This window comes from Polynucleobacter sp. Nonnen-W13 (assembly GCF_018881735.1).
In the GTDB taxonomy this organism is placed as follows: domain Bacteria; phylum Pseudomonadota; class Gammaproteobacteria; order Burkholderiales; family Burkholderiaceae; genus Polynucleobacter.
Map to the genome: position 1 here is coordinate 968,553 of NZ_JACVPU010000001.1, position 50,014 is coordinate 1,018,566.

At 46.2% G+C, this 50,014-nt stretch carries 39 protein-coding genes and 5 tRNA genes (1 of these 44 running past the window's edge); 36 read left to right on the forward strand and 8 right to left on the reverse strand.

Features of this window, described 5'->3' with window-relative positions; genetic code table 11:
• The 8 genes in view from scpA to ICN27_RS05100 are tightly spaced (at most 26 nt apart) and all read left to right on the forward strand, a layout consistent with a single transcriptional unit that may run on beyond the window.
• A protein-coding gene (gene scpA / locus ICN27_RS05065) for a methylmalonyl-CoA mutase (RefSeq protein ID WP_216269276.1) crosses the window boundary here: on the forward strand, positions 1-684 show its 3' end. It extends 1,458 nt beyond the left edge of the window; only the last 684 of its 2,142 coding nucleotides appear in the window; the start codon falls outside the window, past its left edge; its stop codon occupies positions 682-684.
• A 21-nt stretch (positions 685-705) separates the two neighbouring features.
• A complete protein-coding gene (gene meaB / locus ICN27_RS05070) occupies positions 706-1,731 on the forward strand; it encodes a methylmalonyl Co-A mutase-associated GTPase MeaB (protein WP_216269184.1) in 1,026 nt (341 codons plus the stop codon).
• Positions 1,732-1,740: 9 nt separating this feature from the next.
• Complete coding sequence (locus ICN27_RS05075; protein ID WP_215310199.1) at positions 1,741-3,273, forward strand: acyl-CoA carboxylase subunit beta; 1,533 nt, start codon at positions 1,741-1,743, stop codon at positions 3,271-3,273.
• Between the two features lie 26 nt (positions 3,274-3,299).
• A complete protein-coding gene (accC, locus tag ICN27_RS05080) occupies positions 3,300-5,324 on the forward strand; it encodes an acetyl-CoA carboxylase biotin carboxylase subunit (RefSeq protein WP_216269277.1) in 2,025 nt (674 codons plus the stop codon).
• 7 nt (positions 5,325-5,331) lie between these two features.
• Positions 5,332-5,796 carry a VOC family protein gene (locus ICN27_RS05085; protein ID WP_215310200.1) on the forward strand — a complete coding sequence of 155 codons (465 nt, stop codon included), beginning with the start codon at positions 5,332-5,334 and terminating at the stop codon, positions 5,794-5,796.
• Between the two features lie 17 nt (positions 5,797-5,813).
• The gene (tsaB, locus tag ICN27_RS05090) at positions 5,814-6,536 is read left to right on the forward strand and encodes a tRNA (adenosine(37)-N6)-threonylcarbamoyltransferase complex dimerization subunit type 1 TsaB (protein ID WP_216861224.1); all 723 of its coding nucleotides are present in this window, start codon (positions 5,814-5,816) and stop codon (positions 6,534-6,536) included.
• On the forward strand, positions 6,529-7,074 hold the full coding sequence (locus ICN27_RS05095; RefSeq protein WP_216269185.1) for a GNAT family N-acetyltransferase: 546 nt from the start codon (positions 6,529-6,531) through the stop codon (positions 7,072-7,074). The genes tsaB and ICN27_RS05095 overlap by 8 nt, the downstream gene beginning before the upstream one ends.
• 2 nt (positions 7,075-7,076) lie before the next feature.
• Positions 7,077-7,631 carry a hypothetical protein gene (locus tag ICN27_RS05100; protein WP_216269186.1) on the forward strand — a complete coding sequence of 185 codons (555 nt, stop codon included), beginning with the start codon at positions 7,077-7,079 and terminating at the stop codon, positions 7,629-7,631.
• A 9-nt stretch (positions 7,632-7,640) separates the two neighbouring features.
• Here ICN27_RS05100 and lplT read toward each other — a convergent pair whose 3' ends face one another.
• Positions 7,641-8,960, reverse strand: coding sequence for a lysophospholipid transporter LplT (gene lplT / locus ICN27_RS05105; RefSeq protein ID WP_215310202.1), 1,320 nt, complete (start codon positions 8,958-8,960; stop codon positions 7,641-7,643).
• Between the two features lie 73 nt (positions 8,961-9,033).
• Between lplT and alr the strand changes: the two genes are divergently transcribed.
• On the forward strand, positions 9,034-10,134 hold the full coding sequence (gene alr, locus ICN27_RS05110) for an alanine racemase (protein WP_216269279.1): 1,101 nt from the start codon (positions 9,034-9,036) through the stop codon (positions 10,132-10,134).
• A gap of 11 nt (positions 10,135-10,145) precedes the next feature.
• On the opposite strand, the gene ICN27_RS05115 is transcribed toward alr, so the two are convergent.
• On the reverse strand, positions 10,146-11,018 hold the full coding sequence (locus ICN27_RS05115) for an outer membrane protein assembly factor BamD (RefSeq protein WP_215310203.1): 873 nt from the start codon (positions 11,016-11,018) through the stop codon (positions 10,146-10,148).
• Positions 11,019-11,038: 20 nt separating this feature from the next.
• On the opposite strand from ICN27_RS05115, the gene ICN27_RS05120 reads away from it, so the two are divergent.
• From ICN27_RS05120 to ICN27_RS05150, 7 genes are all read left to right on the forward strand, one after another.
• Positions 11,039-12,082, forward strand: a complete 1,044-nt coding sequence (locus tag ICN27_RS05120; RefSeq protein ID WP_216269187.1) for an RluA family pseudouridine synthase — start codon at positions 11,039-11,041, stop codon at positions 12,080-12,082.
• The gene (gene pgeF, locus ICN27_RS05125; protein ID WP_216269188.1) at positions 12,063-12,842 is read left to right on the forward strand and encodes a peptidoglycan editing factor PgeF; all 780 of its coding nucleotides are present in this window, start codon (positions 12,063-12,065) and stop codon (positions 12,840-12,842) included. The genes ICN27_RS05120 and pgeF overlap by 20 nt, the downstream gene beginning before the upstream one ends.
• A gap of 102 nt (positions 12,843-12,944) precedes the next feature.
• The gene (phaC, locus tag ICN27_RS05130) at positions 12,945-14,579 is read left to right on the forward strand and encodes a class I poly(R)-hydroxyalkanoic acid synthase (protein ID WP_216269189.1); all 1,635 of its coding nucleotides are present in this window, start codon (positions 12,945-12,947) and stop codon (positions 14,577-14,579) included.
• A 21-nt stretch (positions 14,580-14,600) separates the two neighbouring features.
• Positions 14,601-15,341 carry a 3-ketoacyl-ACP reductase gene (locus ICN27_RS05135; RefSeq protein ID WP_215310207.1) on the forward strand — a complete coding sequence of 247 codons (741 nt, stop codon included), beginning with the start codon at positions 14,601-14,603 and terminating at the stop codon, positions 15,339-15,341.
• Between the two features lie 116 nt (positions 15,342-15,457).
• Positions 15,458-16,018, forward strand: coding sequence for a polyhydroxyalkanoate synthesis repressor PhaR (gene phaR / locus ICN27_RS05140; protein WP_215310208.1), 561 nt, complete (start codon positions 15,458-15,460; stop codon positions 16,016-16,018).
• A 2-nt stretch (positions 16,019-16,020) separates the two neighbouring features.
• Complete coding sequence (gene rimO, locus ICN27_RS05145; protein WP_216269190.1) at positions 16,021-17,379, forward strand: 30S ribosomal protein S12 methylthiotransferase RimO; 1,359 nt, start codon at positions 16,021-16,023, stop codon at positions 17,377-17,379.
• A 78-nt stretch (positions 17,380-17,457) separates the two neighbouring features.
• The gene (locus ICN27_RS05150; RefSeq protein WP_215310210.1) at positions 17,458-18,642 is read left to right on the forward strand and encodes an acetyl-CoA C-acyltransferase family protein; all 1,185 of its coding nucleotides are present in this window, start codon (positions 17,458-17,460) and stop codon (positions 18,640-18,642) included.
• On the opposite strand, the gene serB is transcribed toward ICN27_RS05150, so the two are convergent.
• Together serB and mfd are read right to left on the reverse strand one after the other, a co-directional pair.
• The gene (gene serB / locus ICN27_RS05155; RefSeq protein ID WP_216269191.1) at positions 18,639-19,529 is read right to left on the reverse strand and encodes a phosphoserine phosphatase SerB; all 891 of its coding nucleotides are present in this window, start codon (positions 19,527-19,529) and stop codon (positions 18,639-18,641) included. The genes ICN27_RS05150 and serB overlap by 4 nt on opposite strands.
• 20 nt (positions 19,530-19,549) lie before the next feature.
• On the reverse strand, positions 19,550-23,104 hold the full coding sequence (gene mfd, locus ICN27_RS05160) for a transcription-repair coupling factor (RefSeq protein ID WP_216269192.1): 3,555 nt from the start codon (positions 23,102-23,104) through the stop codon (positions 19,550-19,552).
• Between the two features lie 23 nt (positions 23,105-23,127).
• On the opposite strand from mfd, the gene ispD reads away from it, so the two are divergent.
• From ispD to ICN27_RS05205, 9 genes are all read left to right on the forward strand, one after another.
• Positions 23,128-23,886, forward strand: coding sequence for a 2-C-methyl-D-erythritol 4-phosphate cytidylyltransferase (gene ispD / locus ICN27_RS05165; RefSeq protein WP_216269193.1), 759 nt, complete (start codon positions 23,128-23,130; stop codon positions 23,884-23,886).
• A 26-nt stretch (positions 23,887-23,912) separates the two neighbouring features.
• Complete coding sequence (gene ispF, locus ICN27_RS05170) at positions 23,913-24,416, forward strand: 2-C-methyl-D-erythritol 2,4-cyclodiphosphate synthase (protein WP_216269194.1); 504 nt, start codon at positions 23,913-23,915, stop codon at positions 24,414-24,416.
• Positions 24,417-24,497: 81 nt separating this feature from the next.
• A tRNA-Leu gene (locus ICN27_RS05175) sits at positions 24,498-24,584 on the forward strand.
• A gap of 57 nt (positions 24,585-24,641) precedes the next feature.
• The gene (tig, locus tag ICN27_RS05180; RefSeq protein WP_216269195.1) at positions 24,642-25,979 is read left to right on the forward strand and encodes a trigger factor; all 1,338 of its coding nucleotides are present in this window, start codon (positions 24,642-24,644) and stop codon (positions 25,977-25,979) included.
• A 27-nt stretch (positions 25,980-26,006) separates the two neighbouring features.
• Positions 26,007-26,636: an ATP-dependent Clp endopeptidase proteolytic subunit ClpP gene (gene clpP / locus ICN27_RS05185; RefSeq protein ID WP_216269196.1), complete on the forward strand. Its 630-nt coding sequence runs from the start codon at positions 26,007-26,009 to the stop codon at positions 26,634-26,636.
• A 35-nt stretch (positions 26,637-26,671) separates the two neighbouring features.
• Entirely contained in the window at positions 26,672-28,024 is a 1,353-nt protein-coding gene (gene clpX / locus ICN27_RS05190) for an ATP-dependent Clp protease ATP-binding subunit ClpX (RefSeq protein ID WP_370624487.1), read from the forward strand.
• A 177-nt stretch (positions 28,025-28,201) separates the two neighbouring features.
• Entirely contained in the window at positions 28,202-30,634 is a 2,433-nt protein-coding gene (gene lon, locus ICN27_RS05195; protein WP_215310217.1) for an endopeptidase La, read from the forward strand.
• A gap of 117 nt (positions 30,635-30,751) precedes the next feature.
• A tRNA-Val gene (locus tag ICN27_RS05200) sits at positions 30,752-30,827 on the forward strand.
• A 106-nt stretch (positions 30,828-30,933) separates the two neighbouring features.
• Complete coding sequence (locus ICN27_RS05205; protein WP_216269197.1) at positions 30,934-32,400, forward strand: peptidylprolyl isomerase; 1,467 nt, start codon at positions 30,934-30,936, stop codon at positions 32,398-32,400.
• 1 nt (position 32,401) lies between these two features.
• Here ICN27_RS05205 and ICN27_RS05210 read toward each other — a convergent pair whose 3' ends face one another.
• On the reverse strand, positions 32,402-33,052 hold the full coding sequence (locus tag ICN27_RS05210) for an arylesterase (protein ID WP_216269198.1): 651 nt from the start codon (positions 33,050-33,052) through the stop codon (positions 32,402-32,404).
• A gap of 25 nt (positions 33,053-33,077) precedes the next feature.
• On the opposite strand from ICN27_RS05210, the gene ICN27_RS05215 reads away from it, so the two are divergent.
• The 3 genes from ICN27_RS05215 to ICN27_RS05225 are packed head-to-tail and all read left to right on the forward strand — an operon-like array spanning position 33,078 to position 38,595.
• Positions 33,078-33,758: an ABC transporter ATP-binding protein gene (locus tag ICN27_RS05215; RefSeq protein WP_216269199.1), complete on the forward strand. Its 681-nt coding sequence runs from the start codon at positions 33,078-33,080 to the stop codon at positions 33,756-33,758.
• A 21-nt stretch (positions 33,759-33,779) separates the two neighbouring features.
• On the forward strand, positions 33,780-37,814 hold the full coding sequence (gene purL, locus ICN27_RS05220; RefSeq protein ID WP_216269200.1) for a phosphoribosylformylglycinamidine synthase: 4,035 nt from the start codon (positions 33,780-33,782) through the stop codon (positions 37,812-37,814).
• A 4-nt stretch (positions 37,815-37,818) separates the two neighbouring features.
• The gene (locus ICN27_RS05225) at positions 37,819-38,595 is read left to right on the forward strand and encodes a spermidine synthase (RefSeq protein ID WP_255534983.1); all 777 of its coding nucleotides are present in this window, start codon (positions 37,819-37,821) and stop codon (positions 38,593-38,595) included.
• A 73-nt stretch (positions 38,596-38,668) separates the two neighbouring features.
• Here the strand turns inward: ICN27_RS05225 and ICN27_RS05230 are convergent, their stop codons facing one another.
• Positions 38,669-41,254, reverse strand: a complete 2,586-nt coding sequence (locus tag ICN27_RS05230; protein ID WP_216269201.1) for a bifunctional aconitate hydratase 2/2-methylisocitrate dehydratase — start codon at positions 41,252-41,254, stop codon at positions 38,669-38,671.
• Between the two features lie 376 nt (positions 41,255-41,630).
• Between ICN27_RS05230 and ICN27_RS05235 the strand changes: the two genes are divergently transcribed.
• Genes ICN27_RS05235 through ftsB form a run of 4 tightly spaced genes read left to right on the forward strand, consistent with a single transcriptional unit; the run spans position 41,631 to position 45,833 of the window.
• Positions 41,631-43,292 carry a CTP synthase gene (locus ICN27_RS05235; protein ID WP_216269202.1) on the forward strand — a complete coding sequence of 554 codons (1,662 nt, stop codon included), beginning with the start codon at positions 41,631-41,633 and terminating at the stop codon, positions 43,290-43,292.
• Positions 43,293-43,301: 9 nt separating this feature from the next.
• Complete coding sequence (gene kdsA, locus ICN27_RS05240) at positions 43,302-44,165, forward strand: 3-deoxy-8-phosphooctulonate synthase (RefSeq protein WP_215310224.1); 864 nt, start codon at positions 43,302-43,304, stop codon at positions 44,163-44,165.
• A gap of 33 nt (positions 44,166-44,198) precedes the next feature.
• Positions 44,199-45,485, forward strand: coding sequence for a phosphopyruvate hydratase (gene eno, locus ICN27_RS05245; RefSeq protein ID WP_215310225.1), 1,287 nt, complete (start codon positions 44,199-44,201; stop codon positions 45,483-45,485).
• Between the two features lie 21 nt (positions 45,486-45,506).
• Entirely contained in the window at positions 45,507-45,833 is a 327-nt protein-coding gene (ftsB, locus tag ICN27_RS05250; RefSeq protein WP_215310226.1) for a cell division protein FtsB, read from the forward strand.
• Positions 45,834-45,840: 7 nt separating this feature from the next.
• Here ftsB and ICN27_RS05255 read toward each other — a convergent pair whose 3' ends face one another.
• Entirely contained in the window at positions 45,841-46,806 is a 966-nt protein-coding gene (locus ICN27_RS05255) for an Hsp33 family molecular chaperone HslO (protein WP_216269203.1), read from the reverse strand.
• A gap of 68 nt (positions 46,807-46,874) precedes the next feature.
• On the opposite strand from ICN27_RS05255, the gene gltX reads away from it, so the two are divergent.
• The 4 genes from gltX to ICN27_RS05275 all read left to right on the forward strand — a co-directional run bounded on the left by gltX (position 46,875) and on the right by ICN27_RS05275 (position 48,685).
• Positions 46,875-48,278 (forward strand): glutamate--tRNA ligase, encoded by a 1,404-nt coding sequence (gene gltX, locus ICN27_RS05260; protein WP_216269204.1) that lies wholly within the window; start codon positions 46,875-46,877, stop codon positions 48,276-48,278.
• Positions 48,279-48,359: 81 nt separating this feature from the next.
• Positions 48,360-48,435, forward strand: a tRNA-Ala gene (locus ICN27_RS05265).
• A 40-nt stretch (positions 48,436-48,475) separates the two neighbouring features.
• Positions 48,476-48,551 (forward strand) — tRNA-Glu (locus tag ICN27_RS05270).
• A 57-nt stretch (positions 48,552-48,608) separates the two neighbouring features.
• Positions 48,609-48,685 (forward strand) — tRNA-Asp (locus ICN27_RS05275).
• Between the two features lie 71 nt (positions 48,686-48,756).
• On the opposite strand, the gene ICN27_RS05280 is transcribed toward ICN27_RS05275, so the two are convergent.
• A complete protein-coding gene (locus tag ICN27_RS05280; protein ID WP_216268528.1) occupies positions 48,757-49,938 on the reverse strand; it encodes an integrase core domain-containing protein in 1,182 nt (393 codons plus the stop codon).
• Positions 49,939-50,014: the final 76 nt, after the last annotated feature.

A 50,014-nucleotide genomic window follows, 5' to 3' on the forward strand; every position in this document is an offset into this window, starting at 1 on the left:
GACATCAAGGCGAAGCGCGATTCTAAGAAAGTAGAAGCCTCATTAGAAGCATTGACTAAAGCCGCAGAAGAAAATACTGGCAACCTATTGGAGTTGGCTGTGCAGGCGATCCGTTTGCGCGCTACGGTTGGTGAAGTTTCTGATGCATTGGAGAAAGTTTACGGGCGCCATCGCGCCGATACTCAAAAGGTGACCGGTGTGTATGCAGCTGCTTATGACTCAGCCGAAGGCTGGGATAAATTGAAAGTCGAGATCGCCGATTTCGCAAAAGACTTTGGTCGTCGTCCGCGTGTCATGATTGCTAAGCTTGGTCAGGATGGCCATGATCGCGGGGCTAAAGTGGTTGCTACGGCCTTTGCTGATTTAGGTTTTGACGTAGATATTGGACCCTTGTTCCAAACTCCTGAAGAGTGTGCTCGTCAAGCCATTGAGAATGATGTCCATGCTTTAGGGGTTTCCACTCTTGCAGCAGGTCATAAGACTTTGGTTCCTGCCATTATTGCTGAATTGAAAAAGCAGGGCGCTGATGACATCATCGTCTTCGTAGGCGGAGTCATTCCAAGGCAAGATTATGAGTTTTTATATGAGGCTGGGGTCAAAGGCATATATGGTCCAGGAACTCCGATTCCAGCATCTGCTAAGGATGTGCTTGAGCAGATTCGTAAATCTGTAAAACCTGATTAACTTTATATAAAAGAAATCGGCATGCTCAATGCAGTAGACCAAGCCTTAGTGAATGATCTCACTGGTGCGCCCTCATCGGCGCAGCGCCGAGCATTGGCTAAGATCATTACTTTGCTTGAATCCACCCGTATGGATCATCGTCATCGTGCTGATGAGGTTCTCAATACTTTATTACCAAAAACAGGCAAGTCGTTTCGATTGGGTATATCCGGTGTACCTGGTGTTGGTAAATCCACTCTCATCGAAACGCTAGGCTTAGATTTAATCGCTAAAGGCCATCGAGTTGCGGTTCTGGCTATTGACCCATCCTCAAGCTTATCGGGCGGCTCTATTTTGGGTGATAAGACTCGTATGGAGAGATTATCTGTCCTGGATAACGCCTTTATTCGTCCGAGCCCTTCATCTTGCACATTGGGTGGCGTAGCCGAGAAAACTCGAGAGGCGATGTTGGTTGCCGAAGCCGCAGGCTTTGACATTGTCATTGTGGAAACCGTAGGCGTGGGTCAAAGTGAAATTGCCGTTGCTGGTATGACGGATATGTTTCTCTTGTTGCAACTACCTAATGCAGGCGACGATCTTCAGGCAATTAAAAAAGGTGTGATGGAAATTGCTGATCTGATAGTGATTAATAAAGTGGATATCGATCCCGATGCCGCCATGCGTGCACAATTATTTATCACTAGCTCTTTGCGACTATTGGGATTTCAAGGTAATCCTGACCATGCCTCGCATCATGCGGAGTATTGGCATCCGACCGTCATGACTTTGAGTGCTCTAGAGGGCAATGGCGTTCCTGAGCTATGGGAAAAAATTCAGCATTTTCAGAAACTACAAAATGCCAATGGTCAATTAGCATCTCGTCGCAAGCAACAAGCAGGGGCTTGGATGTGGGATCGGATCGATGCAGGCCTCAAGAATGCTTTTCAGAACCACCCAGCAGTACAAGCACTTTTGCCTAGTTTGAGCGCTGAGGTAAATCAAGGGACTATGGCCGCCTCGGTTGCCGCAAGACGTTTGCTCGAGGCAATGGGCCACGAATTTTTCTAAGGAGTAGTTATGAAGGAAATCATTCAACAGCTTGAAGCAAAGCGTGAGCTTGCCAGATTAGGTGGCGGGCAAAAGCGTATTGCCGCTCAACACTCTAAAGGTAAGTTAACTGCACGCGAGCGTATTGAGCTATTGCTAGATGCCGGTACTTTTGAAGAGTGGGATATGTTCGTCGAGCATCGTTGCCATGACTTTGGTATGGCTGATCAGACTGTTCCAGGAGATGGCGTTGTTACTGGCTACGGCATGATTAATGGCCGCTTGGTCTTTGTGTTCTCACAGGATTTTACTGTTTTGGGAGGCTCGCTTTCTGAGGCCCATGCGGAGAAGATTTGTAAGATCATGGATCAGGCACTGAAGGTGGGCGCACCTGTTATTGGCTTAAATGATTCTGGTGGCGCGCGGATTCAGGAGGGCGTTGCTTCCCTAGGTGGCTATGCTGAAATTTTCCAGCGTAATGTCACTGCTTCGGGCGTGATTCCGCAAATCTCTTTGATCATGGGCCCTTCAGCGGGCGGTGCTGTTTACTCACCTGCACTTACAGACTTCATCTTTATGGTCAAAGATAGTTCTTATATGTTTGTGACTGGTCCAGAAGTCGTGAAGACGGTGACGCATGAGGATGTCACTGCTGAGGAGCTCGGTGGCGCAATAACTCATTCAACTATTTCAGGAGTTTGCGATCTGGCTTTTGATAATGACGTTGATGCCATCATGATGCTTCGTCGTTTCTTTAACTATCTACCATTATCTAATCGTGAAAAGCCGCCCATGATCAATGGGGCGCAACGTACCGAGCAGCCTGATTTCTCGCTCGATACATTGGTGCCAAGTAATCCTAATCAGCCTTACGATATGAAAGAGTTGATCGGGAAAATTGTCGATGATGGTGAATTCTTTGAACTCCAGCCAGATTATGCTAAAAATATCTTGATTGGTTTTGCTCGTATGGAAGGTCGCTCGATTGGTATCGTCGCAAACCAGCCTTTAGTTTTAGCCGGATGTTTAGATATCAAGGCATCCATCAAAGCCGCACGTTTCGTTCGCTTTTGCGATGCTTTCAATATTCCAGTAGTCACTTTAGTTGATGTGCCTGGATTTATGCCGGGCACATCTCAGGAGTATGGCGGCATCATTAAGCATGGTGCAAAGTTACTCTATGCCTACGCGGATTGCACTGTTCCGAAGGTTACTTTAATTACTCGTAAGGCTTACGGTGGCGCCTATGATGTGATGGCCTCAAAACACTTACGTGGCGATGTGAACTTCGCTTGGCCGTCAGCTGAAATTGCAGTAATGGGCCCTAAAGGAGCCGTTGAAATCATTTTCCGCGAAGAAAAATCTGATCCGGCAAAAATTGCGGCTCGGGAAGCTGAGTACAAAGCCAAGTTTGCCAATCCATTTGTAGCTGGTCGTCGTGGCTATATAGATGATGTGATCTTGCCTCATGAAACACGTAAACGTATCTCACGATCTTTGGCAATGCTCAAAGATAAAGAGCTCACAAATCCAGCGCGCAAACACGGCAATATCCCCCTTTAAGGCGCCAAAAAATCATGACTACAAAAATGTTTAAGAAAATTTTGATTGCTAACCGTGGCGAGATTGCTTGCCGTGTGATGAAAACTGCCAAAAAGATGGGCATTAAGACAGTTGCCGTCTACTCTGAAGCTGACAAAGAAGCGCGTCATGTACAGATGGCTGATGAAGCAGTTTGTATCGGGCCTGCACCATCGCGTGAATCCTATCTAGTGATGGATCGCATCATTCAAGTTTGTAAGGATACTGGCGCAGAGGCAGTGCATCCAGGCTATGGTTTCTTATCCGAGAATGAGCAATTCGCACGTCGTTGTGAAGAAGAGGGGATTGTTTTTATCGGCCCTAAGCATCAGTCTATTGCAGCAATGGGCGACAAAATTGCCTCGAAAAAGCTCGCATTAGAAGCTCAGGTCAATACGATTCCAGGATTTAATGAGGCTATAGAAAAAGCTGAAGATGCTGTCAAGATTGCTCAAGGCATTGGCTATCCCGTCATGATTAAGGCTTCAGCAGGTGGTGGTGGTAAAGGGCTACGCGTGGCTTTTAACGATAAAGAGGCTTTTGAAGGCTTTACAGCCTGCCGTACTGAAGCTCTCAATAGCTTTGGTGATGACCGCGTCTTTATTGAAAAATTCGTTGAAGGCCCTCGTCATATTGAGATTCAGGTGCTTGGGGATTCATATGGCAATATCGTGTATCTCGGTGAGCGTGATTGCTCTATTCAGCGACGCCATCAAAAAGTAATTGAAGAAGCGCCGTCTCCATTTATTGATCCTGCAACACGTAAGGCTATGGGTGAGCAAGCCGTTGCTTTAGCGAAGGCTGTCAACTATCAATCTGCTGGCACTGTAGAGTTTGTAGTGGGCAAAGATAAGTCTTTCTACTTCCTCGAGATGAATACCCGCTTACAAGTTGAGCATCCAGTGACTGAAGGTATTACTGGTCTCGATTTAGTTGAGCAGATGATTCGTGTAGCCGCTGGCGAAAAGCTGGCATTTAAGCAGGAAGATATTAAGCTAGATGGTTGGTCTATGGAGTGTCGTATTAATGCGGATGATCCATTTCGTAACTTCCTGCCATCTACTGGGCGCCTAGTGAAATACCGTCCGCCAGCAGAGCAAGATGGCGTACGTGTAGATACCGGTGTTTATGAGGGCGGTGAAATTCCGATGTATTACGACTCCATGATTGCCAAATTAATTGTGCACGGCAAAGATCGTTCTGAGGCAATTGAGAAGATGCGCGCTGCACTAAACGATTTCGTCATTCGTGGAATTCACTCCAACATTCCTTTCCAAGCAGCATTATTGCAGCACCCACGATTTGTATCTGGAGACTTTACTACTGGCTTTATTGCTGAAGAGTATCCAGACGGTTTCAAAAAGGATTCTGTTCAACCAGCTGATCCTCAGCGTTTGGCTGCTTTAGCGGCATTCATGCGCTATCGCTACCTTGAACACATCAAAATGATTGATGGCCAGTTAGTTGGTCATGAAATGACGATTGCAAAGAGGTTTGTAGTCGTTACTGGATCACGCGTAGGCTCAAGCGAAGAGATCAAAGAAATTCCTATCTGGGTTGAGCTGAAAGATGGTATTTATTCTGTTTACATTGAAGAAGGAGGCGATGTTAGTCGCTACAACATCGTTAGCCAATGGCGTCCAGGCGAAATATGTTTGCGCGCAACCATTAATGGCACGCACAAAATTACTGCACAGGTAGAGCGTAAGGGTGTGAAATATGCTTTGGTTTTAGATGGCGCACATTACGAGTGTATGGTGCTAAGTCCTCTTGGTGCGGAGCTTCAGCGCCGTATGTTGGTTAAAGTTCCACCAGATACCTCAAAATTGTTAATGTCTCCAATGCCTGGTTTATTAACCAACATCTCCGTTAAGGTTGGCGAGTCTGTGACTGCTGGTCAAAAATTGGCCGCTATTGAAGCAATGAAAATGGAAAATACACTAGTTGCCGTGCAAGATGGTGTTGTTGCTGAAATCTGCGCAAAGGTTGGCGAAAGCTTAGCGGTTGATCAATTGATTATTCGCTTTGAATAGGACAGTCATGACTAAGCCATTCAAGATATTGGGGATTCAGCAAATTGCTATTGGCGGCGAGGATAAGGATCGTCTACGTAAGCTTTGGGTTGACTTATTAGGCTTTGAATACAAAAGTACTTTTGTATCTGAGCGTGAAAACGTGGATGAAGATATTTGCGCTATAGGTAAAGGAGCCCATGAGATTGAAGTTGATTTGATGCAACCATTTGATATTGAAAAGAAGCCTGCTGTTCATCAAACACCTCTTAATCATATTGGTTTATGGGTTGATGACCTTCCTAAAGCGGTTGAATGGTTATCCGCCCAAGGTCTTCGCTTTGCTCCTGGTGGAATACGTAAAGGTGCCGCTGGTTATGACATTACTTTTGTGCATCCCAAAGGTAATGAAGAGTTTCCTTTATGCGGCGAGGGAGTATTAATTGAGCTTGTTCAGGCGCCACCAGATATCATTGCAGGTCTGCGTTCATAAGATCAAGAGAGTTCCAATTGACCCATATTTTGGCCATCGACACCTCATCAGCTTGGTGTTCGGTGGCTTTATCTTTAAACGATGCTGCGCCAATAGTTCGTCACCAAAAAGTGTCGGCCGGCGCTAGCCAGCTTTTATTACCTTGGATTCAAGAGTTGTTGTCTGAAGCGTCGATCGAACTTGCCGACCTCGATGGTATAGCGATCGGAGTCGGTCCTGGAGCTTTTACAGGTGTCCGACTCGGCGTTGCAGCTGTTCAGGGCTTAGCAACAGCAGCTCGCTTGCCAGTGCATCCCGTTGCCAGTCTAGATGCCATTGCTAGTCAGTTGGTTCAAACCTCTGCATTTATTGCATCTGGTGCTCAGTCTTTTGTAATTGCTGTTGACGCTCGCATGGAAGAGGTTTATTGGGCCAGCTATCGAGTTGGAATAACACGATTGCCTGCGCGTCAGGGTGATATTCATCTGACTGCTCCAGAGGGAGTTGAGCTTACGCAAATTGATTTTGTAGCGGGTAGTGCCATTGCTGAGTTTGGCGATCGTCTGTTTGCAAGTACTCCTAGGATATTGGCCGGCACTCATCTCGATTCAACGATCGGGGTTAACGCCTTAGGTGTTTTAACTTGTGCCCAAGATATGTGGAGCAAGGGTATGCAAGAAGATGTTCATTTACTGGAGCCGCTATACATTCGCAATAAGGTAGCTCTGACTTCTATAGAGCGTAGTCTTCAACATGGCTGATAGCCTCAAATCTGCTCAATCAAATAGTGAGGGTGTTTCGGAGCTTTCATTTCTGCCCATGACTGAGGCGGATTTAGATTCGGTGCTAGCTATTGAATCTGTTTCTCACATTCACCCATGGACTAAGGGCAATTTCTCAGACTCATTGGCTGCAGGTCATTGGGCTTATTGTGTAAGGCCTCAGTTATCAGATGCGGTAAAAGGCAGTTATTTAGACCCAGAGATTCTTTGGGCTTATTGCATCTTGTTTCCTGCTGTTGATGAGTTGCATCTTCTAAATATTACCGTTTCACCCAAATTACGTCGCTTAGGTATTGGCGTAAAAATGATGAATGCAATTGAGGGTGTTGCTGCACAGCAAAATATGCCCCGAATAATTTTAGAGGTTCGCCCCAGCAATGAATCAGCCCTTCAACTCTATCGAAGCCTTGGGTATGAGCAGATTGGTTTGCGCAAAAGCTATTATCCAGTCGATGTTATCAATGGCTTACGTGAAGATGCACTAGTTTTGGCTAAATCGATTAAGCTTGAAGCATGAATATGAGTACAAACTCCATCTTTCTGAAAGAAATGGGTATCACCGAGTGGACGTCCCGTGATGCCTCTCCAGAGCATGTTCAAGCGATGCTTGGTACCCAGATTAGTGATGATCAAGTTGGCGGGGCTGCTCCTACATCGCCAGTTGTTACAGAAGCACAAGAGCGTCACGCATTAGGAATATGGTGGTTTTTTGGTAATAAACCTCAGGGTGATGCAGAAGTCCTTTTTCTCAATACCATTCGGGCTCTTGGTCTAACTCCCCAAGAGTGGTCTTGGAAAAATCCTGCAGATAAATTCAATCCCGAGCTATTGCCGCAAGATGGAACACCCATAGTTGCTCTAGCGTTTGGTGGCGCTGCCACACAAAAATTATCTGGTGAACGTGATGCTCTACCAGAGCTTCGCGAAACTGTTTTAGCAGTTAACGCTGATGGGGCAGAAGATCTACCACTGATCGCTACCTTTGAATTAAGTCAATTGCTGTCTAGGCCAAAGGATAAAGCACTGTTTTGGCAAGATCTACTGCTTGCTAAGTCAGTATTGCAAAATATCTAGGCCCTAGGCTTAGTGCTTGTGTTCACCAATTAAATGCATGGAGTCGTATTCAGCTTGATTGGCAGCATGACGTTTAATTACGAGCCACATAATTGCGCTAACCGCTACCCCAAAGCCAATAATGACCGCTTGAATTGGAACATCCAACCAAATCAAACCGGAGTAGATTAGCAACATCATCAAAACAGAAATATTTTCATTAAAGTTTTGAACTGCAATCGAGTGACCTGCAGACATCAATACATGCCCACGATGCTGAAGCAGTGCGTTCATGGGTACTACAAAATAGCCCGCTAACCAGCCCACCAAGATTAATAAGAAATATGCTGGCAGCAATTTGAGCGAAAGCTCGAACTTTCCGACAGTCAAGACGGTAATGTTAGGCAGCATATCCGAGTTATAGATCGCCATGACACAAACAACTAAACCCATGGCAATGCCGTAAGGAAGAACCTTTAGTGAGTTTCTGAGGGGTATGCGCCAAGCAGCATAAACGGCTCCTCCGGCAACCCCAAATGCAGAAATTGCTTGGAGGATGGCCCCTTGGGATAGGGTCATATGAAGAGCCACCTGAGCCCACTTAATCACAATAAATTGCAAAGTGGCGCCAGCCCCCCAAAACAGAGTGGTCACCGCCAATGAGATTTGACCAAGACGATCATCCCAAAGTGTCTTAAAACAGACAGCAAAATCTTTTATTAACTCGATTGGATTGGTTTTTTGTGATTCGTAACGAGCCCCAGTATCGGGGATGCGTAAATTAATGAGTGCTGCTAGTACATAAATCATCATGATGATCATGATGGCGGATTCTGCCGCGGTATCGATGCCAGTTTCTAGCACGGGCATGTCAAATCCCAGGAGACTTTCAGATACGGACTTGCTTATCAAGACTCCACCAAGGACTGTACCCATAATGATGGAGCCTACCGTAAGACCCTCGATCCAGCCATTAGCTGCTACCAGCTTTTCAGGTGGGAGTAATTCTGTGAGGATGCCGTATTTGGCAGGAGAGTAGGCGGCAGCACCTAAACCCACAATCGCATAGGCTAATAAGGGGTGACTACCGAACAGCATGACTACACAACCGACAAATTTAATCGTATTGGTGATGAACATGACATTACCCTTGGGGCGTGAGTCAGCAAAAGCCCCCACAAAGGCTGCCAGCAATACATAAGAGAGAACAAAGAATAATTTGAGTAAAGGAGTCATCCAGGCCGGAGCATTGAGCTGGACCAGGAGGGCGATTGCTGCGATCAGCAATGCGTTATCAGCAAGCGACGAAAAAAATTGCGCCGCCATAATGATGTAAAAACTACGGTTCATTCGTACAATCTAGTCATTGCAGTAATTAAAACATGAAAGGAGGGTGTAAATGAGTCTGTCGGCTAACCGCATTATTAATAGGCCTATTGTGGCAACTATACACACTGATGCCTTTCGACATAATTTAGGCCGTATTCGCGAGCTTGCCCCAGAATCTAAAATCTGGTCTGTTGTGAAGGCAAAAGCTTATGGCCACAGCCTGGAAGCTGCATTTAAGGGGCTGGAATCCACAGATGGCTTTGCCTTACTAGATATTGCAGATGCGCAATGGTTAAGAGGCCATGGCTGGGAAGGCCGCATTCTCTTGCTAGAGGGTCTTTTTAGCCAGCAGGAGCTTGAGCTAGTAATTCAGCTGCAATGTGACTTGGTGGTTCATAGCGAGAAACAGGTCCTCTGGCTGGAAAGCTTTGAAAATCATTCGGGTCGCCCAATCAATGTTTTTCTGAAGCTCAATTCTGGAATGAATCGTCTTGGTTTCAGGCCAGAGCAATACCGTACTGCCTTTCATCGTTTGCATGCTGCCGGTTACCATTTGCATCATATGACCCACTTTGCTAATGCGGATCAGGTTGAGCGCTCACCCTCGGTCGGTGAGCAAATGGAATGCTTCAATCAAACTACCGAAGGTCTCGAGGCACCTTCTTCCTTGGCTAATTCAGCCGCCATCCTTTGGCATCGCAACGCCTTGGGAGACTGGATACGTCCCGGCATTTTGCTATACGGCGTTTCACCAACAGGGGTGCATGCCGATATCGTTCGCTCTGAATTTCAGGCGGTAATGAGTTTGCGTAGTGAAATCATCGATATCCAAAACCTAAAGAAGGGTGATCATGTAGGTTACGGTGGTCGCTATGAAGCTCCAGAAGATATGCGCATTGGAGTGATTGCTGGTGGCTACGCTGACGGATATCCACGTCATGCGGAAGATGGCACGCCAGTTTGGGTTGAAAATGCCGATGCTCAGGGTGATGGTGTTATTTGTCCGATTGTTGGAAGAGTCTCCATGGACATGTTGACGATCGATTTACGCGAGGCTCCTAATGCCAAAATAGGCAGTGTGGTGGAGCTTTGGGGTAATGAAGTTCCGGTGGATGATGTGGCCCAGATGAGCGGCACCATTGGTTATGAATTGATTTGCGCATTGGCGCAGCGGGTGCCAGTGCTAACTGAGTGAAGCCGCCGGCCTTACTTATTCCAGATCTGCCACCAGCGACGTTCTTTTTGAACGCGTTGACCGGTCAACATCATTTGACTATCGGGAAAATTCAATTTAAATACGCGTGCTGCGTCATTGCTGAGATCAGTCATGCCCAGCTTCTCATAAGACTTGGTAAGTAGGTAGAGGGCTTCCTCAACAGCTGGTGCGCGATCATAGTCCCGAATCACGAGCTGAGCTCGGTTGGCAGAAGCTAAGTAGGCGCCACGTTGATAGTAGAAGCGAGCCACAATAACATCTGCCTCTGCTAATGAATTCACGATATAGCGCATCCGATCTAAAGAGTCAGGCGCATATTTACTATCCGGAAAACGCTCAACAACAACCTTAAAAGACTCAAAAGCTTCTTTAGCTGCCTTTGGATCACGCTCACTTAAATCTTGACCTGTAAATTTACCGAGCCAACCTAAATCGTCATTAAAGCTAATTAAGCCCTTGAGGTAGTAGCCGTAATCTAAGTTGGGACTGCCTTGATGCAGCTTGATAAATCGATCGATGGCAACTTGGGCTTGGGCTTGCTCTTGTGCTTTCCAATAGCAGAAGGCGGCATTGATTTGTGCTTGTTGAGAATAGGGACCAAAAGGGAAGCGACCTTCTAGTTTTTCAAAATACTTGCCGCACTTTGCATAGTCTGCATCTTTTAGTTTCTCATTGGCCTCGGAATACAGTTTTGTTTCCGACCAAATATCAGTGTCATCCTTTTGGCCGTCACTGCCTGCACATCCGCTCAGGACAAGACAAGTGGCGCTAGCGCTAACCAGGATAGAGATAAAGGATTTTCTGGAAGATGACCCAAGGGTGGCGGCAAGCCTTAAACTGGCGTCTGTAATAACGTCCGACATAACTAAAAGGCTCTTTAAGCGTGGCATTGCCGCATACTCCCGATTCGAATCCCATTGATTATATCGATGATGAGGATTTCATAGCCCTAGAAGTTCCCCCTGAGGTCAGTGGCGAGCGTTTGGATAAGTTTCTTGGTGGCGCTTTGCCTGATTATTCCCGTAACCGACTCCAATCTTGGGTTGAAGCTGGGGCGGTAACAGTAGACGGAAAAGTCACTAAAGTCCGCCATTTACTTCGTGGGAGCGAGAGTATTAAGGTATTTCCACAAGAAATGCCTGAACAGTTCGCGTTTTCTCCTGAAAACATCCCGCTTGATATTGTTTATTATGACGACTCTATTATTGTGCTCAATAAACCTGCAGGACTCGTGGTGCATCCCGCCGCAGGTAATTGGACTGGTACCTTATTAAATGCTTTGCTGTATCACTTTCCGGAGTTAAAGCAGCTTCCAAGAGCAGGCATTGTCCATCGTCTAGATAAAGATACCTCTGGACTCATGGTGGTTGCTAGAACAGATATTGCCCAAACCTCGCTGGTAAGACAGCTTCAAGAGCGGACAGTTGGGAGGCGTTACCTATCTTGGGTATGGGGTGATGCTCCCTCTCAAGGCAAGGTACTGGCGACCGTTGGCCGAGATCAGCGTGATCGACTCAAAATGGCTGCCGGTGCCGCTCAAGGTAAACCTGCAGCTACCTTATTTCGGCGCTTAGCCAAGGGCAACTTTGCCCAAAGTTCAGTTGCCTTACTAGAGTGCCGCCTAGAAACTGGCCGCACTCATCAAATTCGGGTTCACCTAGAGTCTTTGGGTTTCCCTCTTTTAGGTGATCCGGTCTACCGCAAGAGGACTCCTGGAGCAGCCAAATCATTGCCTTTTAGTCGCCAGGCCTTACATGCTTATGCCTTAAGTCTGCAGCACCCATCAACTCAAGAAGTGATGACCTGGTTTAGATTGCCTCCCCAAGATTTGATCGATTTATTGCCCCTCGTTGGCATGACGGAAGCCGACTTGCCAAAAGAAGAGGCTCTTATGGCCTCCATTAAAAATGATCAACGCGCTCCATAAGATCGAGCCAAGCTGGACTGTGTCGCAGCAAATTCAGGCTTTTTGCACCACCCGTCAGGGTGGCCTGAGTAAAGCACCATTTAATAGCCTTAACTTAGGGCTTAATGCGGGCGACCATGCATCAGATGTTCTACAAAACCGCAGCATCCTTAGCTCAGCGCTGCCTGCCGAGCCACTTTGGCTTAAACAGATTCATGGCGTCACAGTGAGTACTCCAGCCTCGAGGAGTGCTTTGGGTAATGGGCCGTTTGAGGCCGATGCCTCTGTCACCAATATTCCAAATGAGGTGCTTGCCATTCTCACTGCGGATTGCATGCCCGTATTATTTGCAAGCAGGAATGGTGATGTCATTGGGGCGGCTCATGCTGGTTGGCGCGGCTTGAGCGGCGGCATCCTGGAAAAAACCGTCGATCAAATGATTGCATTATCTCCAGGCCTCAGGACAAGTGATATCAGTGCGTGGATGGGTCCAGCAATTGGGCCTAGCGCATTTGAAGTGGGTGAAGATGTTTTAAAAGCCTTTGCCCAGCAGGATCAAGGCGTCTTATCTAAGGCCTTCATTCCCATTGTCGAGACTCCGGGAAAGTACTTGGCTAATCTCTATTTACTCGCAAGAGATCGCTTACGTTTAATAGGTATAGAGCAAATCGAGGGTGGTGAGTTTTGTACCGTGAGTGATTCGGAGAACTTCTTTTCCTATCGCCGGGATAAGGTCACGGGACGCTTTGCCTCACTCATTTGGATCTCTAATCGCCCTTAATCTTGGGGTTATTACTAGCTTAGCTCTAGGGCTAGGGTTAGTGCGTATAACCCTTCCAGCCTGATAGATGGAGAATGGTCTTAATAAATTTACGAGATCATTATGTTTGCAGGCATGAATACAGGTGTAGCGCCATCATTGGCCCCGCACCATATGGCGTTAATTCCTCCAGAACGCTTAGCGGAAATCCAAAAAGAATACTTCACCGAGCTCTCCCATCTTGCAACTAATCCTGAAGCTGTCGAAGTAAAAGATCGGCGCTTCTCCGGCAAAGCCTGGCATTCCTCATGGAGCAAGATGATTGCAGCAACCTATTTGCTGAATTCCAAGCATTTGCTTGCGCTTGCTAAAGCAGTTGATGCGGATGAAAAAACCAAGACCAAGATTTTATTCACTACGGAGCAAATGATTGATGCCTTGTCACCATCAAACTTTATTGCAACTAATCCTGAAGTTCTTGAAAACATTATTAGTTCACAAGGCCAGTCTATTCAAAACGGAATTGTGAATTTGCTTGGCGACCTGAAAAAAGGGAAAGTTTCTCAGACGGATGAAAGTGCTTTTGAAGTCGGCAAGAATATTGCAACAACTGAAGGTCAAGTGGTATTTCGCAATGATCTCTTTGAATTAATTCAGTACACACCGTTAACCGAAACAGTGTATGAGCGACCATACTTAATGGTGCCTCCTTGCATTAACAAGTATTACATCTTAGATTTGCAACCGGATAACTCGGTCGTACGTTACATGGTTGAGCAAGGTCATACCGTCTTCTTGGTCTCTTGGAAAAATCCAGATGCCTCGATGTCCAAAATTACTTGGGATGACTATGTAGGTGATGGCGTCATTAAGGCTATTGAGGTTGCCAAAGATATTGGTGGCACAGATTTAATTAACGTACTCGGGTTTTGTGTTGGTGGAACCTTAACTTCTACCGCCTTGGCAGTATTAGCGGCGCGGAAAAAGAATTACGTTGCCAGCTTAACTTTGCTCACGACCTTATTGGACTTTAGTGATACCGGCATCTTGGATGTGTTCATTGACGAAGGTATGGTGAAGTTACGTGAGAGCACCATTGGTGGTGAAGGCGGTCAATTTGGCATGATGTCTGGTTTAGATTTGGGCAATACTTTTTCATTCCTTCGTCCTAATGACCTAGTCTGGAACTATGTTGTGGAGAATTACTTAAAAGGTAATTCACCTCCGCCGTTTGATTTGCTCTATTGGAATGGTGACTCAACTAATCTGCCAGGCCCAATGTACTGCTGGTATCTACGCCACACCTATTTGCAGAATGAATTAATCAAACCCGGCAAGCTCACCGTTTGTGGAGAAAAAGTGGACCTAGGCAAGATTACTGTTCCAGCCTACATCTATGCATCTCATGATGATCACATCGTGCCCTGGAAATCTGCCTATGAATCTACTCATATATTGAAGGGCAAAAACCGATTTGTCCTGGGCGCCTCTGGACACATTGCCGGAGTCATTAATCCGCCAGCCAAAAATAAGCGCCATTATTTCGAAAATAATAAATTGGCCAAGTCTGCGGATGAGTGGTTAGCTGCAGCAAAAGATATTAAGGGTAGTTGGTGGCCTAACTACGCTAAATGGTTGGAAGAGTTTGGTGGCAAAAAAGTAAAGGCTAGCAAAACGTTTGGTAATGCACGCTACAAAAAACTAGAAGCAGCGCCTGGTAAGTACGTGAAAGAAAAAGTAAGCGCAGCTGCTCAATAATATTTTCATAAGGGGAAATACATGTCTCAAAAGATTGCATACGTAACGGGTGGTATGGGTGGCATTGGTACGGCTATATGTCAGCGTCTTGCCAAGGATGGCTTTAAGGTCATCGCTGGTTGTGGCCCAAATTCTCCGCGCAAAGATCGCTGGATTGGCGAACAAAAAGCTTTGGGTTATGACTTTATTGCTTCTGAAGGTAATGTTTCCGATTGGGATAGTACGGTTGCTGCATTCGATAAAGTCAAGGCCGAGGTAGGGCGTGTCGATGTTTTAGTGAATAACGCCGGAATTACTAAAGACAGCGTTTTCCGAAAAATGACCCCAGAGCAGTGGAAAGCAGTGATCGATACCAATCTCAATTCTTTATTCAACGTCACCAAGCAAGTGGTCGATGGTATGGCTGATAATGGCTGGGGTCGCATCATCAACATCTCCTCTGTTAATGGTCAAAAGGGTCAGTTCGGTCAGTCTAACTATTCAACAGCCAAAGCAGGTTTACACGGATTTACGATGGCCTTGTCACAAGAGCTAGCCTCTAAAGGCGTAACAGTGAATACCGTTTCTCCTGGCTATATCGGTACCGATATGGTCAAAGCTATTCGGGAAGATGTGCTTGAAAAGATTGTTGCTGGTGTTCCAGTGAAGCGCTTGGGCACTCCTGAGGAGATCGCTTCGATCTGCTGTTGGATTGCTTCTGCTGACGGTGGCTACGCTACCGGCGCTGACTTCTCCTTAAATGGCGGTCTGCATACGGGCTAAATCCCATAAAAATAGAGTTTTAGTGGTCTCCTCATCGGCATATTTACCTTTAGCTCAAACTAGGGATAAACTATGCCGATGTTGCATTGCAGTACCAAGAGTTAGGAAAAAACTACATGGCCACACGTTCTAAAAAAGCCGGCGATAGCCGCTTAATCAAGAAGTATCCCAATCGTCGTTTATACGATACCCAAACCAGTGCCTATGTCACGCTGGCTGATATTAAAAATTTAGTGATGGCCGGGGATGCTTTTAGTGTTGTCGATGCAAAAACTGAAGATGATTTAACTCGCAACATCTTGCTGCAAATCATTCTGGAAGAAGAGGCTGGTGGAGCCCCAGTTTTTTCCACTCAAATGCTTTCTCAAATCATTCGCTTCTATGGAAACTCCATGCAAGGTTTGATGGGCAGCTATCTTGAAAAGACCATGCAATCTTTTGTGGACATTCATAACAAGTTGGGCGATCAAACTGAGGGCTTAGGGGCAGGCAGTACGCCCGAGGCTTGGGCCAAGATGATGAATCTGCAAAACCCAATGATGCAAGGTCTCATGGGTAACTATATGGAGCAAAGTAAAGATCTATTCGTAAAAATGCAAGAGCAAATGCAAAATTCTCCGAATATGTTTAGTAGCTTCCCGTTTACTGGGCAAACCAATAAGACTGAAAAAGAATAATTGTGGCAGGTAAAGTTGGTTTTGTTTCCTTAGGGTGCCCTAAGGCGCTAGTTGATTCTGAACTCATTCTCACGCAACTTAGCGCTGAAGGTTATGAGACCGCCAAAGATTATTCTGGTGCCGATCTGGTAGTCGTGAACACCTGTGGTTTTATTGATTCTGCGGTAGAGGAGAGTCTTGCAGCGATTGGTGAAGCCTTATCTGAGAATGGCAAGGTGATTGTGACGGGTTGCTTGGGTGCCCGAAAAAATGCAGATGGTAGCGATCTCATTCAAAGCATTCACCCTAAAGTCCTTGCTGTTACTGGGCCACATGCCACTCAAGAGGTAATGCAAGCTATTCATTTGCATCTCCCCAAGCCGCATGATCCCTTTACTGATTTGCTGCCGCCGATTGGCGTCAAGCTCACACCAAAACATTATGCGTACTTAAAGATATCCGAGGGATGCAATCACCGTTGTACTTTTTGCATTATCCCGAGCATGCGAGGCGATCTAGTTTCACGTCCGATTGGTGAAGTTTTGCTAGAGGCAAAAAAATTATTTGAGTCAGGCGTAAAAGAGTTACTGGTTGTTTCGCAGGATACGAGTGCCTATGGTGTTGATATCCAATATCGCACTGGCTTTTGGGATGGTAAGCCCGTTAAGACGCGAATGTTTGATTTGGTGAATGCCTTAAACCAAATTGCGAGAGAGCATCAAGCTTGGGTACGTTTGCATTATGTTTACCCATACCCACATGTCGATGATGTCCTGCCTCTAATGGCAGAGTTTGCTGATCACGGTTTTGGAGTACTTCCTTATTTGGATATTCCTTTGCAACATTCGCATCCTGATGTTCTGAAGCGGATGAAACGTCCAGCCAGTGGTGAAAAGAATTTAGAACGGATTCAGGCTTGGCGAGCAGCTTGCCCTGACTTAGTCATTCGCAGTACTTTTATTGCCGGCTTCCCTGGCGAAACTGAGGATGAGTTTTTGCACCTATTGAATTTCCTGGATGAAGCTCAAATTGATCGTGCAGGCTGTTTTGCCTATTCGCCCGTAGATGGAGCAACTGCCAATACTTTAGATAATCCAGTTCCGAATGAATTGCGCGAAGAGCGACGTGCCCGATTTATGGCCAAAGCTGAGGAAATCTCCATCAAGCGACTTGCTAAAAAAATAGGCAAGCGCATTCAGGTCATCATTGATCGGGTGGACGAGTCAGGAGGAGTAGGCCGAACTATTGGTGATGCCCCTGAAATCGATGGCCTGGTGAGGGTTTTGCCTCCCAGTAAGCCATCTAAGCGCTACCGCGCTGGCGAAATCATCAAAGTAACGGTGATTAGCTCCCAAGGGCATGACCTAATAGCCGAAACTTGACTATTAGAATAAAACTAGTGTTTTGGCCTGCTATTGTGGCCGCTATTTACCTAATTAGGTACCGTAAAGGGGATTGTTATGAGTCGTGATGTCGTCGTTTTAAGTGCTGTACGTTCTGCAATTGGCGCCTTTAATGGATCGCTCAGTAGCCTTGAGCCAAGTGAGCTCGGCGGTATTGTGATGAAAGAGGCCGTAGTGCGCTCTGGCGTAGATCCAGCATTGATTAATTACATCACGGTAGGGAACACGATTCCTACTGATAACCGTTACGCATATGTTGCTCGCGTAGCCTCTATCCAAGCCGGTCTGCCAATGGAATCTGTGGCGATGGCCTTGAATCGTTTGTGCAGCTCTGGCTTACAAGCGATTGTGACAACAGCTCAAGCGATTATGTTGGGTGATTGTGATTACGGTGTTGGTGGTGGTGTTGAAGTGATGTCACGCGGCATGTATGGTTCGCCAGCAATGCGAAGCGGTGCGCGCATGGGTGACACCAAAATGATCGATTTGATGGTGTCTGTTTTGACTGATCCATTTGGCGTTGGTCACATGGGTGTTACAGCTGAGAACCTAGTTGAAAAGTGGAAGCTCACCCGTGAAGAGCAAGATGCTCTCGCAGTCGAGTCCCATCGCCGTGCGGCACACGCTATTAAAGAAGGTCGTTTTAAGTCTCAAATTGTTCCAATCACCATCAAAACTCGCAAGGGCGATGTGGTGTTTGATACGGACGAGCATTGCAAGCCAGAAACTACCATGGAAACTTTAGCGAAGATGAAAGCAGTCTTCAAAAAAGAAGGTGGTAGTGTTACAGCAGGTAATGCATCAGGCATCAATGATGGTGCAGCTTTCTTTGTCTTGGCAGAAGCAGAAGCGGCAAAAAAGGCTGGTCATAAGCCAATCGCTCGTTTAGTTTCTTATGCTATTGCTGGTGTTCCCAATCACATTATGGGTGAAGGTCCAATTCCTGCAACCAAGATTGCTCTTGAGCGTGCTGGACTGAAATTAGACCAAATCGATGTGATTGAGTCTAACGAAGCGTTTGCTGCTCAGGCATTGGCCGTCACTAAAGGTTTGGGTTTAGATCCGGCCAAGACTAACGTAAATGGTGGGGCGATCGCATTAGGTCACCCAATCGGTTGCTCTGGTGCCGCAATTGCTACTAAAGCTATCCATGAGTTACATCGTGTTCAAGGTAAATATGCTTTGGTGACCATGTGTATTGGTGGTGGACAAGGTATCGCAACTATTTTTGAGCGCCTTTAAGCAATCAGTAGTAAGGCAGCATCCAAGCCGACTCGGTCAAAAGCCGCGTCGGCTTTTTCTTTGACAATCGGTTTTGCTCTATAAGCAATACTGATTCCAGAGTCCTGCATCATTGGCAGATCGTTAGATCCGTCGCCCATGGTGATGGAGTTCTCTTTATGGCAATCCATCAGACTGCATGCTTGTTGTAGAAAGGCATTTTTAGCGGCACCATCAACAATATGGCCAATGACTTTACCCGTTAGTTTGCCGTCAATGATTTCTAAGGTGTTGGCTTGAGCTTGTTTGAAGCCTAACTCTTGCTGTAGCTTCTCGGTAAAGAAGGTAAAACCACCAGAAACTAGCAGCGTATAAAGACCCCGAGCATTTGCTCCAGCTAGTAATTGAGCAGCGCCAGGGTTGGGGCGTAAACGTTCTTTGTAGACCGAATCAAGTACATCAGCAGATACTCCAGCCAAGAGAGCTACGCGTCTGCGCAAGCTTTCTTTAAAGTCTTTAATCTCGCCGCGCATGGTGGCCTCAGTGATTTCTGAGACAGCTGCTTTCTTACCAATAAAGTCGGCAATTTCATCAATGCATTCAATGTTGATGAGAGTGGAGTCCATATCCATAGCCAGGACTTTCGCTTCACTTGGATTAAATCCTGAGGAAAGAAAAGCCAAATCCGCATCGTGTGCAGCAGCAATATCACGCATGGCAACCCTTGCTTCCGGAAGTAAGGCTTGTGAGCAAGTCCAGCGTGCAGTGAAGTATTTCGAGTCCGTGCGTGCCATGCTCTCCTGAGCAATTGCAATGCCTAAGACTTTTGCATGCTCAATCAATGCGATGTTTAATTCTGCAGGGATTGCAGCATTAGCAAGGGCGACAAGTGTAAGGTGACTAGGCATGGTTGGTGGACAATAAATAATTAATTAGCTTGAGCAGTATTGAGCATGGCAGACGCATTTAAGCTTCTCAGAATTTTACGAATGTGCTCTAAACGTTGCTCCAGTTTCTCAAAATCATGCTCTTTTTGGGGAAGAATTTTTAATTTATCTTGACCATTCAGTTGTATATATTTTGATGATTGGATCAGTTGAATAATCTTCATCGGATCAATTGGTGGATTGGGAATAAATTGAATCTGAATAGATGTCGGACTGGCATCGATCTTTTTAATACCAAAGCCGACCATCTCGAGGCGTAAGCGATGGGTTTCATAAAGGGATTTAGCCTGGTCAGGTAAATCACCATAGCGATCTACTAGTTCCTCGCGCAATCCCATCAGTTCAGAAAAATCGTTTGTACCAGCAAAGCGCTTATACATCGACAGTCGCTCGTGCACATCTGGGCAATAGTCATTTGGAAAGAGGGCTGGTACACCTAAATTGACATCAGTTGTCGCTTGGAGTGGCGACAGGAGATCTGGCTCTTTACCGCTGCGCAGAGATTTCACAGCACGATTGAGCATCTCGGTATAGAGCTGAAATCCAATTTCATGAATCTCACCAGACTGCTTATCACCTAAGACTTCACCAGCACCACGAATTTCTAAATCGTGCATTGCCAAATAGAAACCAGAACCAAGTTCTTCCATGGCTTGAATGGCATTTAAACGTAATTGCGCTTGCTTACTGAGCGCTTCTGGATCTGGCACTAGTAAATAAGCATAGGCCTGATGATGCGATCGTCCAACACGTCCGCGTAATTGATGCAACTGCGCCAAGCCAAATTTATCAGCACGATGCATGATGATGGTGTTGGCGGTCGGAACATCAATGCCAGTTTCAATAATGGTGGTGCATAACAAGATATTGGTACGCTGAGTTACAAAATCACGCATAACCGACTCTAACTCACGTTCGTGCATTTGACCGTGCGCTACGCTGATGCGTGCTTCTGGAATGAGTTCTTGCAATGCGTGCTTACGATTTTGTATGGTTTCGACTTCGTTATGCAAGAAGTAGACCTGTCCGCCACGCTTAATTTCTCGAAGGACCGCTTCACGAATAACGCCATCACCTTCTCGTCGCACAAAGGTTTTGATGGCTAAGCGCTTCTGTGGCGCGGTTGCAATGACAGAAAACTCTCGCAAACCTTCCATAGCCATACCAAGAGTTCGTGGAATCGGTGTGGCAGTTAAAGTCAAAATATCTACTTCAGCACGTAATGCCTTGAGGGCATCCTTTTGACGTACACCAAAGCGATGCTCCTCATCCACAATTACTAAGCCTAAATTGGCGAACTGAGTTTCTTTTGAAAGCAGCTTGTGTGTACCAATAATGATGTCAGCTTCACCATTAGCGATGGATGCTAGTGCAGTATTTATTTCTTTAGTGGTTCTAAAGCGGGAGAGCTCAACAATGCGCACAGGCCAATCGGCAAAGCGATCTTTCCAAGTTGCGACATGTTGTTCGGCGAGAAGGGTAGTTGGCGCTAAGATCGCTACTTGCTTGCCACCCATGACCGCAACAAAGCTTGCACGTAGGGCAACCTCTGTTTTACCGAACCCTACATCACCACATACCAGTCGATCCATCGGTGTACCACTAGTCATATCCCCAATGACTGCAGCAATAGCGTTTGCTTGATCGGGTGTCTCTTCAAAGCCAAAGCTTTCTGCAAACGCAGCGTAATCATGTGCTGAGAATTCAAAAGCATGACCTTTACGAATAGCTCTCGCGGCATACAGATTTAAAAGTTCAGCTGCAGTATCACGTATCTGTTGGGCAGCCTTACGTCTGGCTTTGTCCCACTGGCCTGAGCCTAGCTGATGTAATGGTGCTGAGTCGGGATCAGAGCCCGCATAACGGGTCACCATCTGTAGTTGTTGCACTGGCACATAAAGAGTGGCATCTTTGGCGTATACCAAGTGCAAGAATTCTTCAAAAATGGGTTCTTCTTTCGGTGGCGCTAAATTCAGAAGCACCAAACCTTGATAGCGACCGATCCCATGATCCGAGTGCACAACCGGATCACCGATTTTGAGCTCCGATAAATCTTTAAAGAGCATATCTGGATCGGCGGTCTCACTCTCTTTACCTTTGCGTCTTTGACGAGCAGTGGCTGTAAACAGCTCTGCTTCCGTTACGATGATCAAGTTTTCAGCAGGCCAGGTGAAGCCATTAAATAGTTGTGCTGTTACCAGACCAAATAGGGCATCACTCTTAACAAAATCGGAGACGCCCTCAAAGCTCTCTGGCTTGAGTGGATAGAGTGGTTTACCGTGCTGACCAGCTACTGAATTACTCTCTTCAAAGAGTTGGCGAATGGATTCTTTGCGACCATTACTATCGCTACAAATGAGTACACGCACCTTTTCTTGAGAAACTAAAGTACGTAGTCGATTAATGGGGTCGGTGTCTCGCCTATGTACGGATAGATCTGGAACGGCCAAAAATTGTGGGGACTCTTTTGTTTCTTTATCCGCTTCTTTGTTCAATGCCAAGCGCGCATATGGTTTGGCTGCTGTAAAGAATTGATCTACATCTAGAAATAATTCGGCTGGCGGCAAAATAGGGCGATCAAGATCATGTTTTAAGAATTCATATCTAGAAAGCGTATCTTTCCAAAAGCTCTTAATAGACTCTTCAACATCACCTATGCTCACGGCCCATACGGGATCGCCTGAGCGGGGAAAGTAATCAAAGACTGTCGATGACTCTTCAAAAAAGAGCGGTAGATAAGATTCAATACCTGCACTAGGAATTCCTAGGTTGGCATCTTTATAGATTGAGCAACGTGTTGGATCACCTTCAAATACCTCGCGCCAGCGCCCCCGAAATGCGGTACGTGAAGCATCATCAAACGGAAATTCGTGACCCGGTAATAAGCGGACTTCTTTTACTGGATAGAGACTACGTTGAGTATCAGGATCAAAAGCCCTAATTTGCTCAATCTCATCACCAAACAGATCGAGGCGATAAGGCAAGCTAGAGCCCATTGGAAATAAATCAATCAAGCCACCACGAATACTGTATTCGCCCGGGCGCATGACTGAACTTACGGGATCGTAACCTGCCTGCTGAAGCTGCAGTCTCAGCGCGACTTCGTTGAGCTTGTCACCCTGCCTAAAGAAGAAGGTGTGGCCAGATAGAAAGTTTGGTGGTCCCAGTCTTTGTAGTGCTGTAGTAATTGGGACTAGAACGATATCGCAACTGCCATTAAGTAATTCATAAAGAGTGGCCAAGCGTTCTGAAACTAAATCCTGGTGTGGCGAGAAATGGTCGTAAGGCAGGATTTCCCAGTCAGGCAGCAGGCGTGTTTTGAGTTGTGGTGCAAAAGCCGGGATTTCTTCCAAAAGGCGCTGCGCCTCCTGTGCTTGAGCACAGAAAATGACCATGACGGAGAACTCTGAGCGATACCGAAGAGCGGATTGGGCGACCAGCGCTGCATCTGATGAGCCAACTAGGCCTGAAAAGGAAAAGCGCTGCCCAGCCCGCGGTGCGGGTATGGGGGGTGCTAGTTTTAATGCATCAGACATCTGCGCTCATTATAGAATCAGGTATGACCGCCGGAAATCAATCTTCAAAGTCTTTGCCACAATGCCATGCTCTATTGCCTACGGCAGGCACGGGGTCTCGTCTAGGTGGAGTTTTGCCAAAGCAGTTTCAGGAGCTGGCTGGAAAACCGATGCTAGCCTACACCCTAGATGCTTTTATCAATACTCCGGAGATATCCTCCATATGGGTGGGTGTAAGCCCTAGTTTTATAGACAACCCAATTCTTGGTGAGCTTTCCAGTAGAGCGCCGGCGATTCGGTTCACTCCAAGCGGTGGACCAACCCGCCAAGAAACTGTTCGCAATACCCTAGCTGAGATGCTTAAAGCAGGTATTCCTGAGAGTGATTGGGTTTTAGTGCACGACGCTGCCAGGCCTGGAGTCACGCCAAAACTAATTCAAAAACTGATTCTTTCCGTAAGTCAAACGGGCGAGGGCGGCTTATTGGCCATGCCGCTAGCTGATACCCTCAAGATGGCCGATGCTAATTCCGCAATTGCTGGGAATCCCAACCGAGCCGTGAAGACGATATCCCGAGATCATCTGTGGCAGGCCCAAACACCTCAGATGTTTGGTTTAAAGGATCTGCACGATGCTATTGAAGAGGGCATTCGCTTGGAGGCAGACATTACAGATGAGGCTAGTGCTATGGAGCTTGCTGGCAAAAATCCCTTATTAATTGAAGGTGCGACTAGCAACTTCAAAGTAACCCACCCAGCAGATTGGGATTTGATGCAAACCATCTTAAGAACCTCTATAAACTAAGCATCAAGAGAGTATTCACAACCCCCATGACATCAAGCACACCCCATATCCCTCAATTCCGAATCGGCCAAGGGTATGACGTTCATGCCTTAGTCGAGGGTCGCAAGCTCATCCTCGGCGGAGTTCATGTCCCTAGTGAAAAGGGCTTGCTGGGACATTCGGACGCGGATGCCTTGTTGCATGCTCTCACTGATGCTTTGTTAGGTGCTGCAGGCCTAAATGATATTGGCCAGCTATTTCCAGATACAGATCCGCAGTACAAGGATATGGATAGCCGCATTTTGCTCAGAGCGGCTTTGCAAAAGATCCAAGCAGCTGGGTTCCATGTGGGTAATGTGGATGCAACGATTATTTGCCAAAAACCTAAATTAGCTACTTTTTTACCGGAAATGGTCCGTAATATCGCAGCAGACTTGCTGCTTACGCCCAGTCATGTCAACCTCAAAGCGAAAACCAATGAATCTCTTGGGCACCTTGGCAGGGGCGAGGGCATAGCAGTCCATGCTGTAGCTTTGCTTTACAAGGTCTAAATATCCTCCAAAACCGCTAAGCATTGTAGAATTACGGTCTTTAGAGTGAAGCTTCAGCTCGGTAGTGTTTGCGGAATTCGCGCGAGGATGGCGAAATTGGTAGACGCACCAGGTTTAGGTCCTGACGCCAGCAATGGTGTGGGGGTTCGAGTCCCCCTCCTCGCACCACAAGATAGCTACTTGGCTTGGGCTTCACGTAATCCGATTTTCAATTAAGAGACGAGAATGGCTGTGCAGATAGAAAATTTAGGTCAGTTAGACCGCAAAGTGACCTTAGAGTTCGCTCGTGCCGATTTGGCTAAGGCGAGAGAAGACCGTTTAGCTAAATTGGGTAAAACCATGAAAGCTGCAGGCTTTCGTCCAGGCAAAGTGCCTAAGACTATGGTTGAAAAGCAATACGGTATGCAGGTCGATTTTGAACTCCAGTTTGATAAAGCCTCTGAACTGTTCTATGAACTGGCTCAAAAAGAAAAAATTCTATTGGCTGGCCAACCCCGTCTTGATCCTAAATCAGAATTAGACGCAGATAAAATAGTGTTTGATGCTTACTTTGAAGTCTTGCCAGAAGTAAAAATTGGCGATTTCAGCAAAGCAGAAGTAACCAAATACACAACCGATATCTCTGATGCAGAGATCGATCGTGCACTGGATGTATTACGCAAGCAACAAGTTCATTACCATCCACGTGGCGATGCCGGTGCTCATGGTGATGGCGGCCCAAATACAGCCGCGCAAGCTGGCGACCAGGTTGTAATAGATTTTGTTGGCAAGATCGATGGTGTTGAATTTGCTGGCGGTAAAGCAGAAAACTTTGAATACGTGCTTGGCGAAGGCCGTATGCTCCCTGAATTTGAAGCTGCTACATTAGGCCTTAAAGCAGGTGATAGCAAGACTTTCCCATTAAGCTTCCCAGTCGATTACCACGGTAAAGATGTTGCCGGTAAAACTGCTGATTTCACCATCACCGTAAAGTCAGTCAATTGGGCGCACCTGCCAGTAATCGATGATGCATTCGCTTTATCCATGGGGGTTGCTGAAGGTGGTGTTGCGAAGATGCGTGAAGAGGTTAAAGAAAATTTAGATCGTGAAACCAAGAGACGCATTACTTCCTTGTTAAAAGGCGAAGTCATGGAGAAGCTCAACAGCATTTGTGAGCTGGATGCACCTAAGTCTCTGGTTGCTCAAGAGCAAGAGCGTTTAGTAGAGTCTGCGCGTCAAGACTTAATGCAACGTGGTATTCCAAACGCTAAAGATGCCCCAATTCCGGCCGAGATGTTTGCTGAACAAGCCCTTAAGCGTGTTCGCCTTGGTTTAATTTTGAGCGACTTGGTTAAGCAGCAGAATTTGGCTGCTACTGCCGATCAAATTAAAGCGGAGATTGATGAGCAAGCTGCTACTTACGAAGATCCAAAAGAAGTGGTGCGTTGGTTCTACAGCAATCCTAGCCGCCTCAAAGATATCGAGAACTTGGTACTTGAAGATAACGTGATTAAGTATTTCACTTCGCAAGCTAAAGTGATTGACAAAGCAGTTACCTTCGAAGAACTCAGCAAGCTCAACTAAGTCATTAATTAATAAAGGTCTGATCACATGAACCAGAATCATTTCCAGTCTGAGAATTTAGAGCCCAAAGGTTTGGGTTTAGTTCCAATGGTGATTGAAACCTCTGGTCGAGGTGAGAGGGCTTATGACATTTACTCTCGCTTACTTAGAGAACGCGTAGTTTTCTTAGTTGGTGAAGTAAATGATCAAACTGCTAACTTAGTGATTGCACAGTTGCTATTCCTCGAGAGTGAAAACCCGGATAAAGAAATTTCTCTCTACATTAACTCACCTGGTGGTTCTGTATCCGCTGGCCTGGCAATTTATGACACGATGCAATTCATCAAGCCGCATGTGAGCACATTGTGTATGGGTATGGCTGCCAGTATGGGAGCATTCTTATTATGTGCTGGCGAGAAGGGTAAGCGCTATGCTTTGCCGAATTCACGCGTCATGATTCATCAGCCATTAGGCGGTGCACGTGGTCAAGCTTCGGATATTGAGATTCAAGCTCGTGAAATTCTTTACCTACGTGAGCGCTTGAATCAGATTTTGTCTGATCGCACAGGTCAAACGATTGAAACAATTGCTAAAGATACTGATCGCGATAACTTTATGTCAGCAGACCAAGCCCAAGAGTATGGCTTGATCGATAAAGTCATCGATAAGCGTCCTTAATTCGAATTTCTTTCTAGACGACCATTTTGAGCGATATCAACACTACTACTAGCGCAGACAAAGTTCTGTATTGCTCTTTTTGTGGCAAGAGTCAGCACGAAGTTAAAAAGCTGATTGCCGGCCCATCGGTATTTATTTGCGACGAGTGTATTGACCTCTGTACAGATATTATTCAAGAAGAGTTATCAAAGCTGCCTAAGCTTGAGGGCGATGATTCACTGCCAACACCACATCAGATTCGTGAGAATTTAGATCAATATGTGATTGGTCAAGATCATGCCAAGAAGACTTTGGCGGTAGCGGTTTATAACCACTACAAACGTTTGCAGTATTTGCCAAAGCCAAAAAAAGAGAAGCTCGATAAAGATGGTAAGCCTGTAGATTCTTCTGATAAAAAAGAATCTAAGCTTCCTGCTAAAGCCATGGTTGACGGTGTCGAGTTGGCTAAGAGCAATATCTTGCTGATCGGCCCAACGGGCTCTGGTAAAACATTGTTGGCTCAGACCTTAGCGCGTATGTTGGATGTGCCGTTTGTGATGGCTGATGCAACTACCTTGACCGAAGCGGGTTATGTTGGTGAAGACGTAGAAAATATTATTCAAAAACTGTTACAGGCTTGCGACTACAACGTAGAAAAAGCGCAGCGTGGCATTGTTTATATCGATGAGATTGATAAGATTTCTCGTAAATCAGATAATCCATCGATCACTCGTGACGTATCGGGAGAGGGTGTTCAGCAAGCGCTCTTAAAGCTAGTTGAGGGCACTATGGCTTCTGTGCCGCCCCAAGGCGGACGCAAGCATCCAAACCAAGATTTCTTGCAAGTCGACACTACCAACATCCTATTCATCTGTGGTGGCGCATTTGATGGTCTTGAGAAGGTCATTCAGCAACGTACTGCGAAGACCGGTATCGGATTTAATGCTACGGTTCCAGGTAAGGATGATCGCGGTATCAGCGACCTCTTAATTGAAGTGGAGCCCGAAGATCTCATTAAGTTCGGCCTCATTCCTGAATTGATTGGTCGATTACCAGTTGTAGCTACTTTGGCGCAATTGGATGAATCCGCCTTGATCCAAATTTTGACTGAGCCTAAAAATGCCTTGGTTAAGCAATACCAGGCCCTGCTGACGATGGAGGGCTCTGAGTTGGAAGTTCGCCAAACTGCTTTGTCAGCCATTGCTAAAAAAGCGATTGCTCGCAAAACTGGTGCTCGCGGTCTTCGCTCTATTCTTGAAGGATCCCTTATGGAGGTGATGTATGACCTGCCATCCCTGAAGAATGTTCAAAAGGTGGTCATTGATGAAAGTACCATTGCCGAGGGTGGCAAGCCCATTTTGGTCTACAAGCAAGGTGAAGAATCTACGGAATTGAGCAAAAAAGCCTAATTTTTGCTATTTTTTGCTGTTTTCAGTAGTTTTTTGCCACTTTTTGCACATTTCCCCCTTGTTTTTCGCCAGGCGGCACCCACATAGGTAGTATCCTGTTCTTAAATAATGACCGTATCTAGTGGTGCGGCATTTTTAGAGATTTTTACGGAACGACTATTTTGGAGGAATTGCCCTATGCCTGGCCACTTATTACTACCCTCTGAACCTATTCAACTGCCACTGCTCCCATTAAGGGATGTGGTGGTGTTTCCCCACATGGTCATTCCATTGTTTGTGGGTCGCCCAAAATCCATCAAAGCACTAGAAGCTGCTATGGAGACTGGCAAGAATGTGCTCTTAGTAGCGCAAAAGACTGCTGCGAAAGATGAGCCTGGCGTAGAGGATCTCTACGATGTTGGTTGCATTGCCAATATTCTGCAGATGCTTAAATTACCTGACGGTACTGTCAAAGTATTGGTGGAAGGGGTTCAACGCGCTGAAGTCAGTCAAGTCGAAGATAGCCAAGGCTACTTCTCTTGCGAAGCTACTCCAACGCCAATGTCTTCATTAGACGCTCACGAGACTGAGGCATTACGTCGCGCCATCATGGCCCAATTTGATCAGTATGTGAAGCTGAACAAAAAAGTCCCCCAAGAAATTCTTTCCTCATTAGGTGGCATTGATGATCCAAGCCGTTTAGCGGATACCATTTGCGCGCATCTGCCAGTCAAGCTTGAGCAAAAGCAACGTTTGCTGGAAATGGCTGATGTAGTGCAGCGACTTGAAAGTTTATTGGCTGATCTTGAGAGTGAGATTGATATCTTGCAAGTGGAGAAGCGTATTCGTGGACGTGTAAAGCGTCAGATGGAAAAGAGTCAGCGTGAGTACTACTTGAATGAACAAGTCAAAGCCATTCAAAAAGAATTAGGTGAGGGTGAAGAGGGTGCCGATCTAGAGGAACTCGAGAAGCGCATTAAAGCTGCTCGCATGCCTAAGGAGGCTCTTAAAAAGGCTGAGTCTGAACTGAAGAAGTTGAAGCTGATGTCGCCAATGTCTGCTGAAGCCACAGTGATTCGTAACTTTATAGATACTTTGGTGACACTTCCATGGAAGAAGAAAACCAAGATCAACAATGATTTAACGAATGCCGAAAAGGTGCTAGATGAAGATCACTACGGTCTTGATAAAGTTAAAGAACGTATTTTGGAATATCTTGCGGTTCAACAACGAGTTGATCGTGTTAAGGCTCCAATCCTCTGCTTAGTAGGTCCTCCGGGTGTTGGTAAAACTTCCTTAGGCCAATCTATTGCCCGCGCTACAAACCGTAAATTCGTACGTATGGCTTTGGGTGGCGTTCGTGACGAATCTGAAATTCGGGGGCATCGTCGAACCTATATTGGCTCTATGCCAGGCAAGATCCTATCTAGCTTGACTAAAGTGGGTGTGCGTAACCCTTTATTCCTCTTGGATGAAGTCGATAAGATGGGCATGGATTTTCGTGGAGATCCTGCAAGTGCCTTGCTAGAGGTTTTGGATCCGGAGCAGAATCACACGTTCCAAGATCACTATGTTGAAGTTGATTTTGATCTCTCAGATGTGATGTTTGTTGCTACATCGAACTCATTGAATATTCCCGGTCCACTATTAGATCGATTGGAAATTATTCGTCTTGCTGGCTATACGGAAGATGAGAAGACGAGTATTGCTACCAATTACTTGATCCCCAAACAGATTAAAAATAATGGTCTCAAGAAAGATGAATTGAAAATCGAAGAATCTGCTGTCCGCAGCATGATTCGTTATTACACTCGTGAAGCAGGCGTTCGTTCCTTGGAGCGAGAAATCAGCAAGATTTGCCGTAAAGTGGTGAAGTTGCTTCTCCTGAAAAAAGAAGCTGCTCCAGTCACCGTAAACGCTGACAACCTAGAGAAGTTTTTGTCTGTGAAGATGTATGACTTTGGTCTCGCAGCAAAAGAGAATCAAGTTGGCCAAGTAACTGGTCTGGCTTGGACAGAGGTTGGCGGCGATCTACTGACTATCGAAGCAGCAGTCATGCCGGGCAAAGGTGTTATTACTCGTACGGGCTCCATTGGCGATGTCATGAAAGAGTCTGTAGAAGCAGCAAAAACTGTCGTGCGCTCACGAGCAAGAGCGCTTGGTATTACTGACGAAGCATTTGAGAAGAAGGATATTCATATTCACTTCCCCGATGGCGCGACTCCGAAAGATGGCCCATCAGCTGGTATCGCAATCACGACTGCCTTGGTATCTGTATTTACAGGGATTCCAATCCGTTCAGATGTCGCAATGACGGGTGAGATTACCTTGCGTGGAGAGGTTCTTCCGATTGGTGGTTTAAAAGAGAAGCTATTGGCAGCGCATCGCGGCGGCATCAAGTTAGCATTGATTCCAGAGGAGAACGTCAAAGATTTAATTGACATTCCTGACAACGTCAAGAATGCAATTGAAATCGTACCGGTTCGCTGGATTGATAAAGTCCTGGAATTGGCTTTAGAGAGAAAACCGGTTGCTTTGCCTGAGCCCACGCCTGAAGAGCTTGCAAAAAAGGCTACCGAAGCCAGCAAAGCCAATGAAAAGATTTCTTCTGGAGAGGTCTTGAAGCACTGATGCCATTGGATGTATGAGGGATTTTGAGTCAGATTGAACGGTTTATTACAGCCCAATTTGGTGAAGAATCCCTCTTTTATTCTCACACTAGGTTACAATCTCGTCTGTATTAATTTGGGGCGCTTAGCTCAGATGGTAGAGCGTCTGCCTTACACGCAGAATGTCGGCGGTTCGATCCCGTCAGCGCCCACCAGTTTCCCCATTTGCAATTGTTTTCCCTCTAATAGGCTTTCTAGTTCCTTCTAGACCTTCCGCCTAGTACACTCGTATTATTGATTTTATTTTCGAGCGATTAATTCATGTTTGATTCAGTACGTAAACACCAAAGACTTCTGCAGTTTGTTTTGATGTTGTTCATAGTGCCTTCTTTCGCCTTATTCGGCATCTCAAGTTATTCCGAATTTATGGATAAAGAAACTGACATTGTGAAAGTAAACGGTAAACCCATTACTGCGCAAGAAGTGGACGCAGCTGCAAAACGTCAAGCTGAGCGTGTTGGTGGAAATGTTCAGATTGCTCAAAGCTTACCCTTTCGTCAGGCAATCCTAAATGAGTTATTGCAACAGCGCATTCTTGGATTTGCTGTCAGCGACCTCCGCCTCCAAGTAGGCAAGCAAGAGCTTGTCAATAGCCTGCAAAAAATTCCGCAGATTCGCGCTTTATATCGGCAAGATGGCACATTTGATGATGCGCGCTTTAAGCAGTTGCTCGCTAGCAACGGCATGAATGAGGAGCAGTTTTATGCTGGCCAAAGTTTTGATTTAAAAATTCAACAGCTAGTAAATTCAGTGGCCAGAACAGAGTTAGCCAGTCCAAAATTATCTGAGATTGTTTCATCTTTATATGAGACTGAAAGACAGATTCAGACTTTGCAGTTCAATGCTAAAGATTATTTAGCTAAAGTAAATCCAAGCACTGAAGAGTTACAGGCTTTTTATGATGCCAATGCAAAGTTGTTTGAACAGCCCGAATATATTGATGTTGAATATATTATGTTGAAGGCTGATCCGAAAGAGGATTCCAAGGCTTTTAATGAAAAAGCAGATCAGTTTGCCAATATGACTTACGACCAGTCGGACAGCTTAAAACCAACTGCGGATAAATTAAAGCTCAGCATTCAAACTCAGAAGGGTGTGACTCGTGGTGGCGCAACCGGTGTATCCAGAGACCATCCTTTGGCCAATGCCAAGGTAGTCCAGTCGCTCTATGGTGATGAGGCTCTTAAAAATAAGCGCAATACCGAGGCTGTGCAGATATCGCCCGGTGTGTTTGTATCTGCTCGAGTGCTGACTTTTTACCCAGCACAAGTCTTACCTTATAAGGAGGTTGCGGCAGAAGTGCGGCGCCAAGTGAGTCAACGTGCCGCTGAGAAGTTGGCAATTACCGCTGCTAATGAACGATTAGCTGTCCTTCAAAAGGATCCCAAAGATACTACGGGCTTCAGCAGCCCTACATGGATTTCACGTAATAAGCCTGGCAGCCTAGTGGGCACATCTATGGATGAGGTCATGTCCATAAGTGCAAATGGATTGCCAGCAGTGGTTTCTGTTAGCAATCCAGGTATTGGCAGTACGATTTATCGTATTGATCAGGTTCGTCAACCGTCAACGGTAGATGCCAAGGTTCATCAAGCGCAAGCACAACAGATCCAAGCATTGGCTGCACAGTCAGAGTTTGCGGGTTTTATGAGCTACTGGCGTAATAGCGCTGGTGTTAAGGTGATTAACCCACTAAAGCAAGCAAGCACGGGTAGTGCGGGAAGCTAAGCTAGGGTAGTTTTTTCAGCAAGTTACTGTATGGGGCCATTGAGCCCCATACATTTTTAAAGATCATGCTTTGCGCCTCTAAATTTGGGTGTAGTCGATCCGCTTGAAATAATTCTGGTTTAGTGGCAACGCCTTCTAAGAAGAAGGGTAGTAACTCAATTCGCTCCTGATTCGCTATCTGAGGATAGAGCTGTTGAAATTGCTTGGTATAGGTTTGGCCATAGTTTGGAGGAATCTGAATGCCGCAGAGTAAAACCTTCGCGCCGGATTTTTTACTCATCTGAATCATCTGTCGTAGATTTGCCTCAGTTTGATTTATAGGCAAGCCCCTCAAAGCATCGTTAGCGCCTAACTCGATGAGGACAATTCCCGGTTTTTTCTGACTTAAGAGGGCGGGTAGACGAGTTAATCCACCAGAGCTTGTCTCACCGCTAATGCTGGCATTAAATACGCTCCAAGGACTTTTTTCCTTTCCAAGCTCTGCCTCAAGCAGCGTAACCCAGCCAGTGCCCCGTGGTAGGCCATATTCCGCTGAAAGACTATCGCCCAACACCAGAATGACAGGCTTTACTTGTGCCCAAGAACAAATACTCATTAAGAGGCAAAATAGACCCGTAATAAATTTATTGGCGATTAAAAGCTGAGTCTGCATTTTTCCATTCTTGAAAATTTTTCACATGAACAAACAGTCTAATTCCATTGTTGCCGATCGGGTAAGCAAGCTGGTTAATACGGCTGATGGCAACCTCAGTATTTTGCACGACCTGAGCTTTGAGATTGAGCAGGGCGAAAGTGTGGCCATTGTGGGGTCGTCAGGCTCTGGAAAAAGTACTTTGTTAAGTCTGCTGGCTGGACTAGATCTGCCCAGCACAGGGCAAATTGAGCTCATGGGTCAAAACCTGAGCTTGCTAGATGAAGATGGTAGGGCACGTTTACGTGGTCAGTTAGTTGGATTCGTCTTTCAATCATTCCAGCTCTTACCTCACCTGACTGCTCTAGAGAATGTGATGCTTCCACTTGAGATTGCTGGAGAAGCTCAGGCGCAAGCTCGTTTGTCCGCCCTAGAGTGGCTAGAAAAGGTCGGCTTAACTCCTAGGGCTAATCATTTTCCTAAAACTCTTTCTGGTGGCGAGCAACAGCGAGTGGCGCTAGCACGAGCCTTCATCAATAAGCCCACCATCCTGTTTGCTGATGAACCCACTGGAAGCCTGGATGAGGCTAGCGGAAATAGGGTGATTGAGCTCCTTTTTGAGCTAAATCGAGAGAATTCCTCGACACTAGTTTTGGTAACCCATGATCCAGCCTTGGCTGCTCGGTGTGGACGCCAATTGAGTCTGCATGGCGGACGATTGGCTTAATCAAAACCTTATAATCTTGGCATGTCATCATTCTGTTGCTTGCCCGGGGCAAATGCCCTTTCTGCCTTCCGCCAACAGCGACTTTTAGCTTCGCTCGCAGCCCAAGGAATTCAACTTGAGTCTATTGAGGCTCAATACCTTCATTTCATTTGGTCTCAGTCTGAGCTCAATGCCAAAGACAGAGAGGTACTCGAAAGTCTGCTGACTTACGGCCAGCCTTTTGTATCGATCATGAAGAATAGCGGTTTGATATTTAGTAAAGCTGCTGACAAACAATCTGCGATTTCGATTCCCCGTTTTGGCACAGTTTCTCCATGGGCTAGTAAAGCTACAGATATCGCTCGTCAGTGCGGCCTTCAGATTTTACGTATTGAACGTGGTGTTCGATATGCATGGCAAAGTAAAAAATCACTCAACGCGGAACAAGAACGGCTGATATTAACCGCGCTTCATGATCGGATGACGGAAGTTGTTATCGGCGATGTCAATGAAGCAAACGCTTTGTACCAATCTCTTCCCGACAGGCCTTTTGTACGTATCCCCGTGCTTGCTGAAGGTAGAGCGGCATTAGATAAAGCCAATCAAGAATTAGGCCTCGCCCTCTCTGAAGATGAGGTACTTTACCTGGTTGAGAACTTTATACGCTTAAAGCGCAATCCGAGTGATGTGGAATTGATTATGTTTGCTCAGGCAAACAGTGAGCATTGCCGTCACAAGATATTTAATTCCAGCTGGACGATTGATGGAGATGATCAGGAAAAATCCTTATTTGCGATGATTCGTAATACACATCAACTTCAGCCTGAAGGTACTATCGTTGCCTACTCTGATAACTCAGCGGTGATGGTAGGGGCTGAATCGGAAACTTGGTCAGCTAAAGGTCAAGATCGTCGTTACGAAAAAGATACGCGACTAGTGCACACCTTAATGAAGGTGGAGACGCACAATCATCCTACGGCAATTGCACCATTTCAAGGTGCATCCACTGGTGCTGGTGGTGAGATTCGAGATGAGGGTGCTACTGGTGTAGGTGGGCGCCCTAAGGCTGGACTTACTGGTTTCACTGTATCCAACCTGAATATCCCAGGCACTAATTTACCTTGGGAAACTGAGAAATACGGTAAGCCTGAGCGCATCGCTACACCACTCCAAATCATGATTGATGGACCCTTAGGCGGCGCTGCATTTAATAATGAATTCGGCCGCCCTATCCTGGGTGGTTATTTCCGCGTGTTCGAACAAACCTTAGAAGGAGTTCGTCGCGGTTATCACAAACCCATCATGATTGCGGGTGGTATTGGCAGTATTGACTCTATCCACACGGCAAAGAAACAAATTAAAGCGGGTCACTTGTTTATTCAATTGGGTGGTCCTGGTATGCGCATTGGTATGGGTGGCGCAACGGGGAGTTCTGTTGCAACCGGCACTAACACGGCAGATTTAGATTTTGATTCAGTCCAGCGCGGTAATCCAGAAATGGAACGTCGCGCGCAAGAGGTGATTAACTCTTGTATTGCCATGGGCACGAACAATCCCATTGTTTCGATTCATGACGTTGGTGCTGGTGGCGTATCTAATGCATTCCCAGAACTTGCTGATGGTGCTGGTTTAGGTGCGCAATTTCAATTGCGTAAAGTGCCGCTAGAAGAAAGCGGTATGAGCCCTGCAGAAATTTGGTGCAATGAATCTCAAGAGCGCTATGTTCTAGCAATTGAAGCTAAAGACCTAGAGCTTTTCAAATCTCTATGTGAGCGGGAGCGTTGCCCATTTGCTGTAGTCGGTGAAGCGACAATAGAGCGTCAACTTCAGTTAAGCGATAGCAAAGAAGTTGCTGGTAGCGATGCTGCCATGCCAATTGATATGCCAATGGAGGTATTGCTTGGGAAGCCCCCACGCATGCATCGTGATGTAAAGCGCGTTGCTCAAGAATTTGAAGAGTTAGATGTAACTGATGCAGATCTTGCGCAATGCATTGCCTGGGTTCTACAGCAACCTACTGTTGCCAGTAAGTCATTCTTAATCACTATCGGCGACCGTACTGTTGGTGGCCTGAACGCGCGCGACCCCTTTGTAGGCCCCTGGCAGGTCCCTGTGGCCGACTGTGCCGTTACCTTGATGGATTACAAAGGCTACCGCGGTGAAGTAATGTCGATGGGTGAGCGCACTCCATTAGCTGTGATCGATGCACCAGCAGCCGCCAAAATGGCTGTAGGTGAAGCCATTACGAACTTATTGGCTGCAGATATTCGCCGCTTAGAGGACGTTAAGCTTTCTGCCAACTGGATGGCCGCCTGTGGATCACCTGGTGAGGATGCAAAGTTATACGACTCAGTTCAAGCAATTGGTATGGATTTATGTCCAGCGCTAGGAATTTCTATTCCAGTTGGCAAAGACTCCTTATCTATGGCGACAGCATGGCAAGAGGGTGGTCAAGCTAAAAAAGTCGTTTCTCCAGTTTCGCTCATCATCTCTGCTTTTGCTGCAGTTCAGGATGTTCGTAAAACATCAACGCCTTTACTACAACTGCAAGATGAGTCTGGCACAGCCTTAGAGACTGAATTAATTTTGATTGATTTGGGTCGCGGTAAAAACCGCATGGCTGGAAGTATTTTGGCTCAAGTGCTCAATCAATCCGGTAAATCAGCTCCCAATGTAGATTACCCGGAAGACCTCAAAGCCCTGGCCGCCGCGATCATTGAGTTGCGTAAAGGCAATCAATTACTGGCATATCACGATCGCTCTGATGGTGGTTTATTTGCCTGTATCGCAGAGATGGCTTTCGCATCTCATACTGGTATCTCCATCAATGTCGACATGATTGCAGTAGATGTTGGACAAGAGGCTGATTGGGGGGATGCTAAGAACTGGGCGCAACAGGTATCTGGACTTCGTCATGAACAGACCATACGTGCATTATTTAATGAAGAGCTGGGTGCAGTCATTCAGACGCGAAAATCGGATCGTGAAGCTATATTTGCCGTTCTGCGTAAGCTGAACCTCAGTGCTTATAGTCATGTGATTGCCCAGCCTAATACCAATGGTCGTATTGAAATTTGGCGCGATGCTAAGAATATTTTTGCAGAGCCGCGTGAAGTACTTCAAAAAATGTGGGCAAACACCAGTTATCAGATTACTCGCTTACGCGATAACCCAGACTGCGCTGATAACGAATTTTCACTCCTCGATCATGTTGCTGATGCAGGAATGTCTCCCAAGCTAACGTTTGATATTGCGGATGATGTTGCGGCGCCATTTATCAATCAGAATGCCCGTCCTAAAGTTGCTATCTTGCGCGAGCAGGGCGTTAACTCTCATGTGGAAATGGCCTACGCTATGAACTGGGCAGGCTTTGATAGCTACGACGTTCACATGTCAGATTTGCTTTCTGGTAAATCCAAGTTGGATGATTTCCGTGGCTTGATTGCCTGTGGTGGATTTAGCTATGGAGATGTATTGGGTGCAGGTGAGGGTTGGGCGAAGACTATTTTATTTAATAGCCAACTACGAGATCAGTTTTCCATATTCTTTAGCCGTCAGGATAGCTTTGCGCTAGGTGTTTGTAATGGTTGCCAAATGATGAGCAATCTTGCGGGCATTATTCCAGGCGCAGAAGCTTGGCCAAAATTTACGCGTAATCAGTCTGAGCAATATGAAGCGCGCTTGGTCATGGCTGAGGTAATGGCTTCACCTTCAATCTTTATGCAAGGCATGACAGGTAGTCAGTTACCAATTGCTATTGCGCACGGTGAAGGTTTTGCTAATTTCAGCCAGCAAGGTAATTTAGAGGCTTTGCAAAAACAAGGATTAACGGCACTACGATTTGTAGATCACCAAGGTAGTCCAACTGAAATCTACCCAATGAACCCAAATGGATCGCCTGGTGGCTTGACAGGGGTTACCACTCCGGATGGACGATTTACTGTGATGATGCCGCACCCTGAGCGAGTGTTCAGGACCGTGCAGATGAGCTGGGCTCCAAAGGAATGGTTGGATACGCCCGATGGAGCGAGTCCTTGGATGCGCTTATTCCGTAATGCGAGAGTCTGGGCTAAATAAGTTAATGTCAGATATATCTATGGCTATGGAGCCGGTCACGTTTTCTGAGAGCGGTGGAGTACGTTATTTACATTTTGGTAGTGAATTAATTCAAGGTGCCATGCGCATCCGTGATCCGGATGAGATTTATCTAGAATATAACCAGCAGATGATGGCTTGGTTGCTATTCCTAGAGACCAAGCCAGGTATGCGTGTTGCTCAACTTGGCCTTGGCACTGGCGCTCTCACCAAATTTACGCATCGCTATTGTCCTGCGGTTAAAACTACCGTTGTCGAACTAAATCCCTCTGTGATTGTTTCTGCCAGAAGTATGTTTTTCACACCCTCTGATGATCGGCGTCTTGAGACACTTCAGATAGATGCAAAAGCCTTTGTGAAGAGCACTAAATATCAAAACCACTTTGATGCAGTTCAAGTTGATCTCTACGATGCAATTTGTGACGGCCCATCTGCCAGCTCCCTAGAGTTTTATCAGGGCTGTTTCAATCTCCTGAGATCACCTGGCATATTAACGGTGAACTTATTCTCACGCCACAAGAGTTTTGATATAAATCTCAATAATATTTGCGAAGCATTTGATAACCGAGTTCTGTTATTTCCAGAGTCGCATGATTGCAATGTGGTAGCAATCGCTTTTAAAGGTCCACTCCTAGATGTAGAGTGGAAAGAGGTCTCAAAGCGTGCCAAACTGATTATGGAAAAAACGGGTTTGCCGACTAATACCTGGGTATCTGGGTTGAACCGTGAAAATGCGCATCAAGAAAATAAGCTATCGATCTAAAGAAAGTGGGATAAGAAAAAAGGCGATCAACTGATCGCCTTTTTGTTGCCCTTAGGTTCAGGGCTGATTTGACTTAAATTGTCACTGTGTCAGCAACATCGCTAAATGACTTAATCTTGTCAAAGTTCATGTACTTATAGACTTCACCAGCCTTAGCATTCAAGGATTCCACTTGCTCGAAATATTCTTGCGGAGTTGGTAGACGACCCAAGAGTGCGGCAACAGCTGAAAGCTCGGCAGAAGCTAAATAGACACGAGTATCAATACCCAAGCGGTTCGGGAAGTTACGCGTCGAGGTAGAAACTGCTGTTGAGCCTTTGCGGATCTGCGCCTGATTACCCATGCAGAGTGAGCAGCCTGGGGTTTCCATACGAGCACCAGTGGCACCAAGAATCCCGTAATAACCTTCCTCGGTCAGAATCATTTGATCCATTTTGGTTGGTGGCGCAACCCAAAGACGCGTAGGCATATCTTTTTTGCCCTGAAGAACTTGTCCTGCCGCACGGAAGTGCCCAATATTAGTCATGCATGAACCAATAAATACCTCATCAATTTTCTCGCCAGATACTTCGGATAAGAACTTCACGTCATCCGGGTCGTTAGGGCAGGCCAAGATAGGCTCTTTAATTTCGCTCATATCAATTTCGATAATCTCAGCATAGTCTGCATCAGCATCAGCCTTGAGCAACTCAGGTTTAGCAATCCAAGCTTCCATTGCTTTAATACGACGACCTAAAGTACGCTTATCTTCGTAGCCATTAGCGATCATCCACTTCATTAAGGTGATATTGGAGCGCATGTATTCAATGATTGGCTCTTTGCTTAATTGAACGGCACAACCGCCAGCAGAACGTTCAGCCGAGGCATCTGATAATTCAAATGCTTGCTCAACCTTCAGGTCAGGCAAACCTTCAATCTCTAGAATACGGCCAGAGAAAATATTTTTCTTACCTTGCTTCTCAACCGTTAATAAACCTTTTTTGATCGCATACAAAGGAATTGCATTGACCATGTCGCGCAATGTAATACCAGGTTGCATCTTGCCTTTAAAGCGTATCAATACAGACTCAGGCATATCCAAAGGCATTACGCCAGTGGCGGCAGCAAAAGCAACTAAGCCAGAGCCAGCAGGGAAGGAGATCCCGATAGGAAAACGAGTATGGCTATCGCCACCAGTTCCACAAGTATCTGGCATTAGTAGACGATTTAACCAACTGTGAATCACGCCATCACCTGGGCGTAAAGATACGCCACCGCGGTTAGTCATGAACGCTGGTAATTCATGGTGAGTACGAATATCTACTGGTTTTGGATAAGCAGAGGTGTGACAGAATGATTGCATGACTAAATCAGCGGAGAATCCTAGGCAAGCAAGATCTTTTAATTCATCACGGGTCATTGGGCCAGTGGTGTCTTGTGAACCTACGGTAGTCATGTGTGGCTCACAATAAGTACCTGGGCGAACGCCTTGACCCTCAGGTAGGCCACATGCACGACCGACCATCTTCTGAGCCAAGCTAAACCCTTTTTTGTTGTCTGGAGGGCTAACTGGAATACGGAATTCTGTAGAGGCTGGTAAGCCAAGTGCGGCGCGGGCTTTGGCAGTAAGGCCGCGACCGACAATCAAAGGAATGCGTCCACCTGCACGAACTTCATCCAAGATAACTGGGGACTTCAATGAGAAAGAGGCAATTTCTTTCCCGTTTTTAAATGCCTTGCCTTCATATGGACGTAGCTCAATTTCGTCGCCCATATTCATATCAGAAACATCAAGCTCAACAGGCAATGCACCAGCATCTTCCATCGTATTAAAGAAGATCGGGGCAATCTTCGCCCCTAAGCAAACGCCACCAAAGCGCTTGTTTGGAACAAATGGGATATCTTGACCGGTCCACCACAACACAGAATTCGTTGCGGATTTGCGTGAAGATCCTGTACCCACTACGTCTCCAACATAGGCAATTTGATTGCCTTTTTTCTGGAGTGCTTCAATTTGTTTCATGGGGCCACGCACACCAACCTCATCTGGCTCAATACCTGGACGTGGGTTCTTCAACATAATGGTTGCATGCAACGGAATGTCTGGACGGCTCCATGCGTCTGGTGCAGGTGACAAATCATCGGTATTAGTTTCGCCGGTAACTTTAAATACGGTGAGCTTCATGCTTTCTGGAACAGCTGTGCGGCTTGTAAACCATTCGGCATCAGCCCAGCTTTGCATGACTGCCTTAGCCTGCACATTGCCTTTTTCTGCCAATTCCTGAACATCATGGAAGTAGTCAAACATCAATAAAGTCTTTTTTAATGCCGCTGCTGCACTTGCTGCACACTCAGAATCTGATAACAATTCAACCAAAGGTTTAATGTTGTAACCACCCAGCATGGTCCCCAAGAGTTCAGTTGCCTTGATGCGTGAAATCAGTGGTGACTTCTCGACTCCCTTGGCGATAGCATCTAAAAACTCGGCTTTCACTTTAGCCGCTTCATCCACTCCAGCTGGTACTCGATTAGTAATGAGTTCTACTAACTCTGTTTCCTTACCCTTTGGAGGATTTTTAAGCAAACCCACTAATTCAGCAGTTTGATCTTTAGTCAGGGGGAGGGCTGGAATTCCAAGGGCTGCGCGTTCGGCAACTTGAGCGTTGTAGGCTTCTAGCATCGTGTTTCCTATTGGGTAAGAGTTATCAACAGTAAGACTAAGCGGGGTGTGTCCCTTAATGAGTCTATTGTAATTGCTAAATCATGTCTTATATAAGACTTAATGATCAAAATTGCCAAAAATTGCTTAAAATTTAGGCAATTTAGAGTCTATCTGACTATTTTGGACTCAATTTGAGAAATGTTGAGCGGAGGAAGGGCGGAGTTTCTTGAGCTCGAAGATGCTTCAAATAATTCCGATTTATACAAACATAAGCCTAAAAGCCTGACTTTGACTTAATAACTGATATCTATCCACTTGCTCTTTGAGCCTGCCAAGAATTTTTAATGGCTCAGTCGCTATCGTTATAATTACTTTTTCCAACAGAGCTTAAGCGATGACCAAATACGTTTTTGTCACTGGTGGTGTGGTTTCTTCTTTAGGGAAAGGAATTGCAGCTGCCTCGCTTGCCGCGATTCTTGAATCCCGCGGCCTGAAAGTCACCCTCCTAAAATTAGACCCTTATATCAACGTTGACCCGGGGACAATGAGCCCACTTCAGCATGGTGAAGTTTTTGTTACCGAAGATGGCGCCGAAACCGACCTTGATCTTGGGCATTACGAGCGCTTTGTTTCTGCAAAAATGCGCAAGAGTAACAACTTCACAACTGGCCAGATCTATGAGTCAGTAATCAGTAAAGAGCGGCGTGGAGAGTACCTTGGTAAAACTGTCCAAGTGATTCCACATATTACGAATGAGATACAGGCCTTCGTAGAGCGGGGCGCCAAAGCGAGTCACGATGGTCAGGCCGACATTGCAATCTGTGAAATCGGTGGAACTGTTGGCGATATCGAGTCCTTGCCGTTTCTAGAGGCCGCTCGCCAAATGAGTATTCGTCTGCCAAAGCACAGTTGCGCATTTGTTCACCTTACTTTAGTTCCCTATATTGCTAGTGCAGGGGAATTGAAGACAAAACCCACGCAGCACTCAGTACAAAAGCTGCGAGAAATAGGCATCATGCCGACGGTACTGTTGTGCCGTGCAGATCGCCCAATTCCAGAAGATGAGCGCGCCAAGATTTCTCTGTTCTCAAATGTACGTGAAGAGGCCGTAATCTCAGTTTGGGATGTTGACACAATCTACAAAATTCCAGAGATGCTACAAGCGCAAGGTATGGATGACTTGATTTGTCGTGAATTAGATATTCAAGCTAAACCAGCAGACCTATCCGTTTGGGCAAACCTAGTTTACGAACTGGCTAACCCACAGCACGAAGTCACCATTGGCATGGTTGGCAAGTATGTTGAGTTAACCGAGTCTTATAAGTCATTGATCGAGGCATTGCGCCATGCTGGAATTCATAATCACACTCGTGTCAACATCAACTACATAGATTCTGAAGTGATTGAAAAAGATGGTGTTGATTGCCTGCACAGTTTAGATGCGATATTGGTTCCAGGCGGCTTTGGTAAGCGTGGCACCGAAGGAAAGATTGCTGCCATTCGTTATGCCCGCGAAAATAATGTTCCATATCTTGGCATTTGCTTAGGAATGCAGTTAGCTGTAATCGAATTTGCTCGCCATGTTGCTAACATTGCTCATGCTAACAGCACTGAGTTTGACCCTGAAACCGAGAGTCCGGTTGTTGCTTTGATTACAGAATGGGTTGATCGCGAAGGTCGAGTTGAGAAGCGCACTAATGATTCGGATCTGGGTGGAACAATGCGCTTAGGTTCCCAGCGTTGTCCCGTCAAGGCTGGCACTCTAGCTCACAAGATCTATGGTGCCGAAGTAAATGAACGGCATCGACATCGCTATGAAGTAAATAATATTTACGTTCCTCGCCTGGAGAAGGCTGGCTTAATTATTTCCGCTAGAACTCCAAATGAGTCCTTGCCAGAAATGATGGAGTTACCCAATTCTATGCACCCTTGGTTCTTTGGTGTGCAGTTCCATCCAGAGTTCACCTCGACACCGCGTGATGGCCACCCATTATTTTCCGCATTTATTAATGCATCATTAGTTCATCAAGCTGCAACCGAAAAGCAAGTTGCCTAGGAGAAATACATGAGTGCATTTAAGTTATGCGGTTTTGATGTTGGCTTAGACCATCGCTTCTTTTTGATTGCGGGTCCTTGCGTGATTGAGTCTGAGCAATCAGCCTTAGACATCGCAGGTGAACTAAAAGAGATTACTGCTGCTCTAGGTATTCCATTTATCTACAAGTCCTCTTTTGACAAAGCTAATCGCTCCTCTGGAACTTCTTTTCGTGGCCTAGGCATGGAAAAGGGTCTGGAAATTCTGGCTCGAGTTAAGCGCGAGATTGGTGTTCCGGTATTGACTGACATTCATGACATCAGCGAAATTGCGCCAGTATCTAAAGTAGTGGATGTGCTTCAAACGCCAGCCTTCTTGTGCAGACAAACGGATTTCATTCGCGCATGCGCTCAAAGTGGCAAGCCAGTGAATTTCAAGAAGGGTCAATTTTTATCCCCTCATGAAATGCTCAATGTGATTGACAAAGCACGTGCAGCTGCTAAAGAAGCGAACTTACCTGATCAGTTTATGGTTTGCGAGCGTGGCGCTTCATTTGGTTACAACAACTTAGTTTCTGATATGCGCAGTTTGGCTATTTTGCGTGAAGCAAAAGCTCCGGTTGTATTTGATGCCACCCATTCGGTACAGCTTCCTGGTGGTCAAGGCAACGCCAGTGGTGGCCAACGTGAATTTGTTCCCGTACTGGCTCGTGCTGCTGTTGCAGTTGGCATCAGCGGCTTATTTATGGAGACGCACCCAGATCCTGCAAAAGCACTTTCTGATGGCCCAAATGCTGTACCTTTGAACCGCATGAAGGAATTACTTGAGTCTTTAGTTGCAATTGACTCTGTTGTGAAAAAGCCCGGATCATTTTTAGAAGATAGCTTTAAGTAAGACCCCATATTTATTTAATTTAGGAGAAGGTGCATGAGCGCCATTGTTGACATCATCGGTAGAGAAGTTTTAGATTCACGCGGCAATCCCACAGTTGAATGCGATGTATTACTTGAGTCTGGCGTAATGGGCCGTGCAGCTGTGCCTTCAGGTGCATCGACTGGTTCACGTGAAGCTATTGAACTACGTGATGGAGATCAGGCGCGTTATTTAGGCAAGGGTGTTCTCAAGGCTGTACAAAATATTAATATTGAGATTGCTGAATCTATTCTCGGTCTTGATGCTAGCGAACAAGCATTCCTTGATCACACCTTAATTGAACTAGATGGAACTCATAACAAAGCACGCTTAGGTGCAAATGCAACCTTGGCTGTTTCTATGGCCGTAGCACGCGCTGCCGCAGAGGAAGCTGGCTTACCTTTGTATCGCTATTTTGGTGGCTCAGGCGGCATGCAATTGCCGGTCCCCATGATGAATATCGTGAATGGGGGTGCTCACGCAAATAACAGTCTAGATATTCAGGAATTTATGGTGATGCCAGTGGGGGCGCAAAGCTTCCGCGAAGCCTTGCGTTGTGGCGCTGAAATCTTCCATGAATTGAAGAAGATTCTAGGTGCTCAAGGTATGCCAACTACCGTTGGAGATGAAGGCGGCTTTGCACCGAACTTCAAGAGCAATCAAGAGTGCTTACAGACCATTATGAAAGCGATTGAGGGCGCTGGTTACCAAGCTGGTGAAGATGTTTTACTTGCCCTGGATTGCGCTGCTAGTGAATTCTATAAAGATGGTAAATACCACCTGTCTGGAGAGGGTTTACAACTTAGCTCAAGCGAATTTTCAGATTATCTTGGTAACTTGGCTGACCAATTCCCAATCGTATCGATTGAGGACGGCATGCATGAGAGCGACTGGGATGGATGGGCTGATATTACTCAAAAATTGGGCAAGAAGATCCAATTGGTTGGTGATGATCTCTTCGTTACCAATACTCGTATTCTCAAGGAGGGCATTGAGAAAGGTATTGCTAATTCCATCTTGATCAAGATTAATCAAATTGGCACTTTAACTGAGACCTTTGCTGCGATTGAAATGGCTAAGCGTGCCAATTACACGGCAGTTATTTCCCATCGCTCCGGTGAAACAGAAGACAGCACCATTGCGGATATTGCTGTTGGTACAAATGCCGGCCAAATTAAGACCGGCTCTTTGTCTCGCTCCGATCGAATTGCCAAGTACAACCAGTTGTTACGTATAGAAGAAGACTTGGGTGATGTTGCGACTTACCCAGGTAAGTCTGTTTTTTATAACCTCAAACGCTAACCATTGACTAGTTTTTAGTTTATGAGAATTGTCATTTACTCAATGCTGTTATTGTTGATCGCAATACAGTACCCACTTTGGTTGGGTAAGGGTGGATGGCTGAAGGTATACGAGATGGAGAAACAGCTTGAGTTGCAACAGGCTAAAAACAGTCTTCTGAGTTTGCGTAATGCCAAACTGACTGGCGACGTTAAGGACTTAAAAGATGGTACCCGAGCGATTGAAGAGCGGGCTCGTGTTGAGCACGGCATGCTGAAAGAAGGGGAGTTCTTTGTGCAAATCCTGCCTACCGAAAAGTCTGCCTCCAATGCTGCGGATGGCGTAAAGCCATCAACAACGAGGCAATAAATATCGCTTAATGTCCGCTAGAGGGTGGTCTTGTAGCATCTGCTAATAAATCTGTTTTAAAGACCTGCCTACAATCAACCGCATCAAAGCGATAAGCTTTTGCACAAAAATCACACTCTGTTTCTACAGCGCCTTGCTCTGCAAGAATGCTTTCAACTTCTTCTTCGCCCAGCATTCTAAGAATATCGGCCACCTTGGTGCGTGAACAGCGGCAGCTAAAGCGAACAGGGCGAGACGGGAAACTTCGGACACCGCTTTCTGCCGACTCTTCTAAAAAGAGGCGACGGAGGATAGTTTGCGGTGAAAGTGTCAGCAGCTCTTCATTTGTAATCGTCTCACCCAGCGTCTGAATTCTGGTCCACCCTTCAGCCGCAAGTTGAGGATCAAGATGGGCATGACCCCCTGAATCTGGTAACCGCTGTAACAGCAATCCTCCAACATGGGTGTCATTGGATGCTAGCCAGATGCGGGTATCTAATTGTTCTGAGTTTTGCATGTACAGGGCAATAGCTTCGGCAGCGCTGGTAACGGGCTTAATGACTGTACCGCGGTGCTCCTGAAGAGCCACGATCCCTTGGTAGGGCGGTTGACCAGGTTGACGGTCTGATGGATCTAGAGTGATTACTAGACGCCCAGTATTGTCCGCATCCAGCAATTCACCTAGAGTGGCATTGGGATCGATGCTGGCGGGATCTACGGATAGCTTTACAGTGGCTCGCATGGTCAGGTCGGACTTGCATTCCACCACGAGAAGCTGAATAGGGCCCTTACTTTGGGCCTGAATAATCAAAGTCCCATCAAATTTAAGGCTAGCGCTTAACAGAGTCGCTGCACCCACAAAATCACCCAAGATCCGTCTGACCACCGGAGGATCATTACGGCGCTCTAAGACGGACTGCCAGGCACTGCTAATGGAAACAATTTCCCCACGGACCGGGGCGCCATCACACATAAATACAAGTAATTCATTCATAAGTGAAAGTATCCACTTTTTTGATGATCAGAGTACCAAATAATCAAATCTAAAGCTGACCTGAGATAATGTTACTTATGCATATAAGAACACGTTTCGCCCCCAGTCCAACGGGCTTTATTCACTTGGGCAACCTTCGCAGCGCTTTATATCCCTGGGCTTTTGCTCGCCACAACCAAGGCGACTTTATTTTGCGTATTGAGGATACCGATGTAGAGCGCTCCACACAGGAAGCTGTCGACGTCATTATTGAAGGTATGGCATGGCTTGGCCTAGATTTAGACGAAGGCCCAATTTATCAAATGCAGCGCATTGATCGTTATCGTGCGGTGGTGAAGCAGATGCTCGATGCTGGCCTTGCTTACCCTTGCTACATGAGCGAAGCAGAGCTCAATAAGCTTCGTGACCAACAAATGGCCAATAAAGAAAAGCCGCGCTATAACGGCCAATGGCGTCCTGAGCCGGGCAAAACTTTGCCAGCAATACCAGAGGGCGTTCTACCAGTGATTCGGTTCAAGAATCCTATTGGTGGATCCGTGATTTGGGATGATGCAGTGAAAGGCAAGATCGAAATCAGTAATGATGAGCTGGATGATTTGGTGATTGCCCGTCCTGATGGCACGCCAACCTATAACTTTTGTGTTGTAGTTGATGATCTTGATATGAACATCACTCATGTGATTCGTGGCGATGACCATGTCAACAACACGCCACGCCAAATTAACATCATGAAAGCACTTGGTGGTACGCCACCGGTATATGCCCACTTACCAACAGTCCTGAACGACTCTGGTGAAAAAATGAGTAAGCGTAACGGTGCTATGAGTGTGCGTGATTATCAAAAAGCAGGCTACCTGCCTGAAGCTATTCTGAATTACCTAGCAAGACTAGGTTGGTCACATGGCGATGCAGAGGTTTTTACTAAAGAGCAGTTTGTCAATTGGTTTGACTTAGGCAGCCTTGGTCGATCACCGGCTCAACACAATCCAGAAAAACTGCTTTGGTTAAATCATCAATATATTCAGAACGCAGATCCAGAAAAACTAGCGCAAGCAACTAAGCCATTTGCACATGAACTCGGTATCGATACAGAAAATGGCCCAGACTTTGTGCAAGTAGTTGCACTCCTCAAAGATCGCGCCAATACGCTGATTGAAATTGCAGAAGGTGCAAAGCTATTCTATTTACCGGCACCTGCTCATACGAGTGAACAAATTGCAGAAAATATCCCAGCTGAAATCATTCCCGCCCTGAAGGATTTGATTGAAGCGATTCAATCTGCAGAACATACGAAAGCGGCTTATGGAGCAGCTTTTAAAGAAGTTTTAACTAAGCATCAGATCAAAATGCCAGCATTAGCAATGCCCGTGCGTTACGCTTTATTTGCCACTACACAGACGCCAGCCATTGATTCTGTCTTATTGGTTATGGGCAAGAATGAGGCGATAGCAAGGCTTTCCAAGGTTGTCTAAACCAGAACTTGCCTCCCCTTATAAAAATAGGCTAAAATCTTGGATTGTTTTGAGTGTCTTGTAGAGTTTTAACGAGATTACGGGGGTATAGCTCAGCTGGGAGAGCGCTTGCATGGCATGCAAGAGGTCAGCGGTTCGATCCCGCTTATCTCCACCAAGCATTTAGAATGACAGCATTAGTTTGAGTAGTAGTCCAGGTCCCCATCGTCTAGAGGCCTAGGACATCACCCTTTCACGGTGAGTACGGGGGTTCGAATCCCCCTGGGGACGCCAAAATTTTTGGCTAGTTGTGAGTTGTAAGAAGTGACACAAGTAGCATGCGATGTAATTGGAGCGGTAGTTCAGTTGGTTAGAATATCGGCCTGTCACGCCGAGGGTCGCGGGTTCGAGTCCCGTCCGCTCCGCCAATTTGTTTAGGGTACGTACCGGACACATGCTTTACGTCCGGTACCGACCACATGGTTTACACATTTACCAATCACATCCCCAATACTTTGGGACCAAATGGGTTTTCTAGGGCTTGTACCCTTGAAGACTCCATATCAAAGTAAGCCATATCGTAATCCATAAAGCTCACTAACCATACGTCGTCCTCGACTTGCCGCAGGCCCACGTCATGACCAGCGAACACCGTACTAAAGTGAATCTTCTTACCATCAAGGCAGATGCGTCCACAGTTGGTCACCGTGACCGTCTTATCATGGAAGGGATAACTGACATCTGGCAATCCTTCATATATTCGAGTCGAGGGGGTATAGAGTTGTGCCGGTTTTTTCATCTCTAGTGCTTGATGGGGACGCTCATAGTTGTACTCATGGATAAAGTCTTCGAACTTATCTTGTTGTTGCAACATCGTTTTGGCTGGCGGTTTAGTCGTGGCTTGCTTGAGTGTTAAATGCATGCGTTCATGGCGACCATTTTGCTGGGGATTACCGGGCTTAATGCGCTCAATGCCAATACCCAAGCGCAACCACCACACTGACAAACTGCTCAGGCCATAAAGCGCATTAGCGCACGCAAACGGTACGCCGTTGTCTGAGCGGATACTGCCCGGTAGCCCATACTCTTTAAAGAGTTGCTCAAAGACGGTAAAGGCCTGCGCTTCACGAGTACTCTCTAAACCTTCACAGCAAATCAAAAAGCGAGAGGCGTAGTCCGTTACGGTTAAGGGGTAACAATATTGCTTGTTACCCAGCATAAATTCGCCCTTGTAATCGACGCACCACAGAGCATTGGGCTCTTTGAGATCGGATAAGTTGGTCCCGGTAAGCTTGGGATGGCGGCGCATCCGTTTCTTCTTCACTAGACCATGGCGATCGAGAACTGCATGTACCGTACTCTTGGCTGGCAAAGACAGCTCGGGGTAGTGAGTATGGATGCGGTCTCGCAGTTTAGGAGCGCCCCAGGTCGGGAACTCTTTTTTCAGGTTCACAATCAATTGCTCAACCTGGAAGGGCAGCCGGTTGGCTTGTCTAAAAGGCCTTCTTGATCGATCGGTAAAGGCTTCTAAACCACTGTCTTTATAACGATCAATGATCTTATGGCCAGTCACTCTGGAGATGCCAAACTCCTGGCACAGGGTAGTAATTTTCTCGCCATCGAGGTAACGAGACACAAAACGTAGCTTTTCATCCATCTTCGTACTTTCATTCCACGGCATAGAGTGGTCCCTCCTATGCCAAAAACTGTAAAGTATGTGTCCGGTATAAAGTGTTAACTATGTGTCGAGTCGTACA

Coding starts and splice junctions, on each gene's coding strand:
- meaB (WP_216269184.1), top strand. CDS start 706: ATGCTCAATGCAGTAGACCAAGCCTTAGTGAATGATCTCACTGGTGCG.
- ICN27_RS05075 (WP_215310199.1), top strand. CDS start 1,741: ATGAAGGAAATCATTCAACAGCTTGAAGCAAAGCGTGAGCTTGCCAGA.
- accC (WP_216269277.1), top strand. CDS start 3,300: ATGTTTAAGAAAATTTTGATTGCTAACCGTGGCGAGATTGCTTGCCGT.
- ICN27_RS05085 (WP_215310200.1), top strand. CDS start 5,332: ATGACTAAGCCATTCAAGATATTGGGGATTCAGCAAATTGCTATTGGC.
- ICN27_RS05095 (WP_216269185.1), top strand. CDS start 6,529: ATGGCTGATAGCCTCAAATCTGCTCAATCAAATAGTGAGGGTGTTTCG.
- ICN27_RS05100 (WP_216269186.1), top strand. CDS start 7,077: ATGAGTACAAACTCCATCTTTCTGAAAGAAATGGGTATCACCGAGTGG.
- lplT (WP_215310202.1), bottom strand. CDS start 8,960: ATGAACCGTAGTTTTTACATCATTATGGCGGCGCAATTTTTTTCGTCG.
- ICN27_RS05115 (WP_215310203.1), bottom strand. CDS start 11,018: ATGTCGGACGTTATTACAGACGCCAGTTTAAGGCTTGCCGCCACCCTT.
- pgeF (WP_216269188.1), top strand. CDS start 12,063: ATGATCAACGCGCTCCATAAGATCGAGCCAAGCTGGACTGTGTCGCAG.
- phaC (WP_216269189.1), top strand. CDS start 12,945: ATGTTTGCAGGCATGAATACAGGTGTAGCGCCATCATTGGCCCCGCAC.
- ICN27_RS05135 (WP_215310207.1), top strand. CDS start 14,601: ATGTCTCAAAAGATTGCATACGTAACGGGTGGTATGGGTGGCATTGGT.
- phaR (WP_215310208.1), top strand. CDS start 15,458: ATGGCCACACGTTCTAAAAAAGCCGGCGATAGCCGCTTAATCAAGAAG.
- ICN27_RS05150 (WP_215310210.1), top strand. CDS start 17,458: ATGAGTCGTGATGTCGTCGTTTTAAGTGCTGTACGTTCTGCAATTGGC.
- serB (WP_216269191.1), bottom strand. CDS start 19,529: ATGCCTAGTCACCTTACACTTGTCGCCCTTGCTAATGCTGCAATCCCT.
- mfd (WP_216269192.1), bottom strand. CDS start 23,104: ATGTCTGATGCATTAAAACTAGCACCCCCCATACCCGCACCGCGGGCT.
- ispD (WP_216269193.1), top strand. CDS start 23,128: ATGACCGCCGGAAATCAATCTTCAAAGTCTTTGCCACAATGCCATGCT.
- ispF (WP_216269194.1), top strand. CDS start 23,913: ATGACATCAAGCACACCCCATATCCCTCAATTCCGAATCGGCCAAGGG.
- tig (WP_216269195.1), top strand. CDS start 24,642: ATGGCTGTGCAGATAGAAAATTTAGGTCAGTTAGACCGCAAAGTGACC.
- clpP (WP_216269196.1), top strand. CDS start 26,007: ATGAACCAGAATCATTTCCAGTCTGAGAATTTAGAGCCCAAAGGTTTG.
- lon (WP_215310217.1), top strand. CDS start 28,202: ATGCCTGGCCACTTATTACTACCCTCTGAACCTATTCAACTGCCACTG.
- ICN27_RS05205 (WP_216269197.1), top strand. CDS start 30,934: ATGTTTGATTCAGTACGTAAACACCAAAGACTTCTGCAGTTTGTTTTG.
- ICN27_RS05210 (WP_216269198.1), bottom strand. CDS start 33,052: ATGCAGACTCAGCTTTTAATCGCCAATAAATTTATTACGGGTCTATTT.
- ICN27_RS05215 (WP_216269199.1), top strand. CDS start 33,078: ATGAACAAACAGTCTAATTCCATTGTTGCCGATCGGGTAAGCAAGCTG.
- purL (WP_216269200.1), top strand. CDS start 33,780: ATGTCATCATTCTGTTGCTTGCCCGGGGCAAATGCCCTTTCTGCCTTC.
- ICN27_RS05225 (WP_255534983.1), top strand. CDS start 37,819: ATGTCAGATATATCTATGGCTATGGAGCCGGTCACGTTTTCTGAGAGC.
- ICN27_RS05230 (WP_216269201.1), bottom strand. CDS start 41,254: ATGCTAGAAGCCTACAACGCTCAAGTTGCCGAACGCGCAGCCCTTGGA.
- ICN27_RS05235 (WP_216269202.1), top strand. CDS start 41,631: ATGACCAAATACGTTTTTGTCACTGGTGGTGTGGTTTCTTCTTTAGGG.
- kdsA (WP_215310224.1), top strand. CDS start 43,302: ATGAGTGCATTTAAGTTATGCGGTTTTGATGTTGGCTTAGACCATCGC.
- eno (WP_215310225.1), top strand. CDS start 44,199: ATGAGCGCCATTGTTGACATCATCGGTAGAGAAGTTTTAGATTCACGC.
- ftsB (WP_215310226.1), top strand. CDS start 45,507: ATGAGAATTGTCATTTACTCAATGCTGTTATTGTTGATCGCAATACAG.
- ICN27_RS05255 (WP_216269203.1), bottom strand. CDS start 46,806: ATGAATGAATTACTTGTATTTATGTGTGATGGCGCCCCGGTCCGTGGG.
- gltX (WP_216269204.1), top strand. CDS start 46,875: ATGTTACTTATGCATATAAGAACACGTTTCGCCCCCAGTCCAACGGGC.
- ICN27_RS05280 (WP_216268528.1), bottom strand. CDS start 49,938: ATGCCGTGGAATGAAAGTACGAAGATGGATGAAAAGCTACGTTTTGTG.